This window comes from Streptomyces sp. NPDC046831, assembly GCF_040645305.1.
Taxonomy (GTDB): Bacteria; Actinomycetota; Actinomycetes; order Streptomycetales; family Streptomycetaceae; genus Streptomyces.
The window spans coordinates 21,495-77,086 of record NZ_JBEYXZ010000027.1 but is presented as its reverse complement, the minus strand read 5'-3'; the positions used below and the strand labels follow the sequence as shown (position 1 = coordinate 77,086).

The window sequence follows — 55,592 nt, the reverse complement described above, 5'->3', positions numbered from 1 at the left end:
GCCCGCCGCGTCGTGCGTGAGGCGGACGGTCAGCCCCGACGGGCCGGTGACGGTGGCCGGCGCTCCCGCCGCGTCGTAGGTGTAGCGGGTGGTGCCGCCCGCCGTCGTCACGGACAGCGGGGCGCCCGCCGCGTCGTACGTCAGGCGTACCTCGTCGCGGTCCGCGCCCTCGGTGCGGACCGCGGCGGCCAGGCGGCTGCCGGCCTGCGTGCGCACCCACGTGAAGTCGTACGACCAGCCCGCGCCCGCCTTGCGGACCACCCGGCCCAGCGCGTCGTGGACCAGGGTCAGCAGGACGTCGCCCGCGTCCTCGTCACGCACCTCGGTGAGCCGGCCCGACGCGTCGTGCCGGTAGCCGGTGCGCCGCCCGTTGCCCGCGGTCACCGCGGTGATCCGGGACAGGCCGTCGCGGTGGAGGACGGTGCGGCCCAGCGGCGCGGGCGGCGCGACCGCGGTGAGCAGGCCGTCCGCGTCGTACTCGAAGCCGGTCGTGTCGCCCTTGCCGTCCGTGAGGGAGAGCAGCCCGCCGTGGCCCGGATCGTAGGCACGCCGGTCCACGGGCGCCGACCGGCCGGGCGCGCCGGTGGTGACGAGGCGCCCCTGCGCGTCGTAGGCGAGGAGCAGCGTGTCGCCCGCCGGGTCGCGCAACGCGGTCGCCAGCGCGGGGTGGTCCGGGTCGTCGTACGCGGCCGTGGAGCGCGCCGACGTCGGCAGCGTCAGCTCCGTCAACTGCCCCTGTGGGCCGTGGGCGTAGCGGGTGGTGTGCCCGGTGGCGTCGGTGGCCGCGGCGAGCCGGCCGTGCTCGTCCCACGACCAGCGGGCGAGCTCCCCGGCCGGGCCGGTCACCGACAGCGGCCGGTCCTCGGCGTCGAAGGCCTGCACGGTCACCCGGCCCACGGCGTCGGTCACCGTGACCCGCCCCGGCGCGTACCCGAAGCGGACCCGGGCGGGCCCCCGCGGACCCTCCCAGGTGACCTCCGCCACGGCACCCGCGGGGTCGTACGCGATGTCGACGGCGCCGCCGTCGGGCAGCAGCAGACCGGCGAGCCGGCCCGCCGCGTCCCACCGGTAGCCGGTGTCGTGACCGCCCGCGTCGGTGTGCCGCACCAGCCGCCCGTCCCCGTCGTACGCGAACGCCGCGGCCCGCGCGCCCAGCGGATCGAGCACCGCCGTGACCCGCCCGTCGGCGTCGCGCGACAGCACCGCCCGGCGGCCGCGCGCGTCGGATCCCGCGCCCCGCGACGGCGTCCAGCCGGGCCCGAACCCGTCACCGGTGTCGCCGGGCCCGTCGGGTTTGCCGCCGCCGCGGTACTCGCACACCACGCGCAGTTCACCGCCGGGCGGGCCCGCCACGAACAGGTCCTGCCGGCGCAGCCCCAACTCGCCGCTGGGCAGCGCCACATGGAGTTCCTGCGTGTCTCCGAGAGGCAATCGCCACTGGACGGCATCGGTCAGGAGGTCGCAGGGTACGGTCACGGTGGGCTCCTCGGTCCGGTCGGCGGAGCGCCAGCCTCACCCTGGGGTCTAAAGCTGTCCTAAGGGCTCTCGACTCCCGTCCGCGGGACGGTGGATGAAAGGTGTATGACACTCCTGTTACGCGTTGTTCGCCGCTACCCGGTCCCCGTACGCTGGGCCGAGTCGAAGTCGTCCCGTGCGCCGTCTCGGGTGCAACGCGCCCTTGAGACCGTGTCCGCGGGGCCCGGGGGAAAGGGACGTCAGACGTGACCACCACCACGACCCGAATACGGACCTCCGCGCCGTTCACGGTGCGGAGCGCCGAACTGCAGCGGCTGCTGGCCGCGGTGGACCAGTGCGCGGTCCGCCGGGGCGGTGTCATGGAGGTCGGCGGTGACCCCGGCGCCGGCAAGACCCGGCTGCTGACCGCCCTCGCCCAGGAGGCCCGCGCCCGCGGCCTGACCGTGGTGCGCGGCACCGCCGCGGAGAGCCACGCGGACGTCCCCTTCCAGCCGTTCCTCGAAGCGTTCGGCAACTGGTTCCCCGGTTCCGGTGGCACCGCCCCGCACCCGGCCGCCGCCCTCGTGCGCGCCCTGGCCGACCCGCCCACCGGGCACCGGCGCACCGACTTCACCGGCCGCTGCCGCTTCTACGCCGACCTGCGCACCCTGCTCGCCGCCTGCGTCGCCGCCACCGACCACGGACTGCTCCTGCTGCTCGACGACGCCCACTGGAGCGACATCGGCTCCGTCGAACTCCTCGACATGCTGGTGCGCTGGCCCGTCACCAGCGGACTGACCGTGGTCGTCGCGCACCGGCCGCGCCAGACCCCCGTGGCGCTGCGCGCCGTACTGCAGCAGGGCCTCGAACTCGGCGCGGTCGAACCGGTGCGGCTCGAACCCCTCACCGTCACCCAGAGCGCTCACCTCCTCCAAGGGGCGTGCCGCACCGAGGAGTTGGAGGCACTGCACGCCAGCGCCTCCGGCAACCCCCTCTACCTCACGGCCCTCGCCGAGACCGCCCCCGGCACCCCGGACAGTGAAGCCGCGAGCACCCTGACGGCGCGCCTGCTCACCGAGACGGCGCACCTCGACGACACCGAGCGGACCGCCCTGTACGCGGCGGCGGTTCTCGGCGACACCTTCGACGTCGACGGAGTCGCCGAGGTCGCCGCCCTCGACCGTGACACCGCCTGCCGGGCGCTCGGCGCCCTGCGCCGCCGCGACCTCGTGCGCACCGCCACCACCGGCCGGCTCGCCTTCCGGCACCCGCTCATCCGCCGGGCCCTGTACGCGGAGTCCGACGCCTGCTGGCGGGCCGGCGCCCACCGCCGGGCCACGCACCGGCTCGCCGCGCTCGGCGCCCCGCCCGTCGAACTCGCCCCGCACATCGAGCGGGCCGGCACCAGCCCCTCCGCGGCCGACCTCGCCGCACTCGCCGAGGCCGCCCGCGCCGCTCTGCACCTGGGACGCGTGGAGGACGCGGCGCACTGGCTGACCCTGACGCTCGGCGCGAAGGGCACGGCCCCCGACGGCACACCGGAACTGTGGCGCTCCGTCGTCCGGGCGCTCGCCGCCCGGGGCGCGGTGGAGAGCATCCGCACCCTCGGCCGCGGCTACCTCGCGTCCCCCGCGGCGGCCACCGACCGCGCGGCCGACGTCGCGTTCCTGGCCGGCGTCTACGGCGGACTGGGCCACGCCGACGAGGCGCGCAGCCTGATCGCCGCCCACCTCTCACGCGCGGCGGACACCGGCCCCCGGCAGGCCGCGGCGTTCCAGGTGCAACTGCGCCTGGTCCAGGTGCTCGCCGGATCACTGCCGGCCCGTTCCGACATCGAGACCCTGGTGCGCGGCACCCGCGACGCCGACGCGGCCGCCGCAGGCGGCGCGCTCGCCCTGCACGGCCTGTGCGCCGTGCTCACCGGCGACATCTGCACCGCGGAGGCCCGCCTCGGCGCCGCCGCCCAACTCCTCGACTCCGTCGACACCACGGCCGCCACCGCCGTGCACCTGCTGACGCTCGGCTGGGCCGAGTCCCTCATGGGCCGGCACGGCGCGGCCCTCGGCCACATCGAGCGCGCCGTGCCGCTCGTCCGGGAGAACGGCGACGACCACCTGCTGGCGCCGATGCTCAACACCCTGTCCTACGCGCACTACCAGAGCGGCCGCATGGCCGACGCCCTCGACGCCGCCCAGGAGGCCCGCACCATCGGCCGGGCCGTCGGCCGCACCGACCAGGCCGGTCTCGCCGCCGCCGTCATCTCCGCCGCACTCGCCCAGCTGGGCGGCGCCGCCCAACTGGGCCGCGACCCGGCCGCCGCGGCCCCCACCGAGCAGGTGCCGCGGACCCCGCTCAACGCGCTGCTGCACGCCGAGGCCGCCCTGGCCCGCGGCGACGGGGAGCGCGCCCTGTCGCTGCTGCTGCCGGCCGGCGCCGCCTGGCGGGTGTCCGAACCGGTGCCGGTCCTCGCCGCCCGCGGCTACGAACTCCTCGCTGCCGCCGCGCTGTTGATCGGAGGGCGCGACAAGGAGGCGGACATCGCCCAGTGGGCCGAGCACGCCGCCGAGGCCGCCGCCGGGATCGGACTGCCCGAGCAGAGCGGTCACGCTCTGCTGGCCCGCGGCCACCTGCTGGCCCAGCGCGGCCGGGCCGAGGAGGCGGCCCGCACCTACGAGGACGCGGTGGAGCTCCTCGGCGCCGAGACCCCGGCGGGCGTACGGGCCCGGCAGCTGGCGCGCCGGGCCCGGGCCGGGGCGGGCCGCGGCACCGCGCTGCTCGCCGACCTGACCGTGCGCGAGCGGGAGGTCGCGGACCTGGCCGGTCAGGGCTTCAAGTCCAAGGACATCGCCGAGCGGCTGAGCGTCAGCCCCCGGACCGTCGACGTCCATCTGACCCGGATCTACAGCAAGTTGGGGGTCGACTCGAAGGCCGCGCTGGTCCGGCTGATGGCCGTCGCCGGCTGAGCGACCACCACGGCGGAGGCGAGCAGCCCGCCGGCGGCCGCCCAGCGTCCCTCGAACACGGCGACCGGCCGCCCGCCGACCAGCGGGCCCGGCACCAGGAGCCGGGCCTGGAACGTGCCCTGGCGGGCCCCGGACGGCGGCACCGCGAACACGAGGTCCGCCTCCGGGAAGTCCAGCAGCCGCCCGGTCAGCGGGAACCACGCCTTGTAGACGGCCTCCTTGGCGCTGAACAGCAGCCGGTCCCAGGAGATCTGGGGCACGGCGGCGCGCAGCCGCGGCATCCGCGCCCGCTCCTCGCGCAGCGACACCGTCTCCAGCATGCCCGCCGGCAGCGGCAGATCGGGCTCCGCGTCGATGCCGAGCGCGGCCGTGGCCGACGCCCGCGCCACCGCCGCGGCCCGGTATCCGGCGCAGTGCGTCATGCTCCCGACGATCCCGTCCGGCCACCGCGGCGCGCCACGGCGGCCCGGCAGCAGCGGCGCCCCGGCGAACCCGAACCGGGCCAGGGCCGTGCGCGCGCAGTGGCGTACGGTCGTGAACTCGCGGCGCCGGGACTCCACGGCGTGCGCCACCAGCGGCTCCTCGCCCGGATGCAGCCGGGCCTGCGGCGGGTCGCCGTACACCTCCGCCACCTCCGTGCCCGGCGGCAGCAGTTCGCGGATCATCGCGGTCCTCCCGGCGGCGCGGGCAGGATGCGGCGCGGTGCGCCGGACGGCCGGGCGCGGGCGCGCCACTCTCGTGGATAGCCCACGGACACCTCCTCGAAGCGGACCCCGTCGTGCCAGGTGGTGCGCGGAATGTGCAGATGCCCGTACACCACCGCCGCTGCCCGGTAGCGCAGGTGCCAGTCCCGGGTCGCCTCGGTGCCGCACCAGGCCGCGAAGTCGGGGTGGCGCAGGATCCGGGTGGGCTCGCGCACCAGCGGGAAGTGGTTCACCAGGACGGTCCGTACCTGCGGGTCCAGCGCGTCGAGGCGGGCCGCGGTCGCGTCGAGCCGGGCCCGGCACCAGACGTCGAGCGACGGGTACGGGTCCGGGTGCAGCAGTGCTTCGTCGGCGGCCACCACCCCGTTGGCGTGCGCCCGCGCCAGCACCTCCTGCTTGGTGCGCGCGCCCGGCTGCCGGAACGTGTAGTCGTACAGCAGGAACAGCGGTGCCACGGTCACCGGGCCCCCCTCGCCGTGCCACACCGGGTACGGGTCCTCGGGCGTGACGACCCCCAACTCCCGGCAGACATCCACCAGATGGCGGTAGCGCCCCTCGCCGCGCAGCGTGACCGGATCGAGCCGGTGCGTCCACAGCTCGTGGTTGCCGGGCACCCACACCACCTTCGCGAACCGCTTGCTCAGCAGCTCCAGCGCCCAGACGACGTCCGAGACGATCTCCCCGGTGTCCCCGGCGACGATCAGCCAGTCGTCGTCGTGCTCGGGCCACAGCGCCTCGGTCACCGCACGGTTGTCGTCGAAGGCGACATGCAGGTCGCTGATGGCGAGCAGGCTGCCGCCCGGCGCGCCGCTCACACCGGCCCGCCGGGCAGCCGCGACCCGACCAGCCGCGCCACGGCCTCCCACTGGTCGGCGAGAAAGAAGTGCCCACCCTCGAACACCCGCAACTCGAAGGGTCCCGTGGTGTGTTGGGCCCACGCGGCGACGTCGTCGACGGACGCCTCGGTGTCAGCGGCGCCGGCGAGCGCCACCACGGGACACGACAGCGGTGCCCCGGGGGTGCCCGAGTAGGCTGCCACGGCACGGTAGTCGGCCCGCAGGGCGGGCAGGATCAACTCCCGTAGGTCCGCGTCGTCCAGGAGGCGTGTGCCGGTGCCGCCGAGCCGGCGGACCTTGTCGAGCAGCGCGTGGTCGTCGTGGAAGAACTCGGTGCCACGCCGCGGCCGGGACGGGGCCCGGCGGCCGGACACGAACAGCGCGCCGGGGCCGTCGTCGTTCCGGGACAGCAGCGCGGCGGTCTCGTACGCCACCGACGCGCCCATGCTGTGGCCGAGGAACGCCCAAGGGGCGCCGGTGACGCGGGGGCTTTCCGTCAGGACGCCGGCGATCGTCTCGGCCAGCCGGTGCAGGTCCTCGACGGCGGGCTCCCGGTGCCGGTCCTGGCGGCCCGGGTACTGCACGGCCAGCACCTCCACCCGGGGCGGCAGCGCTGCCGCGAGCGGCTGCCAGTACCCGGCCGCACCGCCCGCGTGCGCGAAACAGACCAGGGTGGCCGCAGTGTCGCGGCCGAGCCGCAGCGGGCGCAGCCAACGGGCGTCCGCACCGGACCGTACACCGGTTCCGAAGGCCATCTCAGCTCGCCAGCGGGAGGTCGAGGTGCCGGTCGGAGGTCAGGATCGCCTGGTGCATGCGGCGCAGCGAACGGCAAGGCTCCAGGCCCAGTTCGGCCCGCAGCACCCGCTGCGCGGAGCGGTACACCTGCAGCGCCTCGGCCTGCCGCTCCGAGCGGTACAGCACCAGCATCAGCTGCCGGTAGAACGCCTCGCGCAGCGGGTACTGCGCGGTCAGCCGGGACAGCAGGCTGATCACCTCACGGTGCCGGCCGAGCGCGGTACGGGCGTCCACCAGCAGTTCCAGGCAGGCCAGGCGCTCCTCCTCGACCCAAGTGCTGAACGAGGCCAGCGCGGTGCCTTCAGCCGTGCCGGCCAGCACCGGGCCGCGGACGAGGGCGAGAGCCCGGTCGAACTCCCTCGACGCCCGTTCGTGGCGGCCCGCGTGCTGGTGCTCGCGGCCGGTCCGCATGGCCTCCTGGAAGTCGTCCACGTCGAGCCCCGCCCCTCCGCGCCGCAGCAGATAGCCGGCCGGGGTGGTGGCGATGGCCCGTCCTTCGGTGTCGCCCGCACGGACGAGGAACTTGCGCAGCTGCGAGACGTAGACATGGACGGCCGCGGCCGCACGGCGCGGCGGGCGCGTCCCCCACAACTCGGTGATCAGCTGGTCCTTGGTGACACTCTGCCCGGCGCTCGTGAGCAGCAGGGCGAGGAGGGTCTCCATCTTGGGGGCACTGAGGGTGAAATGGTCCTGTCCGTTCGTGACGCGCAGCGGGCCCAGTAGTTCGTAACGCATCGACACCTCCTGCGATAGGGGAAGTCGGTTGTGATCTGGAGAGCACACTCGCGTCCGCGCCGCTGTCCGCGCATCAGTGGAACTACGTACGTGACGGCGTTTGGCCGATAACCGCCCATGGAACCACGCCGGTTCGGAGCCTTCCGGACACCACGGCCCAGCCTTCCCCACACCGCTTTGGTCTCGCTTAGGCGGACGTTGGGACGCTTGCCGGCATGCGCACCTTCGTCGTCCGTCTCCTCCGCGGCGTGTACGAAAGCCTGGTCGCCTTCGGACAGCTGTGGACCCTCCAGCCACCGCCCGCGCCCTCGTCCCCGCACGCGTCCGTGGACACCCCCGCGCCGCCGCCGCTGGCCGGCCCGCCGCCGGGCCACCCGGAGCGCCTCTCCCCGGACCTCCCGCTCACTCCGGTCGAAGAGGCCGTGGCACGCGCCCTGCGGGACGGTGTCGGTTAGCTGCCCACCGCCTGCGCGGTCGCGCCGCGCGCCACGAGTTCCGGGAGGAGCTCGCCGGGGTGGTTCTGGCCGCCCTCGATCTGGGCGACAGCAGATCGACCGCCGCCCGGCCCACAAGAACGCCGTCCGGCGATGCGCGGAGGGGCAGAGCTGCCCGACGGGCGGATCCCGCCCGCCACGACCGATGAGTTCCGCCTCGCCGTGCCGTCTCCATGGTGGGAACGACATCCCCCCTCCGCCCCCGCGGAGGCGCCGGCACGAGATGACGAGGAGCGTGCACACCATGGCCGACGAGAACGTGGGCGCGGCCCTGACGGTCGCCGCGCCCGCCGCGAGGGTGTTCGAGGTGCTGGCGGACCCGGCGACCCATCCCAGGATCGACGGCACCGGCTGGGTGCGGGCGCCGGTCGACCGCGCACCGCTGACCGAGGTGGGCCAGGTCTTCCGGATGGACATGCATCACGCCAACCATCCGGACGGTGACTACCGGGTGGCCAACAAGGTGCAGGTGCTCGACCCGCCGCGCGCCATCGGCTGGCTGACCGGGCAGGAGAAGGACGACGGCCGGCTGGAGTTCGGCGGGTGGGCCTGGCGTTACGACCTGACGCCGCTCGGTCCGTCCGCGACGGAGGTCACGCTCACCTACGACTGGTCGGCGGTGCCGCCGTTCATCCGGGAGTACATCCGGTTCCCGCCGTTCGGCCCCGAGCACCTCACCAACTCGCTGCACCACCTGGCCGGGCTGGCCGCACCGCCGGTCGGGGCGTGGCCCGCACCGTGAACGACTCCGCGACCGAGGCGGTCTGAGACAAGGCAGGACCACCGGCGCCGGCGTCCGCCTCGCCGACACCGTCCGCGTCGAGTCGGACGACGGCGGTGTCGTCGTGACGACGGACGGTGTGCGGGTGCGGGCGCGCTACCTGGTGGCGTGCGACGGCGGGCAGAGCACGGTACGGAAGCTGCTCGGCCTGCCGTTCCCCGGGCGGCCCGGGACCCACCAGGCGGTGCTGGCCGACCTCCGGCGGTCCGCTGCCTCGTCGCTGGTGCCGCGGCAGGCGGGGCACATGAGCACCCCGACCCGTCATGCCGGCGGCTACTGGTCCATGCTGGTCCCGTTCGGCGGCGACCGGTACCGGATCACCTTCGGGCGCGCTGAGGAGACGGACACCCACCAGCCGGGCAGCCCCCGTCACCCACGACGAGATCGCCGCCGCGCCTCCGCCGTCCGCGGCGACACCGTGCTCGACGCGATCGCCGGCCACCTCGCGAAGGTGCGCCGAACCGTGTGACGCGTACGGCGTGCGGCCGCGCCCGCCTCGCTCAGGACGGAAGGGCGGCAGGTCGTGGGCGGGGTGGTCGGCTGCCTCGGTCCACCGGGCGGCGCGACGGCGATCCCGACGGCTCGACACGGAACCGGCCGACGCCCACGGGACCGGGCGGGACGCGGACGGGCGGCGGCTGCCCCGAGGCCGCCCCCGCCGGACGGTGGTCCCGGCCGGTCCTCCCGCTCCGATCAAGGAGTTGCCCCTGTGCCGCAGCAGTCCGCGCCCCAGGAGCCGGCCGCAATCGCACCCGGACTCGTGGAGGTCACCGACGACGTCCTCTCCGGTGACGTCTGGGAGCGGCCCGGACTGTCCCCGCGTGACCGTAGCCTGGTGACCGTGACCGCTCTCACCGTGCTCTACCGCGGGGAGCAGCTCGGCCACCACCTCCGCGTGGCCCTGGACGACGGGCTGAGCGTGGAAGAACTCTCCGAGGCGATCACGCACCTGGCCTTCTACGCCGGCTGGCCGAACGCCATGACCGCGATCACTCAGCTCAAGAAGATCACCGACGAGCGGGACGCCGCCTGACCCGCGGCTCGTCGAAAGGGAGATGCGCTGATCATGGAACTTTGACCAAGCAGCCGACGATGGAGCTGCCCGCCGAGTGGTTCACCGGCGACGCCCGGGCCGATGTCGTCCACCGCGGCGAGGAGCCCTCCCGGGCCGCGGCGAACGCGGTGCGCTTCGCTCCCGGCGCCCGCACCGCCTGGCACAGCCACGGGCTGGGGGCAGACCCTCTGCATCGTCGAGGGCATCGCCCGATCGCCCTGATCCAGTCCCGCGGCGGTGAGATGCTCGAAGCCCGTCCGGGCGATGTGATCTGGACACCGCCGCACGAGGAGCACTGGCACGGCGCCGCCCCGGACCACCTCATGACGCACATCGCGCTGTGGGAGGGACGGACGAGGTCGACTGGCTCGAACACGTCAGCGACGCCACGTACGGCGGCCCGCGCACCAGCACCCGCCGCTGACTCACGTACACCACCGATTCACCCGTAAGGAACGTCATCATGCGCGGAGCTGTTCTCTACGCTCCCCGGGACGTGCGCTTCGAGGAGCGCGACGACCCGGAGATCATCAACCCGACCGACGCGGTCATCCGCACCGCCGCCACCTGTGTGTGCGGCTCCGACCTGTGGGACTACCGCGGCATCAACCCGGTCGACGGGCCCACCCCGTTCGGCCACGAGTACGTCGGCGTCGTCGAGGAAGTCGGCAGCGACGTGCGCACCGTCAAGCCGGGCCAGTTCGTCATCGGCTCGTTCTTCGCCTCCGACAACACCTGCGCGAACTGCCGGAACGGCTACCAGAGCAGCTGCCTGCACCGCGAGCTCGTCGGCGCCGAGGGCTGCCAGTCCGAACGCATCAGGATCCCGCTGGCCGACGGCACCCTGGTCGCCACCCCCGACCAGCCCGCCGAGGAGCACGTCGCCGGGCTGCTGGCCTGCTCCGACGTGATGGGCACCGGCTGGTACGCGGCGGTCGCCGCCGAGGTCCGGCCCGGTGACACGGTCGTCGTGGTCGGCGACGGCGCGGTCGGCCTGTGCGCGGTCATTGCCGCCAGGGAACTGGGCGCCGAGCGGATCATCGCCATGTCCCGGCACGAGCCCCGTCAGCGCCTGGCCCGCGAGTTCGGCGCGACCGACATCGTCGCCGAGCGCGGCGAGGAGGGTGTCGCCCGTATCAAGGAGCTCACCGGCGGCATCGGCGCGGACCGCGTCCTGGAGTGCGTGGGCACCCAGGAGTCCATGCGGCAGGCGCTGCACTCGACGCGGCCCGGCGGCAACGTCGGCTTCGTCGGCGTCCCCCACGGCGTGGCGGTGGACGGCGAGGAACTGTTCTCCTCCCACGTCGGCCTGCGCGGCGGCCCGGCCCCCGTGCGCGCGTACCTGCCGGACCTGATCGATCGGGTGCTCTCCGGCCGGATCAACCCGGGGAAGGTCTTCGACCTCACCCTGCCGCTGGAGCAGGTCGCCGAGGCCTACAAGGCCATGGACGAGCGGCGTGCGATCAAGGCGCTGCTCCAGCCCTGACGCCGCCCAGGTCACGCTGTCCGCCGGAGCCCGCTCCAGGACCGCCCGGCGTCGGCCGGCGCCGAGGACGTGTGCCCCCGCCGCGGCGCCCCCGCCGCGGCGCCGCCGAGGCCGCGCGGCCTGCCGGGATCCCGGCAGGCGGGCGGGAGACATCCGCGGGCCGTGCCCCGTGGAGACGGGGACGACCAGGGCTTCTGTACCCGGACACGCCGCCGGGGGAGCGGGGGTGGCAGCGGTTCAGGCACACGGCGGAACACACGGCTGCTCCGACCGGCCGCGGACGGCGCACCGGCCGAAGGCCCGCCCGAAGGCCACCGCGTCACGGACCCGCAGGGCGGGCCGCCGCCACGAGTGGCCGGCGGCCGGCGCGGGCGCGCCCCGTGTCCGTCGAGGCGACGGACCGCCGCGGCTGCCGGGCCGTCCGGCAGGGGAGGGGCCGCCGCGTGCCCGTGTGCCCCTCCGTTTGGCGTCCCGGCAGGCGGGGACCCGCCCGACCATGAGCACCACGCCAGGCAGCCACTTCCTGGGGGGACGGCGGCCGGCCACCCCGGGCCTCCGGCGCCGGCCACGTCGACGAGGTGCTCCCGACAGCGGTGCGGCCACTCCCACCGCACGGGGGAAGAGCAAGCGGACAGCGGCCGGAGACGGGCCGCGCGCCGGCCGGGACAGGGACGGGTACGGTTCAATGAGCACAGCCACTGACAACCGCCTCGCACAGCGTCTGCAGAAGGTTCTGCGGCGCACGCAGCGGGGCTACTCCGCCGGGCACGAACGGCCACTCGGCGGCTACCTCGCCGCGCTGGCCGGATTCACGGCGTACACCACGGCCTGGGCCACGGCGGTACGGCTCCGCGGGCGCCCACTGCCCGAGCGGCCCGAGCCGTGGGACGTGGTCCTGATGTCGGTGGCCACGTTCCGGCTCAGTCGGCTGCTGACCAAGGCGTCGGTGACCAGCCCGCTGCGAGCCCCCTTCACGCGGTACGTCGGTCCGCAGGGCCCGGCGGAACTGCACGAGGAGGGGAAGTCCGAGGACGGCCGGGAAACCGTCGGCGAGCTGATCACCTGCCCGTTCTGCATGAGTGTCTGGGTGGCCTCCACCCTGACCGCCGGCCAGCTGCTCTGGCCGCGGGCGACGCGCACCGCCATGGGCGCCCTCGCCGCCCTGGCCGTGGCGGACACGCTGCAACTGGCGTACAGCGCGCTGGTGGACAAGACGACCGGAGACTGACCCCGCCGCCGCGGGCGAAGGGGCCCGGCGTGCCGGCATGGAACACGGTCAGCCGCCCGCGCGGCTCGGCAGGCGCGGGCGGCTCGGCGTGTGCGGGCGGCTCGGCGTCTGCGCGGGGGCGGCCGCCCGGCGGGGCCGGTGGCGTGGGAACGCGGCAGCGGCACCAGCGCTCCGACGGACGCGGACGGCAGCAGCGGGGGAGCGGTGATGGCTCGGTCGACCCGCCCGCCCCCGTGGGACGATGCCCGGCCCGGCCACCGGACCGTTCCTTCCGTACGGCGAGGACACCGCCGCGTGCCGCCTGCCGCCTGCCGCCTGCCGCCTGCCGCCCGCCGACTGTCGCCCGTCGCGCGCGGCCGGGTACCCCGGCGACTCCCTGCCCCGTGGACCGGAGTGGTCCGGTGGTCCGGTGGATCGGTGGACCAGAGGAGCGGCCCAGGGGGGCGTCTACGCGCCTCGTGCGTAGCGATCTTGCCGAGTTGCGCGATGCGCCGCTTACGAACTGGCGTACGGAGCGAAGGTGCGGACGAGCCGTCCGCGGTACGGCCGCCCGCGGCAGGTGGGCGGTGGTGTGTCCCGCGCACCGTACGCCGGGCGCCGAGAGGCCCCTCGAACACCGTCCTGCCAGCGCGTTCTCCTCCCACGGCCCTGGCCGAAATCATGCTGTGGCGTCGCGCGCCGCAGGAAAGCGACTCCTCATTGTCAGTGGTGTGGTGAACAATACCGAGCAGAGAGATCAACACCGGCCCCGAACGGGGTAGGCGGTCTCGAGTCCTCGCCCCGGAAGGCCACCGCTCATGCCGCCCACGCCCGACGAGCAGCAGCTCCTCGACGTCCTTCTGCCCGCGCCCCGCCGGAAGAACGAGGGGCCCCGAACGGCCGCTGCCCCGGCACGCACCAGCCACCGGTACCGCGGTTCCCAGGGTCCCGGTCGCACCGTGCCGACCATGCTGCTGTCCCCTCCCCGCACCCGCCCCGAGCTCAGCCCGGCCGGCGCCGACCTGCTGCGCATCATCTCCGACCCCCGCACCCCCGTCTTCGTCACCGTGCATGCGAACGGACGCCGCCGGTACGGCTACTGGCAGCCGTTCGACTCCGCGACGGGCAGGGGCGGTTGCTACGTCGCCCTCCCGACCGACGAGTGCGACACGCTGCAGACGAGCGGCCGGATCACGTTCGGTGAGCCCATCGTCGACCCGACGAAGACCACCTACCGGGTACTGCCCGCACGCACTCCGGCCGCGCCCGAACGCGCGGCGCGGGAATGGGCGCGCGCGGCATAGCCGGTCCCGCCCAGCCGTGCCGGGCCTGAACCGACCGTCCTGCGGGACCGGTTCCGCCGTGCCGCGCTGAGGCGTCGCGGCCCCGAGACCGCGGACGCGGCACCGGGTGTCCCCCGGCGACGGGCGACGGCCGGAAGCCGGTGGGCCGACGCCGGCCGCCGACGGGGCGGCCGTCAGGCCCGCGCCATGCGGTGCGTCTGCGCCGGTGCGCCCGCACGCGGCTCCACCCGGACCGGTACGCGCCCGCCGTACACCGCCGCCCGGGCGCTCTCGTCCGCCACCGGTGTCCCGTGGGCGCCCGGCACCCGGAAGGCCTCCGGCGCACCGGCCCGCTCCAGCCACTCCTGGTAGGCGGGCGCCTGGCGGGCCGCCTCCCAGTAGGCGTCCTCCAACTCGGCGTAGCCGTTGTCGAGATCGGTCTCGGTGCGGGCCGCGAGCAGCAGCCGCACGCCTATGGGGTCGCCCTGCAGGGGCCGGATGGCGAGGTCGGAGCGCGGCCGTGCGGTCGGCTGACTGACGGTCACCACCTCCCCGATGGCGGCCAGGGAGTACGCGGTGAGGTAGTCGCCGTGGAGCATGTCGGGCTCGAGCCCCGCCTCGCGCAGGACGCGGCAGAGGACGTCCCATTCGCCGTCCACCGTGGAGTCGACCATCCAGCGGTCGTCGGCGAGGTCGGCGAGCCGCACCTCTCGCCGCGCGGCCGCCGGATGGTCGGCGGCGAGGGAGACGAACTGCGGCTCGCGCTCCACCAGGACGCGCAGGCAGAGCCCGGGCGGGATCCGCAGCGGGCAGCCCTCGACCTCGTGCACGAAGGCCAGGTCGAGCCGGCCCGCGGCGACCATGCGCAGCAGGGCGTTCGCGGACACGTCCATCTGGAGTGTGGGCTCGGTCGGGGGCACCCGGCTCCGCAGCCGGCGCAGCCAGCCCGGGATGGCCCGGCTCGCGGTGGCGCCGATGCGCAGCCGGGGGCCGCCGGCTGCGCGCGCCGCCGCCGTCCTCGTCGCGGTGACCAGGGCGGCGAGCTCGGCGACCAGCGGTCTGGCGCGGCTCAGCACCGCGTGTCCCAGTGGCGTGGGACGGCAGCCCGTGCGCGCACGGGTGAAGAGCTGGCCGCCCAGGGCGTGCTCGATACGGCGCAGCTGGGTGCTCAACGAGGGCTGCGCCAGGCCCAGTTCCCGCGCCGCCCTGTGCAGGCTGCCGGTGTCCGCGATCACGCAGAGAACGCGCAGGTGCCTCACCTCGAGCTCCATGGGGGGAGCGTAGGTGCGGCATGTGATGCCGCGCCAGATGTTCAAATCCCAACGGAACCGGGCGAGTCGGCTGCTGATAGCTCCGCGCTATCCCCAGTTGCCATCATCCGCGGGCTGTTTCCGTGCCCGAGACTCCTGAGCAATCAATCGTTCACCACCCCACAGGAACGAGCCCCCACATGAAGTCGTCCCACACGACCTCCGGCTCCGCGAAGACCTCCAGGAGACTCCTGGCGCTCGCGCTCGGCCTCGGTCTGGCCTCCGCCGCGCTGGGCACCGCGGTCCCGGCGAGCGCCCAGCCCAGCGGCTCCGCCCCGACGGCGGCCGCACGGTACGCCGGCTCCGCCGAGGAGGCCGCCGACAACAAGGCGTTCTTCGACGCCGTGCTCGCCTCGGTCGCCAGGAAGCGGGCGGCCAACCCGAGCCTGACCGCGGCGGTCACCGTCTACTACAACGCCTCCCAGGCGCCGAGCTTCCGCTCCCAGATATCGAGCGCCGCCTCGATCTGGAACAGCTCCGTGTCGAACGTCAAGCTCGCGGCGACCTCCGGCGGCGCCGACTTCAGCTACTACGAGGGCAACGACTCGCGCGGCTCCTACGCCTCCACCGACGGCCACGGCAGCGGCTACATCTTCCTCGACTACGCACAGAACCGTCAGTACGACTCGATCCGCGTCACCGCCCACGAGACCGGGCACGTGCTGGGCCTGCCCGACCACTACACCGGCCCGTGCAGCGAGCTGATGTCGGGCGGCGGCCCCGGCCCGTCCTGCACCAACCGCTACCCGAACTCCACCGAGCGGGCCCGCGTCAACCAGCTGTGGGTCAACGGCCTCGCCAAGGCCCTGCAGAAGGTGAACGCGGTGCGCTGACCTCCTGGGCGGCACGCCGTCCGGAAGCCGGTGCGGACCGCGGGCGCCGACCCGCGGTCCGCACCGGTGCGCGCCGGCCCTTTCCCTCCGCCCCCACCGTCATGGGCCGCCCCCTCCCCCGGGGCGGCCTGTGGCGTTCCCGGGGTGCGGCGACGGGCCGCCGCATCAAGTCGGGCGAACGGTGAGACGGTGACGCCTCGTCACCGCACGCGTCCGCCGCACCGTCCCCGAACCTTCCTCGTCACGCCGGTGCAGAAGGCTGACCGCCATCCCGACGCCGCCGCCGGTGCCCGCGCCGCCGGGGGCACCCGCGCCCCCGCCGACCCCGGCACGCCCCGGACGTGCGGGCCGCCCCCGCCAACTGGCCGAGCAATCAGCCGAATTGGATTCGTTCAATTCCTTGAACGGCTCGTGTTTGTGCCGCTACGTTGGCGCGGTGACCGGATCCGGGACTCCGACCACCGCCGACGAGCTGCGTGGTGTCGGCCTGCGCGTGACGGCCGCCCGCGTCGCTCTCCTGGAGACCGTGCGGGCCGGCGGCCACCTCGGTGTGGAGGCGATCGCCTCGGGGGTGCGCGATCGCGTGGGCCACATCTCCCTGCAGGCCGTCTACGAGGCCCTCCACGCGCTCACCGCGGCGGGACTCGTGCGGCGGGTCGAACCCCCCGGCAGTCCGGCCCTGTACGAGGGCCGCGTCGGGGACAACCACCACCACCTCGTGTGCCGGTCGTGCGGTGTCGTCGCCGACGTCGACTGCGCGGTGGGCCACGCCCCCTGCCTGACCGCGTCCGACGACCGCGGCTTCTCGATCGACGAGGCCGAGGTCGTCTACTGGGGCCTGTGCCCCGCCTGCTCCACCCGCAGTTCCTGAGCGTTGTGATCCAGCAGTCCGGAAGGATTCCCATGTCCGAGAACCACGAGGCCATCGTCACCGACCCGAAGACGGAGGGGGAGGGCGGTGGCTGCCCGGTCGCGCACGGGCGCGCCCTGCATCCGACGCAGGGCGGCGGTAACCGCCAGTGGTGGCCGGAGCGGCTCAACCTGAAGATCCTCGCCAAGAACCCCGCCGTGGCCAACCCCCTCGGCGAGGAGTTCGACTACGCGGCGGCGTTCACCTCCCTCGACCTTCCCGCGGTGAAGCGCGACATCGCCGAGGTCCTGAGGACCTCCCAGGACTGGTGGCCCGCCGACTTCGGCCACTACGGCCCCCTCATCGTCCGCATGGCCTGGCACAGCGCCGGCACCTACCGCATCAGCGACGGCCGCGGTGGCGCCGGCGCCGGCCAGCAGCGCTTCGCCCCCCTCAACAGCTGGCCGGACAACGCGAACCTCGACAAGGCGCGGCGGCTGCTGTGGCCGGTCAAGAAGAAGTACGGCCAGAACATCTCCTGGGCCGACCTCATGATCCTGGCCGGCAACGTCGCACTGGAGACGATGGGCTTCAAGACCTTCGGCTACGCCGGTGGCCGCGAGGACGTGTGGGAGCCCGAGGAGGACGTGTACTGGGGCCCGGAGACCACCTGGCTGGGCGACGCGCGCTACTCCGGCGACCGCGAGCTGGAGAACCCCCTGGGCGCCGTCCAGATGGGCCTGATCTACGTCAACCCCGAGGGCCCGAACGGCAACCCCGACCCGATCGCCGCGGCCCGCGACATCCGTGAGACGTTCCGCCGGATGGCGATGAACGACGAGGAGACGGTCGCCCTGATCGCGGGCGGCCACACCTTCGGCAAGACCCACGGCGCCGGCCCGGCGGACCACGTGGGCCCCGACCCCGAGGCCGCCCCGCTGGAGGAACAGGGCCTGGGCTGGAGGAACTCCTACGGCACCGGCAAGGGCGGCGACACGATCACCAGCGGACTCGAGGTGACGTGGACCAACACCCCGACCACGTGGGACAACAGCTTCTTCGAGATCCTGTTCGGCTACGAGTGGGAGCTCTTCGAGAGCCCCGCCGGCGCGCACCAGTGGCGGCCCAAGGACGGCGCCGGCGCGGGCACCGTGCCCGACGCCCACGACCCGTCGAAGACCCACGCCCCGGCGATGCTGACGACGGACCTCGCGCTCCGGTTCGACCCGGTCTACGAGCAGATCTCGCGGCGGTTCCTGGAGGACCCCGACGCGTTCGCGGACGCCTTCGCACGCGCCTGGTTCAAGCTGACCCACCGCGACATGGGCCCCATCGTGCGCTACCTCGGTCCGGAGGTCCCGGCCGAGACGCTGCTGTGGCAGGACCCGCTGCCCGAGGTGACGCACGAGCTCGTCGACGACCAGGACGTCGCCGCCCTGAAGGCCCAGGTGCTGGCCTCGGGCCTCACGGTGCCGCAGCTCGTCTCCACCGCGTGGGCCTCGGCCTCCTCCTTCCGCGGCAGCGACAAGCGCGGCGGTGCCAACGGCGCCCGCATCCGTCTCGAGCCGCAGCGCGGCTGGGAGGTCAACGACCCCGACCAGCTGGCGACCGTGCTGCGCACCCTGGAGGGCATCCAGGAGTCCTTCAACGCGGCCCGGACGGGCGGCAAGCGCGTCTCCCTCGCCGACCTGATCGTGCTCGCCGGCTGCGCGGCCGTCGAGCAGGCCGCGCAGGACGCCGGCCACGACGTCCGGGTCCCGTTCACGCCCGGGCGCGTGGACGCGTCGCAGGAGCAGACCGACGTGGAGTCGTTCGCCGCGCTGGAGCCGGCCGCGGACGGCTTCCGCAACCACCTCGGCAAGGACAACCGGCTGCCGGCCGAGTACCTGCTGGTCGACCGGGCGAACCTGCTCACCCTGAGCGCCCCCGAGATGACGGTCCTCGTCGGCGGCCTCCGCGTCCTCGGCGCGAACCACCGGCAGTCGCCGCTGGGCGTCCTCACCGCGACCCCCGGGGTGCTGACCAACGACTTCTTCGTCAACCTGCTCGACCTGGGCACGACGTGGCGGGCGACGTCCGAGGACGCGAGCACCTTCGAGGGCCGCGACGCCGTCACCGGCGAGGTCAAGTGGACCGGCACCCGTGCCGACCTCGTCTTCGGCTCGAACTCCGAGCTGCGGGCGCTCGCGGAGGTCTACGCGAGCGACGACGCCGGGGAGAAGTTCGTCACGGACTTCGTCGCGGCCTGGGACAAGGTCATGAACCTCGACCGGTTCGACCTCGTCTGATCACGTGACACGCCGTCCGGGCCGGTCCCCGCGGGCCGGCCGGCCGGACGGCACCGTCGCCACGCCGCGAGGCGACCCGCGGCGGTCACCGGCGGCACCGCCGTGGTTTCGCGCCCTCCGCCCGCGGGCGGAGGGCGCGATGCGCATACGAGGGGCTGTCGCGATCCACGCGAGGCGGCGCGGGTCAGCCCCGGCCCACCGTCCCGGACGTGCCCTCCGCGACGCGGTCCGCTGCCGTCGTATGCGGGCACCGCCGGGTGCCGGAGCCGCCGGCGTCCGCCGTGTCCGGTCACGGGCCCACGTGGTGCGGGACCGGCGGCAGCGCTCGCTCGGCAGGTCACCGCCTGGCCTCGACGCGTGGCGGCCCCGGGCGAGGATCCCGCTCCGGGGTGCGAGGCGGCGGGAGGCGGCAGGGCGGCCGTGCCTCACGCCAGCGACAGGAAGAGCTTCTCCAGGCGGGCGCGCATCCGCTCCCGGTCCCCGGCTCCCTGCCCGCCCTCGGCCACGCAGTGCTGGAGCCCCGTCGCGATGATCGCGAAACCGGCCCGGTCCAGCGCCCGGGAGACCGCCGCGAGCTGCGTGATCACGTCCTCGCAGTCCCGGCCGTCCTCGATCATCCGGATGATCCCGGCGATCTGGCCCTGCGCCCGCCGCAGCCGGTTGAGCACGCCCTTCAGCTCGTCGGCCGCCATCTCGAGTTCCACCGGCCACCTCCCGCAGACTCTCCGGATACCCCGGGGGGTATGATAACCAGCCGTTCAGGTCGACGCCTGGAAAGGGAGCAGGAAGGGAACCCGCCGCTCATGACCACCGACACCGCCGTCCATCCCGACCAGGCCGCCGAGCGCCTGCCGGAGTACACCGTCATCGACGTGCGCACCCCCGGCGAGTACGCCGCGGGTCGCATACCCGGTGCCCACAACATCCCGCTCGACCACCTGCACACCGCCCTGCCCGCCCTCAAGGCCGCGGCCGCCCGCGGTGAGCTGCTCGTCGTCTGCGCCTCCGGGCAGCGCTCCGCCGCGGCCTGCCGGCAGCTCGCCGCCGCCGACATCCCCGCCACCACCCTCACCGGCGGCACCACCGCCTGGGCCGAGCGGGGCCACCCCGTCCACCGCGACGGCGGCCGCGCCGCATGGCCCATGGAACGCCAGGTCCGGCTCGTCGCGGGTTCCCTCGTGGCGGCCGGACTCGCCCTGGGGACCCGCTACCGGCACGCCCGCTGGCTGTCCGCCGCCGTCGGCGGCGGTCTGGTCTTCTCCGCCGTCACCGACACCTGCGGCATGGCGGCCGTCCTGTCGAGGCTGCCCCACAACCGTCCCCGCACGGCGGACCTCGACGCCACCCTCGAGGCCCTGGCCCGCTGACGTCCTGGCGCGTACGCGACCGTCCCCCGGCACGTCCGGCCGGGGGACGGTCCCCGATCCGCCGCGGGACGCGTCCGGTGGGCAGGGCCCGAAGGACCCGCCCGCCGCCGGGCGCCGCAGGCGCTCAGCCGGCGAGCACCTCGGCCCACCGGCAGGTCCCGCCGGGGAGCACCCGCACACCGCACCGCGCCGACAGCGCGTTGACGATGCCCAGACCGCGCCCGTGCTCGTCCGGGTCGATCGCGTCCCCGGTGCCGGGTGCGGGGATCCGCCCGCCGGCCGCGGGACCGCGGTCGGTCACTTCGACGTGCACCGCGCCGATGCCGTCCACCAGGACCCGCCACAACCCGAGCGTGGCCGGGGGCAGGGCGTGCACGAGCGCGTTGGTGAGCAGTTCGGAGACCACCAGCAGGACGTCGTCGGCGACGTCCGCGGGCAGGTTCCAGCCGCCGAGGACCCGGCGCACGCGACGGCGTACGGTGGGTATGGCCTCGGGGGCTGGGGGCAGCGGGAAGACCTGTTCGGCCTCTCCGAGGGGCGCGGCGGCGAGCTGCGCTACGGACATGGGCCCTCCTCGTCGGCGGTGCGTTCCGGGCGGGAGACCGGTCGCGACAATGCACGCTAGGGAGACAAACCCGGCGGGTCAATGAACGGCGGTCGGCATTACCGAACGGCGGCTGATCCAGACAAACCGGGCTACGATCGCCTCATGGCCGGACCGGTCCAGTCCATCGAACGGGCGGCGGCGATCCTGCGTCTGCTCGCCCGGGGTCCCCGCCGCCTCGGACTGGGTGAGGTGGCGTCCTCGCTCGGCCTGGCCAAGGGCACCGCGCACGGCATTCTGCGCACCCTGCAGCACGTGGACTTCGTGGAGCAGGACGAGGCGACCGGCAAGTACCAGCTCGGCGCGGCGCTGCTGCACCTCGGCACCAGCTACCTCGACGTGAACGAACTCCGGTCGCGCTCCATCAACTGGGCCGACGCCCTGGCCGCCCGCAGCGGTGAGGCGGTGCGGCTCGGCACGCCCCTGGAGGGCCGGGTCCTCGTCGTCCACCACGTCTTCCGGCCGGACGACACCCTGCAGACCCTCGACGTCGGCGCGCTGCTGCCGCTGCACGCGTCCTCGCTCGGCAAGGTGCTCCTGGCCTTCGGCTCCGCTCCTGTGGAACCCGTGCTGGAATCCGGTCCCGAGGCGTACACCAGGCACACCCTGGTCATGCCGGAGGATCTGGCCCGGGCGCTCGCGGAGATCCGGGAACTCGGCTGGGGCGCCGAGGTGCAGGAGATGAGCATGGGCGAGGCGGGCGTCGCCGCGCCGATCCGGGGACAGGGAGGTCTCGTGGTGGGCGCCATCGGCCTCTCCGGCCCCGTCGAGAGGATCTGCGACACCAAGGGCCGGCCGCTGCCGCCCCTGATCACCCTGCTCCGGGAGGCCGCACGGGCGATCTCCAGAGACCTGGGCGCGGTCCGCTGGTAGCCCCGCACGACGCATCGGAAGGCAGGCCCGAGAATGGTTGACCGGTATGTGATGTCCATCGACCAGGGCACCACCTCCACTCGATGCATCCTGTTCGACCACAGCGGGCGGCTGGTGTCGGTCGCCCAGCGGGAGCACCAGCAGTGCTTCCCCCGGCCCGGCTGGGTCGAGCACGACGCCGTCGAGATCTGGCGCAACCTGCGGCGCATCGTCCCCGAGGCCCTCGCCGACGCCGGCGTGGACGCCGAGCAGGTGACCGCGATCGGCATCGCCAACCAGCGGGAGACGACGGTGCTCTGGGAGCGGAGCACCGGCACCCCGCTGGGCAGGGCGATCGTCTGGCAGGACACCCGCACCGGGCCGCTCGTCGACGACCTGGGCGAACGGCCCGGGAACGACTTCTTCCTCGACCGCTGCTGCCTGCCCCCGTCGACCTACTTCTCCGCCCCGCGCATCCGCTGGCTGTTCGACCACGTCGACGGGCTGGAGCAGCGTGCCCGCGACGGCGACGTGCTGTTCGGCACCATGGAGACCTGGCTCATCTGGAACCTCACCGGCGGACCGGACGGCGGCCTGCACGTCACCGACGCCACGAACGCCAGCCGCACCATGCTCGCCAACATCCGCACGCTCACCTGGGACCCGGAGCTGATGGAGTTCTTCGGGGTGCCGCGCGCCATGCTGCCGGAGATCCGGTCCTCGGCCGAGATCTACGGGGAGGCCCGCGCGCTGCTTCCCGGCGTGCGCATCGGCGCCGCCCTCGGTGACCAGCAGGCGGCGCTGTTCGGGCAGACCTGCTTCTCGCCCGGCGAGGCGAAGTGCACCTACGGGACCGGCAGCTTCCTGGTGATGAACACCGGCACCGAGCTCGTCCGGTCCCGGCACGGACTCCTCACCACCGTGGCGTACAAGATCGGCGACCGGCCCACGGTCTACGGCCTGGAGGGGCCCATCGCCGTCACCGGCTCGCTCGTGCAGTGGTTCCGCGACCGGCTCGGGCTCATCAACAGCGCCCCGGAGATCGAGACGCTGGCCCGCACCGTCGAGGACAACGGCGGCTGCTACATCGTCCCCGCGTTCTCCGGGCTGTTCGCCCCGCACTGGCGCAGCGACGCGCGCGGGGTGATCGTCGGCCTCACCTCGTACATCACCAAGGGCCATCTGGCCCGGGCCGTGCTGGAGGCCAGCGGGTGGCAGACCCGGGAAGTCGTCGACGCCATGAACGCGGACTCCGGCCTCGCGCTGAAGGAGCTCAAGGTCGACGGCGGCATGACCTCCGACAACCTGCTCATGCAGTTCCTGGCCGACGTCCTCGACGTGCCCGTGGTACGGCCCCTGGTCGCCGAGACGGTCTCGCTCGGCGCCGCCTACGCCGCCGGGCTGGCGGTCGGTTACTGGCCGGATCTGGAGGTCCTGCGCCGCAACTGGCACCGAGCCGCCCAGTGGATGCCGGACATGGACCCCGAACGGCGTGCGGGGGAGTACACGTGCTGGAAGCGGGCGGTGGAGCGGTCCATGGGGTGGATCCAGCCGCACCATCGGGCCTGACGCGGTCCGGGGCGCCGTTCCGGCCGCCGGGCGGTCCCGGCGGCCGGAACGGCTCACGCGGGGGCGTGCCCGGCCGACTCGCCGGGAGCGTCCGCGGGCCGGCCGCGGTCCGCCTCGTCCTGGGCGAGGAGAGACAGCAGCGCGGCCACGGTCAAGCCGGCCTCGGCGGGGTGGCGCAGGACCTTGCCGGGGTCGATCCGGTAGGTGTTGCCGCGCCCTTCCCGGGTGTGCGAGAGGTAGCCGTCCCGCTCCAGGTCGGAGATGATCTTCTGCACGGCGCGCTCGGTGAGCCGGCAGTGCGCGGCGATGTCGCGGATGCGCGCGTTGTGGTTGTCGGCGATGGCGGCCAGCACCCGGGCGTGATTGGTGAGGAACGTCCATCCGGTGTGGGACTCAGGCACTTCCATGCGGGCAAGACTACGGCCCGTGGTTCGCGTATACAAAAGCAGGAACCGTCTTTCCGCTGTGGCCGCCGCGGATCGCCGTGCACCGCCGCGGACGCGGCGGTGAGCGGCACGCGGACGGACGCCGTCGCCCCTACGGACGGGCGGCGGCCCCGTGCTCGGAGGGGCGGACGTCACCACCCCGCACGGACCGGCCCTGCCGTCGCCCGTACGGACTGCCCGGCTCGTCGCGTGCATCGGAACCTGCGGCACTGGTTACCCAGTCTCCGTAGGGTTCGGCAGTGAGCCCTGAAGGGCTCTTCGTGCCGCGCGCACGGAGAGCCCGCATCCGGCGACGCCGGCGCGGTGCGCGCCGTTCCGCGCCGGGCTCCGTGCCGATCCGGGCGCCCGCGCTCACGGCCGGGCCGCGACGACGCCGGGCGCCCGGGCCGCGACGATGTCGCGGCCGCCGCCATCCGGCGCCGGCCGCGGTCACCCTCTCCTTCTCACGCTCGCCCGGCCCTCACAGCCGGGGCTTCACCTCGAAACGGGGTCCCATGTCCGGCTGGTCCGCGCCGGCCAGCTCGGTGACCAGACGATGCACCTGGGTCAGGTCGTAAAGCAGGGTCCGGGCCTCCTCCGGGGACAGCCCCGAGGCCCAGGCGACCTCCTTCAGGTACACGCCGTCGCCGTGGCGGCGCTCCTGCGCGGCGGTGAGCGCGAGCAGCACCTGCTCGTGCTGCTCGGTGTAGCCGCACCGCTCCAGGTGCGTGTACACCGGTCCGGGTCCCGGCGGCACCGGGCCCCGGCGCTCCCGCTCGGCCGGGTCGCCGGCGTGCCACCGCGGCCGGCCGCACTGCGCGGCACCGGTTCCCTCTTCGTGGGGGCCGTCGCCGGGCCGGCGGGTACGCGCCTGCGGCGGCCCGGTCGTCACGTCGCGGATGTCCAGCGCCTCACCGGCGGCACGGGCGTCCGGGGTCGCCACGCGACGCCGCTGCTCGTCCAGTTCGTTCTTCTCACGTCCCATGAGGCACTCCTGTCGTCGCGTCCCGTCCGTCGCGTCGCGGCGTGCCGCGTCCGTCGCGCGGCGTCGTGTCGCGTGGTGAGGGACGGGCGGAGGACGGCGTCAGCGGTCCAGCTCCTCCTGCACGGGCGGCTTCGGCACGTCGCGCAGGTGCTGCGACTGGCCGGGCCGACCGCCTTCGCGGGCCTGCTCGGCCCGCTGTGCGTCGCTCAGATCCAGATCGGAGGCGGGGTCCACGCGCACCGACCGGGCCACCTCCTCGCGGTTGGCGTACTGCTCGGGCGGGATGCCGCGCAGCGCCTTGATGACCTCCGGCGACGCGCCGGACCGGTTCGCCGCCTCGATCAACTCGTCCTTGCCGGCCGGGAAGTCGACGTCCTTGATGGCGTCCACCACGTCCCGGGCGCTCGTACCGTGGCTCATGGCTTCCCCTTCTGTGGGTCCTGCGGACCATGGCCGAGTAACCGTCATCGCCGCGTCACTCACCTCTCCTCCGCCTCGTCTCGCACCGCGGCCGCAGGCCGCCCGCGCGGGTCAAGGCGACGGACCGCACCGCGGGAAACGGGCCGGAAGGGGACGGACGCGCCGGACGGCGGACCGGATCGACCGCCGGACCGCCCCGCTTCACCGGTGGCCGGGCGGTTGGTTCGCGTGCGATCGGGTACGCGGCCAGGAACGCGCCCGGGAGGATCACCTCACGGGCGGGCCGCACGACCCGCCGCGACCAGGGAATTCGTCATGGACACACCCGCGAACAACAACACTTCGACGCCTGCGCAACGTGCGCTGGACGTGCTCGCCGAGCACGCCGAGGACGCGGCGGCGCTGGACACGCTCGCGAGCAGCGACGTGCTGGTCCCCGTGCCCGACGACGTGAGCGAGGAGGACGCCACGAACCCGGCGGCGGTGGCGCTGCCGGTCCTGGAGCAGCCGGGCGGTGTCCCCGTGGTGCCCGTCTTCACCTCCGAGGTGGAGATGAGCGAGCTGCTGCCGTTCATCTCCCGCTACCGTCTCGTGCCGCTCGGCGCGCTGGCCTCCCAGTGGCCGTCCGACGACCTGTCGCTCACCATCGACGCCAGCTCCCCGCACGGGCTGACGCTCACCTCGGAAGGCGTGCGCACGCTGCTCGCGCGGCCGTAGGCCCGCGCCCAGAAGGGGAACGGGAGCGCCGGAGCGAGCCGACCGCGTCTCCGCGCCACCCGGCGGTGCTCCCCGCGCCCCGGCGGGGGCGGCGGCCCGGTCCGCCCGTCTCTCACCCGTTCAGCGTGCGGGCCAGCGCCGCGCGCTGCAACGGCTGGACCTCCCTGTGCAGATCGCGGCCCTTGCGCGTCAGGGTGAGCCACACGCCGCGCCGGTCCTCCGCGCACACCGAGCGCTCCACCAGGCCGTCCTTCTCCAGCCGGCCGATCAGCCGGGACAGCGCGCTCTGGCTGAGGTGGACCCGGCCGACCAGGTTCTGCACCCGGCAGTGGTCGCCCTCCTCCGGCGCCGCCGAGGCCAGCAGGTCGAGCACTTCGAAGTCGCTCGCGCCCAGACCGTGCGGATGCAGTGCCCGGTCGATCTCGCACATCGTGCGCGCGTGCACCGACAGGATGTCCCGCCACCGTTCCTCGAGCCGGGCCCCGGCCGTGTTCGCTCCCATACCTCGCATGTTAATGCGCGTGCATGCAGGTCGGGCGGCCGTGCGTGTGTGCGACACCGGGCGTCCGTCGTGCCCTCGGCGTGGTCGTGGCGGGGCCCCCGGGCCCGGGCCCACGCGCCGGCCGGTCCCCGGGCAACCCACCCACGCGGCACGACCGGTCGGCGTACGGAGCGGTGCCCGCAGGTCCCGGAAGAAGCCCGGCCGCCGTCCGGCGGCCGGGCCGTGGACACGCGTCGGGATCAGCGGCCCGGCATGAACGCGGCCGACCGGCCGCGCCCGCCCTCGGAGGACTCCGCCGCTCGGGCGGCGGCGCTGGCGGCCAGGGCCAGCGCCAGGGCGATCACGCCGGTGACGACGTTGTTGACGATCGTCTTGGTGGTGGCGACGTTGCCGGACACGACCCAGGGGGCGATGATCGTCCAGACGCCCAGGACGCATGCTCCCCACGCCATGCTGTGCGTCCGCTCGTAGGCGCGGCCGAATCCGCCGCTCATCAGGAGCGCGTAGGCGATACCGGTCAGCAGGTTGGTCACGGCCAGGGTGGACAGGTTGTTGAAACCGGTGATCCAGGGTGAGGCGGCCAGGTAGATGCCGGTGAGGAAGGCCAGCGTCCCGGTGGCCTGTCCCTGTGGTGTGCTCGTCGCGCGCTCGGCCATCTCGTGGCGGTGACGCATGTCGACGATGTCGGGATGCGTCTCCATGGACGGCTGGGACGACCTGGGTGAGGTTGCCATGGTCTTCACCTCGTGAGGGGTGATCTCGTCTGTAAAAGCCGGGTACCGCGTGCGGGACGGCCGAATCGGCTGCAATGGGCACCGCCTCGCGAGCGGCTGCGCGACAGTGTGGGGGAACGAGGGCGATGCGGCTTCGACGCGGAGGAGGCACGGATGCCGGAGACCCCCCAGGGCCCGCTGCGGCTGGCCGTCCTGGAGTGGCTGAAGGACCCGGCCACGCACTTTCCCCGGCAGCGGAACGGCGATCCTGCCGAGGACGGTGTCACGGCCCGTGCCGTGGCCGCGAAGCTCGGTGTGTCCCGGCGGGTCGCCGAACGGCACCTCGGCCTCCTCGTCGACCTCGGCCTGCTCCGCACCCGGCGGATCCGTCGGCGTACGCACTACAGCCGCGACGAAGTACGCATCGCGGAAGTCGCCCGGCTGTTCGAGAAGGGCTGGTGAGTGCCGTCTCGGCCGCCGGATCCTGCGGGCGTGTGCTGCCCGGCGGAAGTCCGGCCGCGTGGGTCCGGGGGCCGTGTCCGGCGGCGAGGTGCGTGCGTCTCCCGTTCCGGCCGGGCACGAGCCCGGCGGCGCACGGTGGCCCCGGTCCGCGCGCCCTCTGCGCGGGCGCTCTGCCGAGCGGGCGCCTCCCACGCGGCGCACACCCGGCACCCGTGAGACCCCTGCCGCCCCTCCGCGCACCCGGTGACCCGCTCGGTGGACGGAGACGGCGGGTACAACCCCCAGGCGGCGAGGCCGTACGACCCGAAGGGCAGGCGCCATGGACCGTCCCACGCCCCTCGTCCCGCTCCGGTACGTCCCCATCGGCGGCCGCGGCCCCGAGGACGTCGTCGTGGACGGCCGCGGCCGGGTGCTCACCGGCGTGGCGGACGGCCGCGTCCTGCGCCTCGACGGCCTGACGGACCCGGCCGGGCCCCGGATCGAGGTGCTGGCCGACACCGGCGGCAGGCCGCTCGGCCTCGAACCGCTCCCCGACGGCGGCCTGCTGGTGTGCGACGCCGTGCGGGGGCTGCTGCGCGTCGGTCCGGAACGCGGCGCCGTCCAGGTGCTCGCCACCGCGGTTGCGGGGGAGGGACTGCGGTTCTGCAGCAACGCCGTCGCACTGTCCGACGGCAGTGTGTACGTCACCGTGTCCTCGCGCTCCCACCCCCTGGAACACTGGCTCGCCGACATCGTCGAGCACACCGGCACCGGACGGCTGCTGCGGCTGCCGCCCGGCGGCGGTGCTCCCGAGGTGCTGCTGGAGGGGCTGCAGTTCGCGAACGGGCTGGCGGCCGGCGCGGGGGAGGCGTTCCTCGTCCTCGCGGAGACCGGTGCCCGCCGGCTCACCCGGTACTGGCTCACCGGCCCGCGCGCCGGCGGCAGCGAGCCCTTCGCCGAGGACCTGCCCGGCATGCCCGACAACCTCTGGCGCGCGGACGGCGGCGGGCCGATCTGGGTGGCGCTGGCCGGCCCCCGGGTGCCCCCGCTGGAGCTGCTGCACCGGGGCCGCCCCGCCCTGCGGCGCGCCGCGGGCCGGCTCGCCGTCCACGCGTCCTACCGGCCCGTCGGCGCGACCGGCGTCCTCGCCGTCGACGACGAGGGGCGGATCGTCCACCACCTCATCCGCCGGCACCCCCGCTTCCGCATGGTCACCAGCGTCTGCGTGGCGGACGGCGTGCTGGTGCTCGGCAGCCTGTGGGAGCGGGGCGTGGCGGTGTGCGGGGCACCGGCCTGAGGACGGCCCCGGCCGCCCGGACGGCGCCGAGGAGCGCATACGCGTCTCACCGCCCGGTGCGGAGGAACCGGCGGGCGAGGGGTGCGTGGCCCGCGACGACCGTGAGGTCGCCCGGCGCACACCACACGGACGAGTCAGGACGAAGCGGGCGGGGAAGGGTGAGAAGTCGTTGTGAACCCTGGGCCGCTCCGGCGGGCCCGGTGACCGGCCGGGACCGGGGCCGGGTTCCGCGGTGCCACGAACGTCGGTGTGGGCAGCGGCCCGGGGGACGGCGAGGGGCGTCGGCCGCCGTGTTCGCCGGGCGCCTCGCCGGCCGCGGCGGCGCGGGCGTGGTGCGAGACACTCACCCCGGCGTAGTAAGACTGCCTTCGGCACCGTCGACCCCCACCCGAGCAGAACTGGAACCCATGAGCGCCATCTCCGTCGGTCAGGCCGTCATCCTCGGAGCCGTCGAGGGGGTGACAGAATTCCTCCCCGTCTCCTCCACCGGCCACCTGAAGATCACCGAGGGGCTCATGGGGATCCCCGTCGACGACGACGCCGTCGTCGGGTTCTCCGCCGTCATCCAGGTCGGCGCCATCGCCGCCGTGCTCGTGTACTTCTTCAAGGACATCGTGCGCATCGTCTCGGCCTGGTTCCGGGGGCTGCGCAACCGGGAGGAGCGCTACCACCACGACTACAAGTTCGCGTGGTGGGTGATCTACGCGACGATTCCGATCGTCGTCGTCGGTCTCGCCGCCAAGCCCCTCATCGAGGGCCCGCTCGCCTCCCTGTGGGTGGTCGCCGGGTCGCTCATCGTCGGCAGTGGCGTGATGTGGGCGGCGGACCGGATGGGACGGCACAAGCGGGGTGAGGACGACACCTCCTTCAAGGACGCGATGCTGGTCGGCAGCTCCCAGATCCTCGCCCTGCTCTTCCCCGGCTTCTCCCGCTCCGGCGCCACCATGTCCACCGCGCTCGTCCTCGACCTCGACCGCGTCGCCGCCACCCGCCTGTCCTTCTTCCTCGGCATCCCCGCCCTGACCGGCGCCGGCCTGTACGAACTGAAGGACGCCCTGGGCACGGGCGCGGGCGCGGTGCCGCTGGCCGTCGGCACGGTCGTCTCCTTCGCGGTGGCCTACGCCTCCATCGCCTGGCTGCTGAAGTTCGTCGCCAAGCACTCCTTCCACGCCTTCGTCGTCTACCGGATCGTCGTCGGCGTCCTGCTCTTCGGCCTGCTGGCCACGGGTGTCGTCGAGGCCTGAGAGGCACTTCCCGCGGGTGCGCGGCCGGCGCCCGGGCCACGCGCACCCCGTGGTGCTCCGCCGCCACCGCCCTCGGCCCGGTCAGCGGCGCGCCGCCCTGCCGGCCCTGCGCCGCAGCGCCAGGCACACCGCTCCCGCGCCCAGCCCGGCGGCGCCCGCGATCGCGCCCGTCTCCGGCCAGGGGGACTCCTCGGCGACCGCCGCCGGTGATGCGGCCGCCGGGGCCGGGCGGTGGTCCGGTCCCGAGCGCGGGCGGGGGGCCGTCGCGGGCCGCACGGCGTTCAGCGACCCGACCGGATCGACGTGCTCGGCGGCGGCGAACCCCCAGTCGAGCAACGCGCGGGTCTCCTCGTACACCTTCAGCCCGTCACCCTCCTGAGGGTTCATCACCGTGGCCACCAGGGTGCGCCCGTGCTGCCGGGCCGCGGAGACGAGTGTGTTCCCCGCGTGGCTGGTGTAGCCGTTCTTGATCCCGATCAGGCCCGGATACGGCTCGACCCCGTCCGCTCCGGTCAGCAGCCGGTTGGTGTTCCGGATGCCGAACGACCCGGCGTAACCGGGGAACAGGGACCACGCCGTGGAGCAGTAGCGGGCGAAGTCCGCGTTGTGCAGCCCGGCCCGCCCGAACACCGCCAGATCGTACGCGGAGGACACCTGCCCCTCGGCGTCGTAGCCGTCGGGCGAGACGACGTGGGTGTCGAGGGCGCCCAGGGAGCGGGCCTTCACCTCCATCTGCCGGGCCGTGTGGTTCCAGCCGCCGTTGAGCCTCGCCAGTACGTGCACCGCGTCGTTGCCGGAGTGCAGGAAGACCCCGCGCCACAGATCGGACACGCTGTACGTCAGTCCCGGGGCGACCCCGACCAGGCTGCTGCCGGCGCCGATGCCCTCCAGGTCCTTGGCCGTGACCGTGTGCTGCAGGGTGCCGGGCAGGGCCGGCAGCACGGTGAGGGCGAACAGGGTCTTCAGCGTGCTGGCGGGGGGCAGCGGCAGGTGGGCGTCGTGCGCGGCGAGCACCTCCCCGGTGTCGGCGTCGGCCACCAGCCAGGACAGCGCGGACAGGTCGGGGAGGTCGGGCGCGTCGGCGTGCGGCCGGACCTGGGTTCCGGAGCGCTGGAGCAGCGACGGCTGCGGCACCGCGCCCCGCAGGCGCGCCGGTGCCGTGGATCCCGCTCCCGGCCGGCCCGGGACGGGGCCCACCGCATCGGACCGGCCCGCTGCCGCGCCCGGCGGCGCGAGCGCCAGGACACCCGCCGTGCACACGGCGCAGATCGACACGGCCGTCCGGAATGTAAATCCAATCGTCATACCGAAAACGTAGGGAGAAGTGGGGGACCGGGCTGACACGGCCGGGGCCGAACGGGGGGCGGGAGCACTCGTACGTGCTAGGCGGACGCCCGCTCGGGGGACACGGACGGACACGGATCGCGGGCAGGGCGCGGCCACCGACGTCAAGGCCCGTGGGGGAACCGGGATGACGCCGTGCCAGGCCGGCGGAGATGACGCGGTGCCAGGCCGGCGGAGATGACGTCGCGCCAGGCGCCGGGGGGTGGCGCGCCCGCCGTACGCGGTGGCCGTCGGTACGGGTGAGGCAGCCGCGCGAGGCGCCCGGCGCCGCGACGGCCGCGCGGTCCCGATGGCCTCGCGCCCGCGTCCGGCGGTCGGACGGCGCGGTGTCCGGCGGTCGGGCCGTGCGGCCGCCGGCGGGGCGTTGGGAAAGGTGCGAAGGCCGCGCGCCCCAGGGCCTCCCGCACACCCCGGCGGCCGGACGGCGCGACCCGCGACGGGACGGCGTGAGGTCTAAGCTGAGCCGGTGTTCAGTCCCGAAGGCCCGAGCCTGCGCGAGCTCGCCGTCCAGGCGCTGTCCTCCGTCGAGCGCGGCTACGACCTGCTCGCACCGAAGTTCGATCACACCCCGTTCCGTACGTCGGACGCGCTGCTGAACGCGCTCGCGTCGGCACTGGACCGGATCGGGCCCTTCGACGACGGGCTCGACCTGTGCTGCGGCACCGGCGCCGGGACCGGGATGCTGGCGCGGGTGTGCCGGGAGAGCGTCACCGGTCTCGACTTCAGCGCCGGCATGCTCGCCGTGGCACGGGAGCAGGTCCGGGCCGCCGGCCCGCGGCTCGCCTGGGTGCGCGGGGACGCCCGCGCCCTGCCGTTCACCGCCGCCTTCGACCTGGTGGTGAGCTTCGGCGCGCTCGGGCACTTCCTGCCCCGCGAGCTGCCGGGCCTGTTCGCCGGGGTCCACGCCGCGCTGCGCCCCGGCGGCGTGTTCGCGCTGCCCGCTCCCGCGCCGTTCCGGCCCCGTTCCGCGGTGTCCTGGACGCTGCTCGGCTTCGACACGGTGATGCGGGTGCGCAACGCGCTGTGGCGGCCGCCGTTCGTCATGTACTACCGCGCCAACCGCTTCGGCGGCGTCCTGCGGGAACTCGAGCGTGCGGGCTTCCGGGTGGACCTGTACGCGCTGCCCGAGTTCGGACGGCGCGACGACGGCACCCCGCGGGCCCGGATGATCGCCGCGCGCAAGCCGGCGTAGTGCTACCGACCCGGTCTTCGCCGATCCGGTCGCCTTCCGCCGGTGCGGCCTGACGGTCCGTCAGGTTTTGGGGCCCCTGCCGCGTGCGTTGGAAGCCGACAGCGGGCGGGGCCAGGACCAGGCAGCGGGCGGGGGCCAGGACCAGGACCGGAGACCTGGCACCCCCAGGCACGGCCCGCGCACGTCCGCCGGCCGTGGCCGACGGGGCCGCCGCCGAGGCCCGGTCCCGGTGGGCCACGGCATGCCCCGCCCCGAACGGACACGGCGTGCCCGGCCCCGGAGGGCGGTCCCGGCGATCCGGCCGGTCACGGCGATCCGGCCGGTCACGGCGATCCGGCCGGTCCCGGTGATCCGGCTCGGCCTGGCGATCCGGCCGGGCGTGGCGATGCGGCCGGTCCCGGTGATCCGGCCGGGCGTGGCGATGCGGCCCGGCCCGGCGATCCGGCCGGGCCCGGCCCGCGCCCGCCACTCGTCACAGCGCGCTGTACAGGGCCTCGATCAGCGCCATCTTCCGGGGGTCGTCCGCGATGTGCGGCCCCATCCGGTTCATCACATAGCCCAGCGACACCTCCGCCTCCGGGTCGGAGAGGCCGCAGGATCCGCCGAAGCCGTCGTGCCCGAAAGCCCGCGGGTTGGGTCCGTACGAGCCGTTCGGGCCGCTCAGCCACAGCCCCAGGGCGACCTCCGTCTCGTGCTCGAACCCGGCGCCCAGCACCAGGTCCCGGCACCTGCCCTGCCCCTCGCGGACCCGCTCCGCCGCCTCCGGGGACAGCACGCGGCGGCCGCCGAGGGTGCCGCGCCCGGCGAACACGCCGTACAGCGCCGCGACGGCGCGCGCCGTGCCGTGGCCGTTGGCCGCGGGGATCTCGGCGGCCCGCCACTCGGGGGTGTTCGCCCCGGCCGCGCCGATCACGGGATTCGTCACGGCCGCGACGGCCACGGGCGGCATCCGGCCGAAACTCTCCGCCCGGTCGGCGGTCGCCGGATTCGGGGCGTGCACCAGCTCGGCCGCCCGCCCGGCCTCCTTCTCCGGCAGCCCGACGGTGAAGTCGATGCCGAGCGGACCCGTCACCTCGCGCTCCAGGAAGGCGCCCGGCAGCAGTCCGGTGATCCGGCGCACCACCTCGCCCACCAGGAAGCCGTACGTCAGCGCGTGGTATCCGGACCGCGTCCCGGGCTCCCACCAGGGCTCGGTGGCCGCCAGCCGCGTGGTGGTGAGCTCCCAGTCGCACAGGTCGGCGAACGAGTGCGGCTCGCGCAGGCCCGCCAGGCCGGCCCGGTGCGACAGCAGGTGCCGGACGAGCACCTTCTCCTTGCCGGCCGCAGCGAACTCCGGCCAGTACGCGGACACCGGGGCGTCGAAGTCGAGCAGCCCGCGGTCCGCGAGGATGTGCGCGCACAGGGCGACCGGGCCCTTGGTCGTCGACCACACGTTGACCACCGTGTCCCGCTGCCACGGCCGGGTGCCCGCGGTGTCGGCCCACCCTCCCCACAGGTCCACCACCGTCTCGCCGTGCACGGTGACGGCCACGGCGGCGCCGAGTTCGCCCCGCTCCCGGAAGTTCTCCTCGAACGCCGTGCGCACCGCCGCGAAGCGCGCGTCGCAGTGACCGTGAATGCGTGGCTCCCGCCCTGACATGGGCCCTCCGTCGTCCGCCGGGTACCCCGGGCCGCCGAACCGCGCCCGGGCGTCCCGAACGTACCGACTGGTCGGACTGGAGGGAAGAGCCGGACGCGCCGAACCGGGACGACGGGCCGGGCCCAGTGCGCGCCCGCCCTCCATGCCCGGCGCCCCCGAGCGGGCTCAGACGTACGACCGTATCCAGCGGAGCTTGGCCGCGTCCTGGTACGGGCCGCCGCCCTCGTGGTCGTTGAAGTCGTACACCTCGATCGTCCTGTCCTCGTGGCCCCAGGCGTTGAAGGCCGCGAACACCGTGGAGGGCGGGCAGGTCTGGTCCTCCAGGGCCGCCGAGAAGAGGGCCGGCGTCCGGCCGCGCGCCGCGAAGTGCACGCCGTCGAAGTAGGACAGCGTGCGCAGGACGTCCTCGGTACGGCCGCGGTGTGTCTTCAGGTAGAGGCCGATCTCCCGGTAGGGGTGACGGTCCGTCAGCGTCGCCGCGCGCGGGAAGTCGCACAGGAACGGCACGTCCGGTGCCACCGCGGCGAGGTCCGGCACCAGGCCGCCCACCGCGAGGGCGATGCCGCCGCCCTGGCTGGCGCCGACCGCCGCCGTCCGGGCCGGGTCCGTCAGCGGGTGCGAGCGCGCCGCCTCCACCGCCCGCACCGCGTCCGTGAACACCCGGCGGTAGTAGTAGTTCTCCGGCGCGTCGACGCCGCGGGTCAGGAAACCCGGGTACGCCGGCGCGCCGCCCACCGGGTCGGCGGTGCCGCCCCCGCCGCCCCAGGCACTGCCCTGCCCCCGCGTGTCCATCACGAAGTGGGCGCGGCCCGTCGACGCCCACAGCAGGTGCTCGTGGGGCAGCCCGCGCCCTCCGCCGTAGCCGACGAACTCCACGACCAGCGGCAGCGGGGCGTCGACCCGGGCGGGCAGCGTCAGCCAGCCCTTGACCGGGTGGCCGCCGAAGCCGGCGAAGGTCACGTCGTACACCTCGACCGTGGTGAGGCCGGTGTCCACGAGGTCGAAACGGGCGTCCAGGTCGTACGCGCGGGCCTCCTCCAGGGTCTTGGACCAGAAGGCGTCGAAGTCCTCGGGCTCGGCGGACACGCTGCGGTAGGTGCGGAGCTCCTCGAGCGCGAGATCGAACAGGGCCATCGGCAACCGCCTTCGGAAGGGGACGTCGCGGGGGTGAGCACACCGTAGGCGGTGGCCGGAGGTCTGGCCAGGTCCCGCCGGCGGCCGGCGCGCGACGACCGTCGTCCGCCGGCCGCCCGTGCTGTGGGGCGGCGCCGGACGACCGACGCGGCGACCCCGCGGAACCCGCCTCCTCGCGCGCCGAGGCGGCCCGGGGTCCGTCGCCCGGCGCGGTGCGCGCCGGTGGCGGCCGGCGGGCCCGCGTCCGGCCCCGGGCGCGCGTCAGCCGAAGCGTTCGATCCGGATGCGGTCCACGGGCTGGCCCGCCCCGACCAGCAGCCGCGAGGCGTGTTCGGCGAACGCGTTGGAGCCGCAGACGTACGCCTCCCAGCCGCCCGTGGGCCGCTGCGCCATCAGCGGCGCCAGATGCGCCGCCGACAGACGTCCCACGGGCGTGCCCGGCGGCGCCTCGCGGGTGAACACGGGTGTGGTCTCCGCGCCCAGCTCCCCGGCGTAGACGAGATCCCGCGGGCCGCGTGCGGACACCACCATCCGCAGCGGCACGGACAGCCGCCGCGCGCGGTGGTGCCGCACCATCGACATCAGCGGGACGATTCCCGAGCCCGCGCCGACCAGCAGCGCGGGCCGGTCGCCGGGCCAGGCGAAGAAGCCGCTCAGCGGCCCCCGCAGCTCCACCTGGTCGCCGGGCCGGGCCACGGTGTGGAACCAGCCGGAGACCTCGCCGTCCGCGACGTGGTCGAGGGTCAGCTCGATGTGCCCCGAGTCGTCGGGGGCCGAGGCGATCGAGTAGTGCCGCTGCGCCACGTAGCCGTCCGGCGCGGTCAGCCGCAGCATCAGGTGCTGGCCGGGCAGGTGACCCGCCCAGGCGGGCACCGCGAAGCGGAAGGTGGCGACGCGCGGGGTCTCCCGCCGGACGGCGGTGAGCGTGGCGGTCTGCCAGGTGGTGGCGGCCTGCGCGGTCACGGCGATGCGCCCGGGCACCGCGAACCGCGCGGGGGGTGTGAAGGTCTCAGTCACCGGAGTACCGCTGCTCCTGCCAGGGGTTGCCGCGGGCGTGGTAGCCGTTGCGCTCCCAGAAGCCCGGCTCGTCGTGGTCGAGGATCCGCAGGCCCGCGATCCACTTGGCGCTCTTCCAGAAGTACAGGTGCGGCACCAGCAGCCGGGCCGGTCCGCCGTGCTCGGCGGGCAGCGGCCGGCCGTCGTACCCGAAGGCGAGCCAGGCGCGCCCGCCGGTCAGGTCCGCCAGCGGGAGGTTGGCGGTGTACCCGGTCTGGGAGTACGCGACGGCGTGCGAGGCGGAGGGGTCCGGCCGGACCGCGTCCAGGAACGCGTCCAGCGACACGCCCTCGAACCGCACCCCGAACTTCGACCAGCTCGTCACGCAGTGGATGTCGCCCTCGTAGGCCGACGCCGGCAGCGCGTGGGCCTGTTCCCAGTCCCAGGTGCGCGGCTCGGCCACCAGGCCGTCGATGCGGAAGGTCCAGTCCGCGGGCGCGATGTCGGGGGTGACCTCCGCGGACAGCACGGGCCAGTCGTCGCCCGCGTCGTACTGCCCGGGCGGCAGCCCGGGGTTGTGGACGCGCGGGCGTCCGGTGAAGCCTCGGGTGACGTTCATACGGGTGGTGCCTCCGGGCCGCCGTGCGCGACGGCCCGCCGTTTCGGGGGCATGCTTGCGTACGCATTCAACCGTACGCGCTCGTGCGGGCCGACCCGGGCCCCGCCGGCACGCCGACGCGCGCTCGCGCGGGCCCGGGACGGGCCCCGCGGCCGGCGCTCGTGCGACCCATGGCGTGCCCCCGCGGCCGGCCGGCGGCGGACGCCGGTCAGGCCTCGCGCGGCGGCTGCACGGGCCAGGCGTTGTAGCGCGTGAGGTAGGCCGCGAACCGCTCCAGGTCCTCCTCGGGCCAGCCCGCGAGCCGTTCCCGGAACGCCGCCCGGCGGCTCTCGGTGACCTGGCCGAGGATGCGCCGCCCGGTGTCCGTGAGATGGAGCACCGAGACGCGGTGGTCCTCCGGGTCCTGGCGCCGCTCGATGAGGGCGGCGCGCTCCAGGGCGGCCACCTGGCGGCTGACCGTGGACTTGTCCAGCGCGTAGTGCGCGGCCAGGTCGGTGGCGCGGCAGCCGCCGCGCTCCTCCAGATGCCCGAGCAGCGTGTACGAGACCAGGGACAGCTCGGGGTGCATACGGCCCGCCGAGGCCCTGGCCCGACGGGCGAAGACCGTCATCTCCCGCTGAATGGTCTCCACGGCCGTCTCTCCGGCGGTCCCGTCACCGGTGACGGGATGTTCCTCCGCCTTGTCCGGCCCGGCGGCTGCTGTCATGAAAACCTCCCCGACCGTCCCGGTTGCATAGTACAACTGAAGTCGGGTTGTCATTGCCGACCACAGGAGGACGTGAGCGATGAGGTGGCCTGCGCTGCGCCATGTGCTCACCCGCCTGATCACCCCGCTGCTGATGTACCTGGGCATGGGGCTCGCGTACATGGGCGCGTTCGTGACCCCGGAACCGCACCACCTGCCCGTCGCCGTCGTCGGACACGGCCCGCGGGCCGCGGTGTTCGCGCAGAAGGTCAAGGACGCGGCCGGTGACCAGCTCGACGTGCGCACGGCGCCACCCGGTCCGAGGCCGTCGGCCTGCTGAAGTCCCTGAACATCACGGGCGCCTACGTGCCGAGCGCCGGGGCGCCGGAGCCCGTGGTCGCCACGCGGCCGCCGGCACCCGTTCCGCCTCCGCGCGGGACGGCGGACGGGACCCGTCCTGCGGAAGCCGAGGAAGCCGAGGAGGAAGCCGAAGAGGCCGTCGGTGTCTGAGCGTTGGGGTAAGGTGACCTGCGGTCGGTACGGTCCGGCCGCAGGAAGCCGAGGAGGTGGGACCCATCACCGCTGTGTCAGCCCGGGTGCCCTCACCTCGCCACGGCGCGGATCACCGCCGGTAGGTGACCGCGGGGAGCGCCCTTCGCCCCCGAAAGGTCCCGGCGTCCATGCCTGAGCATCCTTCCTCTCCTTCCGCCGTCTCCGCCACGTCCTTCCCGCCCGCCGCACGGGCCGCCGTCGTCACCGCGCTGCGCGCGGCGGGCTGCGTGTTCGCCGAGGAGGAGGCCGGGCTGATCCTCGCGGCCGCCCGCACACCGGACGAACTCACCGCCCTGGTGCAGCGGCGCGCGCGGGGACTGCCGCTGGAACAGGTCCTCGGCTGGGCCGCGTTCGACGGTCTGCGCATCACCGTGGAACCCGGGGTCTTCGTGCCCCGGCGGCGTACCGAGTTCCTGGTCGGGCAGGCCGTCACCCACGCCCCGGACGCCTCTCTCGTCGTGGACCTGTGCTGCGGCTCGGGCGCGGTGGGCGCCGCGCTGGCCGCCCGGCTCGGCCCGGTCGAACTGCACGCCGCCGACATCCATCCGGCCGCGGTGCGCTGCGCCCGGCGCAACATCGTGCCCCTCGGGGGCCGGGTCCACGCGGGCGACCTGTTCGAGGCCCTTCCCACCGGACTGCGCGGACGCGTCGACGTCCTCGCGGCCAACGTCCCCTACGTCCCCACGGGCGAGGTCGCCCTCCTCCCGCCCGAGGCCCGCGACCACGAACCACCGGTCGCGCTCGACGGCGGCGCCGACGGCCTCGACGTCCTGCGCCGGGTCACCGCCGGCGCCCCCGCCTGGCTGGCCCCCGGCGGCTGCCTCCTCGTCGAGACCGGCGAGCACCAGGTACCGGCGGCCGTGGAGGCGTTCACCCGGGCCGGCCTGACCCCGCGCCTGGCCGTCTCGGAGGAGCTGTACGCGCACGTGATCATCGGCACCCGGTCCTAGGACGCGTGGACGACCCGGCCGTCGCGTGCGGCGCCCGGTACCCGGCCCACCGCACCGCCCGCGACGGGTCCCCGGTACGCCGGGGGCCCGCCCGGACCGGACTCGACCCGGGACGGTCGGAACGGAACCCCCTAGACCGGCTGCGCGCGGGCGATCAGCAGGGCCACGTCGTCGTGGTTGTCCGGCTCGTGCAGGGTGCGCAGCAGGAAGTCGCAGAGCTCCTCCAGCGGGCGCGTCGCGGGGCTGGGCGTGAGCAGGCTCAGCAGCTTCCGCAGCCGCTCGTCCAGGTGGTGCCGGCGCGTCTCGACGAGTCCGTCGGTGTAGAGCACGAGGTGCTCGCCGGGTTCCAGGTCCACCACGGTGGTGGAGAAGGGGACGCCTCCCACGCCCAGCGGCGCCCCGGTGGGCAGGTCGAGCAGCTCCGGGGGGCGGCCGGCGCGCACCCGTACCGGCGGCAGGTGCCCCGCGTTCGCGATCCGGCACTGCCGCCGGCGCGGGTCGTGGACCACGTACAGACAGGTGGCGATCGCCTCGGTTTGGCCGTCGGTGATGCGGTCGAGGTGCTCCAGCAGGCGGGCCGGGTCGAGGTCCAGCGAGGCGAGCGTGTTGGTGGCCGTGCGCAGCCGGCCCATCGTGGCGGCGGCGGTGATGCCGCTGCCCATGACGTCGCCCACGACGAGCGCCGTCTTGTCGTCCGCCAGCGGGATCACGTCGAACCAGTCACCGCCCACCTCGCTGGTGGCGCCGGCGGGCTGGTAGCGGGAGGCGACCTCCAGTCCCCCCGTCACCGACGGGTGGCTCGGCAGCAGGCTGCGCTGGAGGGTGAGGGCGGTGTCGCGGGCGTTCTGGTACCAGCGGGCGTTGTCGATCTGCACGGCCGCGCGGGCGGCCAGCTCCCGGGCCAGCAGCACGTCGTCCTCGCTGAAGGGCAGCGGGTTGCGCGTGCGCTTGAGGTCCAGGGCGCCCAGCACCTCGCCGCGCGCGATCAGCGGCACCGCCAGGTAGGAGTGCACCCCGGCGCGGGCCAGCAGCTCGGCGCCCCCGGCCGAACGGGCGATGCGGGGCAGGTCCTCGTCCTTGACGTGCTCCACGAGGACCGGGCATCCGGTGCGCATGCACTGCGTGACCAGACGGTCCGGCGCGTACCGGGCGATCCCGCCGGGCGGGTCGGCCGCCTCAAGGGCCTCCGGGGCGTGGTCCGCCCGCACGGCCAGGGCGCGGATCAGCGCGGGCTCGGCGGGCCGGAGGGTGCTGGGGCGGCCGCCGACCACCGCGTCGAGCAGGTCGACGGCCACGACGTCGGCGAGTTCCGGCACGGCCACGTCCGCGAGCTCCCGGGCGGTGCGGTCCAGATCCAGGGTGGTGCCGATCCGGGCGGAGGCGTCGGCGATGAGCGCCAGCCGCCGCCGCGCGGCCTCCGCCTCGATGCCCGCCCGGTACTGCTCGGTGATGTCGACGACCGACACGGCCACGCCGAGCACGTTCCCGGCGACGTCCTCCAGCCGGTACAGCGAGAACGACCAGACGCGGTCCTCGTCCGGGTGCGCGGGCGTCCGGCCGACGGCGGACACGTCGATGAGTGGCTCCCCGGTCTCGAGGACCCGGCGCGCCCTGGTCTCCAGCGCGTCGGTGTCCCAGTGCGGCAGCACCTCGCGGACCGTGCGGCCGACGTGCTCCGCGGCGGGGACGCCGTCGATCCGTTCCAGGGCCGCGTTGACCGAGACGTACCGCAGCCGGGTGTCCAGGACGGCCAGCCCGATCGGGGACTGCGAGACGATCCGCGCCGACAGCGCCACGTCCCGCTCCAGCTGCCGCACGGTCGACTGGTCGGCGGCCAGCCCCAGCGCGTACACCTCGCCCCGGTCGTCCTCGAGCCGCATGGTGCGGAACTCCACCAGGCGGGTGCTTCCGTCCTTGTGCCGTACGGGGAAGGCGCCCGCCCAGCCGTGGCCGGTCTGCAGGACCTCCTTCCACAGCGCCATGACCAGGTCCAGGTGGCGTTCGTGCACCATCAGGCGCGCCGCGTACTGTCCGAGGGCCTCCCGCGCGCTGAAGCCGAAGAGCTCGTCGGCCTGCGGGCTCCACAGCACGATCCGCCCCTGGGCGTCGAGGACCACCGAGGCCATGCGCAGCACGTCGAGCAGTCCGCTCGGCCGTACCGGCCCGCTCCCGGGCTCGTCGCCCTCCGCCGAGGGAGCCCCGGCTGCCGTCATCCCACGCACCGCCTTCGCCCGTCCGCAAGGCCGCGGCCCTTGTACCGACACACCCTGTTGTACCGCGCCCGCACGACATCATCGACGGTCCGCCGCCTTCCTCCACCATCCCTCAACACGGCCGCGGCCGTCCCGCCGAGCCGGCCGGAAGGTCTGCCGCGGGCCCGGCCGGGCCGCTGGTGGCGCGCGTGACGGGGTGCGCGGCCGCAGGTGGTGCCCGCCCGCAGGTGGTGCCCGCCCGGCGGGAGAGTGCTTTGCTGAGTGTGGAGCGCGCCGTCGGTGGCGGCACCCGCGGTACCGCGGCGCGGCCACGGAAGGAGCGATCACGATGGACAGTGAGCGACCGCACCGGGAGTCCGTCTCGGTGGAGCTGAGCGGATGCAGCAAGGAGGACGCCCGGGTCGTGTTCGACGCCCTGTGCTCCTGCTTCACCTCCGACCGGTGCGCGGAGGACGTGCCCCGCGAGTGCCACGAGGTGCGCCCGACCGTCTGGCTCGGCACCTTCGACGTCGCCGAGGAGCACGGGGAGTGCGGCCCCACCCGGCTCGGGGCGTCCGTCACGGCCGACCTGCAGGGCGGCTACTGGGCGCTCGACCGGTTCCGCCTGACCCTGGACAGCCTCTTCACGGTGCGCGACCTGAGCGCGGCCTCCGGCGACCAGGAGAGCGAACTGCACCTGCGGCTGGAAAGCCACTGAGGTGACGCGGCCCGCGATCTCCCGCGGGCCGCGCCCCGTCGTCCGGCTCCTCGGGGCCCGTGCCCTCCCGCGGCGTGCCGTGGCGACCTCCACTCCATTGTGCAACTAGTTGCACAAAGCCGGTGGCGTCCTCTACAACTACGGGGACGACACCGCGCACGGAGGGGCCGATGAGCCGTTACCCGCACCTGCTGAGCCCGCTCGACCTGGGCTTCACCACGCTGCCGAACCGCGTCCTCATGGGCTCCATGCACGTGGGCCTGGAGGAGGCCGAGGGCGGCTTCGAGCGGATGGCGGAGTTCTACGCCGCCCGGGCCCGCGGGGGAGTGGGGCTCATCGTCACCGGGGGCATCGCGCCCAACGACGAGGGCCGGCCCTACCCCGGCGGTGCGAAGCTCACCACCGAGGAGGAGGCCGCACCGCACGCCGCGGTCACCGCCGCCGTCCACCGCGAGGGCGGCCGGATCGCCCTGCAGATCCTCCACTTCGGCCGGTACGCCTACCACCCCGACCTGGTCGCCCCCAGCCCGCTCCAGGCGCCCATCAGCCCCTACCCGCCCCGCGAGCTCACCGACGAGGACGTCGAGCGCACCATCGGCGACTACGTCCGCACCGCCCGCCTCGCGCGGCAGGCGGGCTACGACGGCGTCGAGATCATGGGCTCCGAGGGCTACCTCGTCAACGAGTTCGTCGCCGCGCCGACCAACCACCGCACCGACCGCTGGGGCGGCTCGTACGAGAACCGCATGCGCTTCCCGGTGGAGATCGTCCGCCGGGTGCGCGAGGCGGTCGGCGAGGACTTCATCGTCATCTACCGGCTGTCCATGCTGGACCTGGTACCGGGCGGCTCGTCGCTGGAGGAGGTGATCACGCTCGCCCGGGCCGTCGAGGCCGCGGGAGCCACCCTCATCAACACCGGCATCGGCTGGCACGAGGCCCGCATCCCCACCATCGCGACCTCCGTGCCGCGCGGCGCCTACACCTGGGTCACCAGGAAGCTCATGGGCGCGGTCTCCGTGCCGCTGGTGACGACCAACCGCATCAACACACCCGAACTGGCCGAGCAGTTGCTCGCCGACGGCTGCGCGGACATGGTGTCGATGGCCCGCCCGATGCTCGCCGACCCCGACTTCGTCGCCAAGGCCGCCGCCGGCCGGCCCGAGGCCATCAACACCTGCATCGGCTGCAACCAGGCCTGCCTGGACCACACCTTCAGCGGCCGGCTCACCTCCTGCCTCGTCAACCCGCGCGCCTGCCACGAGACCGAGCTCGTGCTGTCCCCGACCCGGCGCCGCAAGCGCGTCGCCGTCGTCGGTGCGGGCCCCGCCGGCCTCGCCTGCGCCGTCGGCGCGGCCGAACGCGGCCACGACGTCACCCTGTTCGACGCCGCGAGCGAGATCGGCGGCCAGCTCAACGTCGCCCGCAAGGTGCCCGGCAAGCAGGAGTTCGACGAGACCCTGCGCTACTTCCGCCACCAGCTCGGCGAACACGGCGTCGACGTACGGCTGAACACCCACGTGACCGCGGACGCCCTCGGCGGCTTCGAGGAGGTCGTCGTCGCCACCGGCGTGACCCCGCGCACCCCCGACATCCCCGGCGTCGACCACCCCCGCGTCCTCGGCTACCTCGACGTGCTGCGCGACGGCGCCCCCGTCGGCGACCGGGTGGCGATCCTCGGCGCCGGCGGCATCGGTTTCGACGTCGCCGAGTACCTCACCGACGGCGGCGAGAAGGCCCACGAGGACCCGGCGACGTACTTCCGGCAGTGGGGCGTCGACATGGACTACCGCACGCCCGGCGGACTCGCCGCCCCCGAGCGGCCCGCCCCGCCGCGCACCGTGCACCTGCTGCAGCGCAGGACCACCAAGGTCGGCGCGGGCCTCGGCAAGACCACCGGCTGGATCCACCGCACCGAGCTCAAGCACCGCGGCGTCACCATGGTGCCGGGCGTGCGCTACGACCGGATCGACGACGCGGGCCTGCACATCACCGTCGACGGCGTCGGCACCGTCCTGGAGGTCGACACCGTCGTGCTGTGCACCGGGCAGGAACCGCGCCGCGACCTGTTCGACGACCTGGTCGCGGCCGGACGCAGCGCGCACCTCATCGGCGGCGCGGACGTGGCCGCCGAACTGGACGCCAAGCGCGCCATCAAGCAGGGCACGGAGCTGGCCGCCGCCCTGTAGCCCCTCCGCCATCCGGACGGCACCTCCCTAGGATGACGCCATGTCCCTCCCGCACGCGATCCTCACCGCCCTGCTCGAGAAGCCGTCGTCGGGGCTGGAGCTGACGCGCCGCTTCGACAGGTCGATCGGCTACTTCTGGTCGGCGACGCATCAGCAGATCTACCGTGAGCTGGGGAGACTGGAGGCCGAGGGGCTGATCCGCACCCTGCCGGCCGAGCAGCCGGCCCGGGGGCAGAAGAAGAGCTACGAGGTCCTGCCCGCGGGCCGCCGCGAACTGGCCCGCTGGACGGCCGCCTCCCAGGACCCGAAGCCCCACCGGGACGTGCTGCTGCTGCGGCTGCGCGCCGCCGCGGTGGTCGGCACCGCCGGTCTCCGGAGCGACCTCGGGCGCCACCTGGAGCTGCACGAGCGGCAGTTGGCGGAGTACCGCGCCATCGAGGAGCGGGACTTCCCGCCCGGCAGGGACAGCGCCCAGGACCGGCTGCGGCACCTGGTGCTGCGGGCCGGCATCGACCTGGAGACCTTCTGGACCCGGTGGCTCGCGCACGCACTGGAGGAGTTCGCCGAACTTCCCGACGGGGACGGGGCGGGCGGGACGACCGAGGACACGGACGCGGACGCGGGCGCGCGCGAGGAGGCGGGCCCGGACCCGGCGGCCGGGACAACGGCGCACACCGGCGGCCGACGACCGGGGTGACCGGGGCGCGGGGACGGCTTGCGGTCCGGACGGTCGGGCCGGCGTTCGGCGGGGCGTCGCTGCTAGGGGGTGCCGGTCCTGGCGAGGGGCCTTTCCGGTCGGGCCGGTCGAAGCTCAGCGGGGCGTCGCCGGACGGCGCGTGCCGGTCCGACCGGAGGCCCTTTCGGTGGGGCGCATCGGCGCTCGGCGGGGCGTCGCTGCAAGGGGGCGTGCCCGACCGTTCGAGGCACCGGCGCGGGCGGGTGCGTCGTCGGCCCGGGGCGGGTCGCCGGCCGGTGCCGGTACGTCGGTCCGGTCCGGAGCGCGGTCCGGACCAGTCCGGGGGCCGGCCCGGACCGGCGGGAGTCCGGAGCGGCGGCGGTCAGAGCCGGTACGGCCGCGAGCGCCGGCGCAGTACCCAGCCGGCGGCGATCATCGCCGCGCCCACCAGCGCCCCGCCCGCCGCGAACGCGACGGTCCCGTATCCCTTCGTGCCGCCGCCCAGGGCGCCCATCACCCCGAGCGACGGGGAGGAAGTGGCCGAGGCCGTGGGGGGCGAGGGCGCCGGGACGACCACGGACTGGGTGCCGGCCGTGAAGTTGTCGGAGCACAGCACGACGACCGTGTACATGCCCGGGGACACGCTCCGCCAGGTGGCGGCCTGACCGGCCGGCGTCCGCTCCAGGGGCACCTGGCGTCCCTGGCCGAAGTTCACCTGCCCGCTGCTGAGCAGCGACGCGGTGCCCCAGCTGCCGTCGACCAGGGTGCAGGTGCTGGTGACGACCGAGACCGTGGAGCCCTGGGCGCTCACCGAGATGCCCGGCCACGTGGCGGCCGGTCCGGCGGCGAGGCCGGCCGTGAGCGCGGCGGCCGCCGCCACCGGAACCGGGCGGAGCAGTGGCTGGGAAGCGCGCATGGACAGTCCTCCGGGCGCACGGTCGGCGGTCCGTCCCGTGCACCGCCGGAGATAGGGAGACGCCCGTGCTGCCTCAGGGGCAGCCAACGTCCCGACGCCGCCTCGCGCACGCCGAGCGCGGCCAGCCGGGTGACGGGACGTCCGGCGGTGCGCGCAGGCGCCCCGCCGCCCGGACGAGGCCGGCCCTCACCAGGCGCGCGCCGCCGCGAGCAGCCGCTCCCGGACCAGCAGCACGTGCGGGTTGTCGGACGCCCCGGGGCGCTGTGTGAGGTAGGCGGTGTTGATCGGCGGATCCGCGGGCGACAGCAGTGGCACCAGGGCGCCGGAGTCCAGCTCGTCCAGGCACAGATAGCGGGGGAGCACGGTGATCCCGGCGCCGGCGGTCACCGCGGCCAGCACGCCCCTCAGATCCGGCACGGTGATCGCGGGCTGCCCGGTCAGCCGGGTGCCGAAGACGTGCCGCCAGTAGCGCCGGGCGATCGGCAGGTCCTCGGCATAGGTGACCAGCGGGGCCCCGGACAGCGCGGCGGGCCCCTCGGCGGCGACGCGGCCCGGGTCGATGCGCCGGGCCCAGGCGGGCGCGGCGACGAGCACGAACTCCTCGTCCATCAGGGGCACCCAGTTCAGCGTGCGCCCCTGGGGCCGTGACGTCGCGATCACCAGATCGTGGCGTCCGGCGCGCTGCGCCCGCAGCAGGTCGTCGGTCAGTCCGGTGCTGGTCCGCAGGCGCACGCCCTGTTCGACGAGAGGGGCCAGCGCGGGCAGGACCCGGGTGCACAGCACCTCGGCCGGCCCGGCCAGGTGCACCGGATCCGGAGCCCGCTCGGCAGCCGGGCCCCCGCGGTCGGCGACGGCCGCGAGCGCGTCCAGCGGGGCCGCGACCCGCGCGGCCAGCTGGTCCGCGACCGCAGTGGGTTCCACTCCGCGCGACCGCCGCTCGAACAGCTCCCGGCCCAGCTGCCCCTCCAGAGCCCTGATCTGCGCCGTCACGTCGGCTGGGACAGCCCCAGCAGTCGCGCACCGGCGGTGAACGAACCCGCGCGGTGCACGGCGAGGAACGTGCGCAGGAGGGAGAGATCGAGCGGAGCCGGGGGGACGGGCGCGCCACGGCCATCGGATTTCCTATGGGCCATGTCGGCCATCGTAAGGATTCCCGATGACCCTTCGGTGCCAGTGCCAGTGCCAGTGCCAGTGCCAGTGCCAGTGCCGGTGCCGGTGCCGGTGCCGGCACCCGCGCCCGTGCAGCGCCGTGCGGCGGCGGCGCTGGTGATGCCCCGGACGGGCCAGGCCGCGGCTCCCCGCCACCGCCGCCCGGAGTGTGGCCGCCCCCACACCCGGGGGGCGGACCTGGTGACCTGCCGGATCCGTTACGTATGCTGAACCACCCCGAGCCGAACCTCCCCGGAGCGACAGGGGAGTTGCAGCTGCCGCGCGGACCGCTGTCGTCGCTGATGCCGCGCCGGCGCGGGCGGCCGGGGGCCGAAGCCCGGTGGGGCCCGGCCCCCGGCTCCCTGCGAGCCACCATCCGCCGGCGCCGGGGCAGGCGTGACCCACCTGTGGACGCGTGGACCCGCCTCCCGCCCGGGATCCGCCTCCCGCCCGGCGACGGGCCGGACCGCCCCCGGCGGCAGGCGCGGGGCGCTTACGCCCTCGCGGCGGCGCCGGACACCGTCTCCGGGCAGGGGCCCCGCCTCGGACACGCGACCCGAGGCCTCAGACCTTCCGGTAGGAGTACGCGTCCGCGGCCGCCGCCTCCACCGCGTCGATACCGGCTCCCGTCGACGCCGTCACCACCGCGGCGACCGCGCCCTCGACGAACGGCGCGTCCACCAGGCGGGTGTTGTCCGGCAGCTCGTCGCCCTCGGCGAGAAGTGCCTTGACGGTGAGCACGGCGCTGCCGAGGTCGGTCAGCACCGCCACGCCGGCGCCCCGGTCCACGGACGCGGCCGCGGCGGAGACCAGTTCGGCACTGGTGCCCAGCCCGCCGCCCTCGGTGCCGCCCGCCGGTGCCACGGGCACCGCCGCCGCACCGCTCGCCAGTCCCTTCGCCAGCTCGGCCACCGACGTGGCCACCTGCGCGCTGTGCGACACCAGCACGATGCCGACCAGCCTCTGGTCCTTGTCGTCATTCACCGTCGGCCTCCGCGGCTTCGGACAGTCCTGCGATCAGCAGCGCGGACGAGGTCGCGCCCGGGTCCTGGTGCCCGACGCTGCGTTCGCCGAGGTAACTCGCGCGGCCCTTGCGGGCCAGCATCGGGATCGTGGCCTCGGCGCCCCCCTCGGCGGCGGTCCGCGCGGCGGCGAAGCCCTCGCCGAGCGCGTCCACGGCCGGCACCAACGCGTCGATCATGGTCTTGTCGCCCGGCTTGGCCCCGCCCAGCGTCATCACACCGTCCACGCCCGCCCGGAGCGCCTCGGCGAGCTGTTCCCCGCTCACCTCGGCGGCGTCGCCGAGCGCCTTGCCCGCGCGGCGCAGCAGGGTGCCGTACAGCGGACCGGAGGCGCCGCCGACCGTCGATATCAGCCGACGCCCGGCGAGTACGAGGACCGCGCCGGGCGTGTCCGGCTCCTCCTTCTCCAGCGCCGCCCGGACGGCGGTGAAACCGCGCTGCAGATTGGTGCCGTGGTCGGCGTCGCCGATGGGCGAGTCGAGGGCGGTCAGCCGTTCCGCCTCGCGGTCCACGGACGCGGCGGTCGCCGTCATCCAACGGCGGAAGAATCGGGCGTCGAGCACGGGAACTCCTTGCGTCGTAGGTACGTCGAGCGCGTCCGGGGACGGGCCGTCCCCGCCGCCGTGTCACACGCCCCAGCGCAGGCCCGGCGTGTTCACGGGGGCGTCCCACAGCCTCAGCAGCTCCTCGTCGACCTGGCACAGCGTGACCGAGGCGCCTGCCATGTCGAGGGAGGTGACGTAGTTGCCGACCAGTGCGCGGGCTACCGGCACACCTCGCGCCGCGAGCACCCGGTGCACCTCGGCGGCGAAGCCGTACAGCTCCAGCAGCGGGGTCGCGCCCATGCCGTTGACCAGCAGCAGCACGGGGTTGCGCGGGTTCATGTCCTCCAGGATCGCGTGTACCGAGAAGTCCGCGATCTCACCGGAGGTCATCATCGCGCGGCGCTCCCGGCCCGGTTCGCCGTGGATACCGACCCCCAGCTCCAGCTCGCCGGACGGCAGGTCGAAGGTCGGGCTGCCCTTGGCCGGGGTGGTGCAGGCGCTCAGCGCGACGCCGAAGCTGCGGGAGTTCTCGTTGACCTGCCGGCCTATCGCCTCCACCCGCTCCAGCGGCTGCCCCTCGTCGGCGGCGGCACCGGCGATCTTCTCCACGAACAACGTCGCCCCGGTGCCGCGACGGCCGGCCGTGTACAGGCTGTCGGTCACCGCCACGTCATCGTTGACCAGCACTTTCGCCACCTGGATGCCCTCGTCCTCGGCGAGTTCGGCCGCCATGTCGAAGTTGAGCACGTCACCGGTGTAGTTCTTGACGACGAACAGCACGCCCGCGCCGCTGTCCACGGCCGCCGCGGCCCGCACCATCTGGTCGGGCACCGGAGAGGTGAACACCTCGCCCGGACAGGCCGCGGACAGCATCCCCGGGCCCACGAACCCCCCGTGCAGCGGCTCGTGCCCCGAGCCGCCGCCGGAGACGAGGGCGACCTTCCCCGCCACGGGGGCGTCCCGCCGTACGATCACCCGGTTCTCCACGTCGACGATCAGCTCGGGATGGGTGGCCGCCATGCCGCGCAGCGCGTCCGTGACCACGGTTTCCGCGACGTTGATGAGCATCTTCACGGCTGCCTCCTGATGAGCCCGGCGGGCGGTGTCGGTCTGGCGCTTGTCGATGAGGTCGGGTGCGGTCCGGACGCGGGGCGCGGGGCCGTCGCACGCCAGGCCGACGGAGCAGCGCGCCACGGGCGGCTCAGTGGGTGCGTCCGCCCGCTCTCCGCAGTATCGGCCTTGCGGCGGCGCTGGTCACCTGTACGACCGCACCCGGAGGCATGGACGTGCTCAGGCCCGTCTGACCTCGAACCCCCCGCGGCCGTCGAACCGCACCTCGAACACCGCGTCGAAACCGTCGCCGGTACCGGGCCGGCGCAGCCGCTTGAGCGTCGCGTGGATGCCGACGTCCGGCACACGGGCCCGGCCCGGGCGCGCGGCGTTGCGGCGCAGCGAGCTCTGCGGGTCGGGCGGGAACCAGTACGCGAGGACGGCGGCGCCGTGGGCGCGCCCCGCGTCGATCAGCGGGCACCACTCGTCGGGGGAGGGGTTGGTGTTGTCGACCGCCACCGACCGGCCCGCGGCCAGGGCCTGCCCGACCAGCCGCATCTGACGGGCCTGCTTGTGACGCGCGCTCCGGGGGAAGAGGTCCTTGCTCACCAGGTCGAAGCGGCCCGCGAGCCGCTGGTGGTAGAAGGTGCTCTTGCCCGACGCCTGCAGTCCGACCAGCACGGCCAGCTCGGTCACCGTGCGCACCGCGCTCAGCCCTCGGCCTTCTCCTCCGTCCAGCTCCAGCCGTACTGCAGCCAGTCCGCCACCGTGACGGCCCCCAGTCCCGTGCACACCAGCCGGGTCGCCCGCGGCCAGCAGGCGTACCCGCCCACGAGGGCGCCGGCCACCCACACGGACACGCAGAACGGGCAGGACACCAGGTCGCCGACCGCGCGCCGCACCCCGGTCCCGCGGGGCTCGTCCGTCACCTCGCCGGCCGGCAGCTCCTCCGCGCGGCGGGTGAAGGGGGCCCGCAGGAAACTGGTGACCTTGTCCTTGGCCAGCAGCCGGGACGCCTTGAACGTCGCCGCGCCCAGCAGCGCCAGGTCCGAGGGCGGGATCCGGTCGGGCAGCCGCACGCCCCGGCGCCGCGCCAGGAGCCCGCAGAGGGCCGCGCTCGTGGCGAAGGCCGCCGCGAGGAGGGCGTACCCACCGACGGGCGTCTCGCCCCCGGCGTCGTAGTGCTGCTCACCGTCCGCCACGGAATCCTCCCTCGCCGACGCGGACCCGCTCGGCCCGCGGCCCGCCGCGGGCCGAGTGCCCCGCCGCGCCCCCGGCACACGCGCAGGGGTGTCGGCGCGCCCGGAGCGGCGCATCCGTCCGGGTGACGGATCAGCCGGGCCGGCGACGGAGCCGTTCCCAGACCAGCTGCCCGACGAGGGCGCCGCCGTGGACGACGAATCCCACGCCGACCAGCCACGACTCGACCACCAGGACGGTGCCGACGGCTCCGTAGCTGACGGCGTTGGTGACGATGAGCGGGGTGAAGACCAGCGACGAGAAGGCCCGCAGGCCCACCAGGCCGGCCATGGTGGCGAGGGCGCCGGGCAGCACCTGCCGCCAGCGGACCTGGTTGCCGAGCAGGAAGTGCTGGCTCCACCAGAAGAACAGCACGCCGAGCACCACGCTCAGGGCCATCCGGTACGTGCCGCCGAACAGGGTGCGTGTCTGCACCTGCCCGTACAGGTACACCATCAGCGCGACCAGCCAGACGGCCTGCCGCCAGATCCGGTGCCACGGCCCGGCGGGCAGCCGCCACACCCGCTCGTAGCCGTTCTGCACGCTCGCGCCGAACGACACGCCGAACAGGGCCAGCAGCAGACCGCCCCACACGCTGGTGGTGCCGACCACCTCGCGCGGCGGACTGAAGACGTCCGACAGCACCGCGGCGGACCGCCCGGACAGCTCCATGCCGTCCACCAGCCACAGCGCGAACCCGCCCTGCCGCAGGGGGTCCGCCGCCGCCACCACGATCAGCAGCGGGGCCAGCGTGACCAGCGCGAGCGTGGCGAAGCCCAGAGCCCGGTGCATCAGCTCCAGTTCCCGGCCGCGCCGGTGGAGTTCGGAGGCGAACGAGCGCAGCGCCGACCGCCGGCCCGCCGCTCCCCGGTCGTTCACCGCGCCCGCCGGCCGGACCGCGGCAGGGGGCCGGGAGGGCGCGACCTCAGGCGGTGCATGGCGACGGGCCTCCTCCCGGACTCCGGGTGACCGGCGCACGGCCGCGCCGTCCCATCATCGTCCACGGGCCCGGCGGGGCGCACCCGGGCATCCGCCCGAGCCCGGGCATGCCGAAGGGGCCCGGACTCTAGTCCCGGACCCCTTTTCGTCACGTGCGCTCACCCCTCGGCCGGCCCGGCTGCGCGTTGCGTTCCTCCGCGCGGCAGCCGGGAGGCTCCGTCAGCCGCGCCCGCCCGCTCCGCCGCTGCCGAACGAGCCGCTGCTGCCTCCGTCCCAGCGGGGACGCTCCTGCGTCGGGCTCGTCCGGGACGCGACGTTGCCGTGGCTCTTCATCCGGTGCGGGTCCAGACGCTCACGGCTCCTGGGCACCTCGTCCGGCTCGCGGTTCTCCAGAACCTCGTGGACCGGGCCGCCCTCCGGCAGCCTCGGCTGCTCCTCCGGGCGCGGCGGTCCGGGTTCGCGGCGCCTGATCCGGACGCCCATCCGGAAGGCTCCGATCAGCAGTGCCACCACGACCAGACCCGCGACGAGCGGGCCGATGCCGACCATGAAGTCCCGGGCGACGGCGAGGTTCAGTGTCGAGGTACTCATGGCGGGCGGGTACCCCCGGCCCGCCGCCGCGAACCGGTCAGTCCGACCTGGCCCGCCGGGTCTGCTTGCGGTTCGCCCTGCGGACGGCGTCCAGCAGGTCCCCCTTCGACATCCGTGACCGCCCGTCGATGCCGAGGCGCCTGGCGATGTCGTACAGGTGCTGCTTGGAGGCGTTCTCGTCGACGCCCTCGCCGCTGCGCCCGCCCTGCTGCCGGGGCCGGGCCGACCGCGGGTCCGAGGGCCCCTTCCGGCCGCCCTCCTTGCGCTCCCAGTGGTCGCCGACCTTCTCGTACTTGTGCTTCAGCGCGCCGTACGCCACCCGGTGCGCGCGTTCGCCCTCGCCGTACTCCTCCACCGCCGAGTCGTGCGCCTTGATCCAGGTGCGCTGCGCCTCCTCGGGCGAGCGTTCCAGCGTCGACGGCAGCTCCTGTCGTCCGGGCACGATCCACCTCCACGTCGTCCTGCCCCGCGGGCCGGACGAGTGCCCTCGGGGCAGTGGCGAAAACGGCCGGAACCCTTGGGAACACTGGGTTTGGCGGGTTCGGGACCGGCAACCCGCGCCCTGTGACTACCTCGACATCGCAGCAGGAACTCATCCGGTTCCTGGAGGACCGTTTCGCATGTGCGCAGGCGTGCACGGACTGTGCCAGGGCGTGCGCGCTGCGCGCGAGCCTGGTCGATCCGGGCGGCACCGAGGACCAGGAACTCATACGCCGCAAGGGCATCATGTGCGCGGAGGTGTGCGACGCGACCTGCCGCATGCTCTCCGAGCAGAACAGCCAGGACGAGGCCGGCCTCCGCGTCCAGCTGGAGTGGTGCCGCACCGTCTGCCTGGAGAGTGCGCACGTCTTCGACCCGCACCCGGAGGCCGAGAAGACCGCGGCCGCCTGCCGGGCCGCCGCCCGCGCCTGCTCGGAGTTCATGGCGACGCTGAAGTGACCGGGGAGCGCTGACCGGTTGCGGCGGCATGGTGTGCCGTGGAGCGGCCCGGGGACGGCGCGCCCCGGTGCGCCCGGCGGCCGCGGCAGGGCGCACCGCCGCGCCGGGACGACGACCCCGGCCCCGCGCCGGCGGCGGTCACCCGCCGACCACGGCGTCCTGCCGCGCCGCTCTTCCGCACGTGTGCGCCGCGGGCGGCCGACCCCCGCCGACCCCTGGCTACACCCGCCCGGCCCGGGCGGGCGGCATGCGCGGGCAGCTCCGCCGCCCGGCGTCCCGCACCCGCCGCCGCGCACTCTGGCCGACCTAGATCATCACGTGCTACCAAGAACCATGAGCGCATTCGAGGGGCACGGCACGTACGACGCCGTCATCGTCGGCGGAGGGCACAACGGGCTGGTCGCGGCCGCGTACCTGGCCCGGGCGGGACGGTCGGTGCTCGTCCTGGAACGGCTGGACCACACCGGCGGCGCCGCCGTCTCCACCCGCCCGTTCCCGGGTGTCGACGCCCGGCTCTCCCGCTACTCCTACCTGGTCAGCCTGCTGCCACGGAAGATCCTGCGGGACTTGGGCCTCGACGTCCGCCTCCAGCCGCGCACGGTCTCCTCGTACACCCCCGTCGAGCGCGGCGGGCGGGCCACCGGACTGCTCGTGGGCGGCGGCGAGCAGCGGACCCGCGAGGCCTTCGCCCGGCTGACCGGCTCCGACCGCGAGTACGAGGCCTGGCAGCGCTTCTACGACCTGACCGGACGCGTCGCACAGCGTGTCTTCCCCACTCTCACCGAGCCGCTGCCCACCCGTGACGAGCTGCGCCGCCGCGTCGACGACGAGGACGCCTGGCGCGCCCTGTTCGAGGAGCCCGTCGGCGTCGCCATCGAGGAGCACTTCACCGACGACCTGGTCCGCGGCGTGGTCCTCACGGATGCGCTCATCGGCACCTTCGCCGACGCCCACGACCCGTCCCTGGCGCAGAACCGATGCTTCCTCTACCACGTGATCGGCGGGGGCACCGGCGCCTGGGACGTGCCGGTCGGCGGCATGGGCGCCCTGACCGACGCGCTCGCCGACGCCGCGCGCGCCGCCGGCGCGGTCGTCGCGACCGGCCACGAGGTGCTGCGGGTGCAGAGCGACGGCCGTGAGGCCGAGGTCACCTACCGCACGCGCGACCGTGAGGGCACGGTCGCCGCGCGGCACGTCCTGGTGAACGCCTCGCCGCAGGCGCTGGCCGCCCTGACCGGCGACGAGCCGCCCGAACCCGCCGAGGGCGCCCAGCTGAAGGTGAACATGCTGCTGGAGCGGCTGCCGCGGCTGCGCGACACCTCCGTCGACCCGCGCGAGGCGTTCGCCGGCACCTTCCACATCGCCGAGGGCTACGAGCAGCTGGCCACCGCGCACGCCCAGGCCGCGGCCGGCGAGCTGCCGGCGGCGCCGCCCTCGGAGATCTACTGCCACTCCCTGACCGACCCCACGATCCTCGGCGACGGCCTGGCCGAGCGGGGCTGGCACACGCTCACGCTGTTCGGGCTGCACACGCCGGCCCGGCTCTTCGCCGAGGACAACGACGCCGTCCGCGAGGAGCTGCTGACCGCGACGCTGGAGCAGCTCGACGCGCACCTCGACGAGCCGCTCACCGAGTGCCTGGCGACCGATGCGGACGGGCGGCCGTGCATCGAGGCGAGGACGCCGCTGGACCTGGAACGGGACCTGCGGCTGCCCGGCGGGAACATCTTCCACCGGGCCCTGAGCTGGCCCTACGCCCAGGAGGGCACCGGCCGCTGGGGCGTGGAGACCCGGCACGCCAACGTGCTGCTGTGCGGTGCCGGCGCGGTGCGCGGTGGAGGGGTCAGCGGGGTCCCGGGGCACAACGCGGCAATGGCGGTGCTGGAGCGGGCCTGAAGAACCGGCCGGGTCCGCTCGCGTCGGCCGGGTTCGCCCATGCCGGGCGGAGCGTCCAGGTCGGCCGGGTCCGCTCGCGTCGGCCGGGTTCGCCCATGCCGGGCGGAGCGTCCAGGTCGGCCGGGTCCGCTCGCGTCGGCCGGGTTCGCCCATGCCGGGCGGAGCGTCCAGGTCGGCCGGGTCCGCTCGCGTCGGCCGGGTTCGCCCATGCCG

At 74.8% G+C, this 55,592-nt stretch carries 53 protein-coding genes and 3 pseudogenes (1 of these 56 only partly in view); 26 read left to right on the top strand and 30 right to left on the bottom strand.

Annotated elements, in window-relative coordinates; genetic code table 11:
• Positions 1-1,476, bottom strand: partial view of an RHS repeat protein gene (locus tag ABZ920_RS22200; protein ID WP_361507601.1) — the 5' portion only. 1,125 nt of this gene lie to the left of the window's left edge; the window shows 1,476 of its 2,601 coding nt (coding positions 1-1,476); it begins with the start codon at positions 1,474-1,476; its stop codon lies beyond the left edge, outside the window.
• Between the two features lie 245 nt (positions 1,477-1,721).
• Here ABZ920_RS22200 and ABZ920_RS22195 point away from each other — a divergent pair, with 245 nt between their 5' ends.
• Positions 1,722-4,418 carry an AAA family ATPase gene (locus ABZ920_RS22195; RefSeq protein ID WP_361507598.1) on the top strand — a complete coding sequence of 899 codons (2,697 nt, stop codon included), beginning with the start codon at positions 1,722-1,724 and terminating at the stop codon, positions 4,416-4,418.
• Here ABZ920_RS22195 and ABZ920_RS22190 read toward each other — a convergent pair.
• Genes ABZ920_RS22190 through ABZ920_RS22175 form a run of 4 tightly spaced genes read right to left on the bottom strand, consistent with a single transcriptional unit; the run spans position 4,355 to position 7,488 of the window.
• The gene (locus tag ABZ920_RS22190; RefSeq protein WP_361507595.1) at positions 4,355-5,083 is read right to left on the bottom strand and encodes a 4'-phosphopantetheinyl transferase superfamily protein; all 729 of its coding nucleotides are present in this window, start codon (positions 5,081-5,083) and stop codon (positions 4,355-4,357) included. The two genes, ABZ920_RS22195 and ABZ920_RS22190, sit on opposite strands and share 64 nt — an antisense overlap.
• Positions 5,080-5,937 (bottom strand): metallophosphoesterase, encoded by an 858-nt coding sequence (locus ABZ920_RS22185; protein WP_361507593.1) that lies wholly within the window; start codon positions 5,935-5,937, stop codon positions 5,080-5,082. The genes ABZ920_RS22190 and ABZ920_RS22185 overlap by 4 nt, the downstream gene beginning before the upstream one ends.
• Complete coding sequence (locus ABZ920_RS22180; protein WP_361507590.1) at positions 5,934-6,713, bottom strand: alpha/beta fold hydrolase; 780 nt, start codon at positions 6,711-6,713, stop codon at positions 5,934-5,936. Before ABZ920_RS22180 ends, ABZ920_RS22185 begins: the two co-directional genes overlap by 4 nt.
• A 1-nt stretch (position 6,714) precedes the next feature.
• Positions 6,715-7,488 (bottom strand): AfsR/SARP family transcriptional regulator, encoded by a 774-nt coding sequence (locus ABZ920_RS22175; protein ID WP_361507587.1) that lies wholly within the window; start codon positions 7,486-7,488, stop codon positions 6,715-6,717.
• A gap of 215 nt (positions 7,489-7,703) precedes the next feature.
• Here ABZ920_RS22175 and ABZ920_RS22170 point away from each other — a divergent pair, with 215 nt between their 5' ends.
• The 7 genes from ABZ920_RS22170 (at position 7,704) to ABZ920_RS22140 (ending at position 13,814) form a co-directional block, all read left to right on the top strand.
• On the top strand, positions 7,704-7,943 hold the full coding sequence (locus ABZ920_RS22170) for a DUF6059 family protein (RefSeq protein ID WP_361507584.1): 240 nt from the start codon (positions 7,704-7,706) through the stop codon (positions 7,941-7,943).
• A gap of 283 nt (positions 7,944-8,226) precedes the next feature.
• The gene (locus ABZ920_RS22165; protein ID WP_361507581.1) at positions 8,227-8,724 is read left to right on the top strand and encodes an SRPBCC domain-containing protein; all 498 of its coding nucleotides are present in this window, start codon (positions 8,227-8,229) and stop codon (positions 8,722-8,724) included.
• Between the two features lie 103 nt (positions 8,725-8,827).
• On the top strand, positions 8,828-9,232 hold the full coding sequence (locus tag ABZ920_RS22160) for an FAD-dependent monooxygenase (protein ID WP_361507578.1): 405 nt from the start codon (positions 8,828-8,830) through the stop codon (positions 9,230-9,232).
• 240 nt (positions 9,233-9,472) lie between these two features.
• Positions 9,473-9,796 (top strand): carboxymuconolactone decarboxylase family protein, encoded by a 324-nt coding sequence (locus ABZ920_RS22155; protein ID WP_361507575.1) that lies wholly within the window; start codon positions 9,473-9,475, stop codon positions 9,794-9,796.
• A 484-nt stretch (positions 9,797-10,280) separates the two neighbouring features.
• Complete coding sequence (locus tag ABZ920_RS22150; protein WP_361507572.1) at positions 10,281-11,303, top strand: zinc-dependent alcohol dehydrogenase family protein; 1,023 nt, start codon at positions 10,281-10,283, stop codon at positions 11,301-11,303.
• A 685-nt stretch (positions 11,304-11,988) separates the two neighbouring features.
• Positions 11,989-12,531 (top strand): DUF1360 domain-containing protein, encoded by a 543-nt coding sequence (locus ABZ920_RS22145; protein WP_361507570.1) that lies wholly within the window; start codon positions 11,989-11,991, stop codon positions 12,529-12,531.
• Positions 12,532-13,478: 947 nt separating this feature from the next.
• Complete coding sequence (locus tag ABZ920_RS22140; protein ID WP_361507568.1) at positions 13,479-13,814, top strand: hypothetical protein; 336 nt, start codon at positions 13,479-13,481, stop codon at positions 13,812-13,814.
• 173 nt (positions 13,815-13,987) lie between these two features.
• On the opposite strand, the gene ABZ920_RS22135 is transcribed toward ABZ920_RS22140, so the two are convergent.
• Positions 13,988-15,064 (bottom strand): LysR family transcriptional regulator, encoded by a 1,077-nt coding sequence (locus tag ABZ920_RS22135; protein WP_361507566.1) that lies wholly within the window; start codon positions 15,062-15,064, stop codon positions 13,988-13,990.
• 179 nt (positions 15,065-15,243) lie between these two features.
• Between ABZ920_RS22135 and snpA the strand changes: the two genes are divergently transcribed.
• From snpA to katG, 3 genes are all read left to right on the top strand, one after another.
• Positions 15,244-15,936: a snapalysin gene (gene snpA / locus ABZ920_RS22130; RefSeq protein ID WP_361507563.1), complete on the top strand. Its 693-nt coding sequence runs from the start codon at positions 15,244-15,246 to the stop codon at positions 15,934-15,936.
• A 436-nt stretch (positions 15,937-16,372) separates the two neighbouring features.
• Complete coding sequence (locus tag ABZ920_RS22125; RefSeq protein ID WP_361507560.1) at positions 16,373-16,807, top strand: Fur family transcriptional regulator; 435 nt, start codon at positions 16,373-16,375, stop codon at positions 16,805-16,807.
• A gap of 32 nt (positions 16,808-16,839) precedes the next feature.
• Positions 16,840-19,074, top strand: coding sequence for a catalase/peroxidase HPI (katG, locus tag ABZ920_RS22120; protein WP_361507557.1), 2,235 nt, complete (start codon positions 16,840-16,842; stop codon positions 19,072-19,074).
• Between the two features lie 425 nt (positions 19,075-19,499).
• On the opposite strand, the gene ABZ920_RS22115 is transcribed toward katG, so the two are convergent.
• Entirely contained in the window at positions 19,500-19,778 is a 279-nt protein-coding gene (locus tag ABZ920_RS22115; protein ID WP_361507554.1) for a metal-sensitive transcriptional regulator, read from the bottom strand.
• A gap of 99 nt (positions 19,779-19,877) precedes the next feature.
• On the opposite strand from ABZ920_RS22115, the gene ABZ920_RS22110 reads away from it, so the two are divergent.
• Positions 19,878-20,441, top strand: a complete 564-nt coding sequence (locus ABZ920_RS22110) for a rhodanese-like domain-containing protein (protein ID WP_361507551.1) — start codon at positions 19,878-19,880, stop codon at positions 20,439-20,441.
• A gap of 124 nt (positions 20,442-20,565) precedes the next feature.
• Here the strand turns inward: ABZ920_RS22110 and ABZ920_RS22105 are convergent, their stop codons facing one another.
• The gene (locus ABZ920_RS22105; protein ID WP_361507548.1) at positions 20,566-21,006 is read right to left on the bottom strand and encodes an ATP-binding protein; all 441 of its coding nucleotides are present in this window, start codon (positions 21,004-21,006) and stop codon (positions 20,566-20,568) included.
• Positions 21,007-21,150: 144 nt separating this feature from the next.
• Between ABZ920_RS22105 and ABZ920_RS22100 the strand changes: the two genes are divergently transcribed.
• Positions 21,151-21,918: an IclR family transcriptional regulator gene (locus ABZ920_RS22100; RefSeq protein WP_361507545.1), complete on the top strand. Its 768-nt coding sequence runs from the start codon at positions 21,151-21,153 to the stop codon at positions 21,916-21,918.
• Between the two features lie 33 nt (positions 21,919-21,951).
• Entirely contained in the window at positions 21,952-23,466 is a 1,515-nt protein-coding gene (gene glpK / locus ABZ920_RS22095; protein ID WP_361507542.1) for a glycerol kinase GlpK, read from the top strand.
• Between the two features lie 53 nt (positions 23,467-23,519).
• Here glpK and ABZ920_RS22090 read toward each other — a convergent pair whose 3' ends face one another.
• The 3 genes from ABZ920_RS22090 to ABZ920_RS22080 all read right to left on the bottom strand — a co-directional run bounded on the left by ABZ920_RS22090 (position 23,520) and on the right by ABZ920_RS22080 (position 25,296).
• Complete coding sequence (locus tag ABZ920_RS22090; protein WP_361507539.1) at positions 23,520-23,873, bottom strand: helix-turn-helix domain-containing protein; 354 nt, start codon at positions 23,871-23,873, stop codon at positions 23,520-23,522.
• Positions 23,874-24,372: 499 nt separating this feature from the next.
• Positions 24,373-24,876, bottom strand: a complete 504-nt coding sequence (locus ABZ920_RS22085) for a hypothetical protein (protein WP_361507536.1) — start codon at positions 24,874-24,876, stop codon at positions 24,373-24,375.
• A gap of 99 nt (positions 24,877-24,975) precedes the next feature.
• Entirely contained in the window at positions 24,976-25,296 is a 321-nt protein-coding gene (locus ABZ920_RS22080) for a DUF2795 domain-containing protein (protein ID WP_361507534.1), read from the bottom strand.
• Positions 25,297-25,611: 315 nt separating this feature from the next.
• On the opposite strand from ABZ920_RS22080, the gene ABZ920_RS22075 reads away from it, so the two are divergent.
• Positions 25,612-26,013 (top strand): SseB family protein, encoded by a 402-nt coding sequence (locus tag ABZ920_RS22075; protein ID WP_361507531.1) that lies wholly within the window; start codon positions 25,612-25,614, stop codon positions 26,011-26,013.
• Positions 26,014-26,125: 112 nt separating this feature from the next.
• Here the strand turns inward: ABZ920_RS22075 and ABZ920_RS22070 are convergent, their stop codons facing one another.
• The gene (locus ABZ920_RS22070) at positions 26,126-26,515 is read right to left on the bottom strand and encodes a MarR family transcriptional regulator (protein ID WP_361507528.1); all 390 of its coding nucleotides are present in this window, start codon (positions 26,513-26,515) and stop codon (positions 26,126-26,128) included.
• 239 nt (positions 26,516-26,754) lie between these two features.
• Positions 26,755-27,216, bottom strand: a complete 462-nt coding sequence (locus ABZ920_RS22065) for an SPW repeat protein (protein ID WP_361507667.1) — start codon at positions 27,214-27,216, stop codon at positions 26,755-26,757.
• Positions 27,217-27,402: 186 nt separating this feature from the next.
• Between ABZ920_RS22065 and ABZ920_RS22060 the strand changes: the two genes are divergently transcribed.
• The 3 genes from ABZ920_RS22060 to ABZ920_RS22050 all read left to right on the top strand — a co-directional run bounded on the left by ABZ920_RS22060 (position 27,403) and on the right by ABZ920_RS22050 (position 30,210).
• Positions 27,403-27,690 (top strand): helix-turn-helix domain-containing protein, encoded by a 288-nt coding sequence (locus ABZ920_RS22060; protein ID WP_361507525.1) that lies wholly within the window; start codon positions 27,403-27,405, stop codon positions 27,688-27,690.
• Between the two features lie 319 nt (positions 27,691-28,009).
• On the top strand, positions 28,010-28,966 hold the full coding sequence (locus ABZ920_RS22055) for an SMP-30/gluconolactonase/LRE family protein (protein WP_361507523.1): 957 nt from the start codon (positions 28,010-28,012) through the stop codon (positions 28,964-28,966).
• Between the two features lie 407 nt (positions 28,967-29,373).
• Positions 29,374-30,210: an undecaprenyl-diphosphate phosphatase gene (locus ABZ920_RS22050; protein ID WP_361507520.1), complete on the top strand. Its 837-nt coding sequence runs from the start codon at positions 29,374-29,376 to the stop codon at positions 30,208-30,210.
• 81 nt (positions 30,211-30,291) lie between these two features.
• Here ABZ920_RS22050 and ABZ920_RS22045 read toward each other — a convergent pair whose 3' ends face one another.
• Complete coding sequence (locus ABZ920_RS22045) at positions 30,292-31,515, bottom strand: serine hydrolase (protein WP_361507518.1); 1,224 nt, start codon at positions 31,513-31,515, stop codon at positions 30,292-30,294.
• A gap of 505 nt (positions 31,516-32,020) precedes the next feature.
• Between ABZ920_RS22045 and ABZ920_RS22040 the strand changes: the two genes are divergently transcribed.
• Positions 32,021-32,746 carry a class I SAM-dependent methyltransferase gene (locus ABZ920_RS22040; protein ID WP_361507515.1) on the top strand — a complete coding sequence of 242 codons (726 nt, stop codon included), beginning with the start codon at positions 32,021-32,023 and terminating at the stop codon, positions 32,744-32,746.
• A 472-nt stretch (positions 32,747-33,218) separates the two neighbouring features.
• Here ABZ920_RS22040 and ABZ920_RS22035 read toward each other — a convergent pair whose 3' ends face one another.
• The 5 genes from ABZ920_RS22035 to ABZ920_RS22015 form a co-directional block, all read right to left on the bottom strand.
• Positions 33,219-34,385 (bottom strand): serine hydrolase domain-containing protein, encoded by a 1,167-nt coding sequence (locus ABZ920_RS22035; RefSeq protein WP_361507513.1) that lies wholly within the window; start codon positions 34,383-34,385, stop codon positions 33,219-33,221.
• Between the two features lie 165 nt (positions 34,386-34,550).
• The gene (locus ABZ920_RS22030; RefSeq protein WP_361507510.1) at positions 34,551-35,519 is read right to left on the bottom strand and encodes an acetylxylan esterase; all 969 of its coding nucleotides are present in this window, start codon (positions 35,517-35,519) and stop codon (positions 34,551-34,553) included.
• A 261-nt stretch (positions 35,520-35,780) separates the two neighbouring features.
• A complete protein-coding gene (locus tag ABZ920_RS22025; RefSeq protein WP_361507507.1) occupies positions 35,781-36,536 on the bottom strand; it encodes a ferredoxin reductase in 756 nt (251 codons plus the stop codon).
• The gene (locus ABZ920_RS22020; protein ID WP_361507504.1) at positions 36,529-37,134 is read right to left on the bottom strand and encodes a sulfite oxidase-like oxidoreductase; all 606 of its coding nucleotides are present in this window, start codon (positions 37,132-37,134) and stop codon (positions 36,529-36,531) included. Before ABZ920_RS22020 ends, ABZ920_RS22025 begins: the two co-directional genes overlap by 8 nt.
• Positions 37,135-37,342: 208 nt before the next feature.
• The gene (locus ABZ920_RS22015) at positions 37,343-37,744 is read right to left on the bottom strand and encodes a MarR family winged helix-turn-helix transcriptional regulator (protein ID WP_361507664.1); all 402 of its coding nucleotides are present in this window, start codon (positions 37,742-37,744) and stop codon (positions 37,343-37,345) included.
• 175 nt (positions 37,745-37,919) lie between these two features.
• Here ABZ920_RS22015 and ABZ920_RS22010 point away from each other — a divergent pair.
• Both ABZ920_RS22010 and ABZ920_RS22005 read left to right on the top strand, forming a co-directional pair.
• Positions 37,920-38,224, top strand: a pseudogene (locus tag ABZ920_RS22010) (hypothetical protein); the annotation flags it as partial.
• Positions 38,225-38,499: 275 nt separating this feature from the next.
• On the top strand, positions 38,500-39,321 hold the full coding sequence (locus tag ABZ920_RS22005) for a putative protein N(5)-glutamine methyltransferase (RefSeq protein ID WP_361507501.1): 822 nt from the start codon (positions 38,500-38,502) through the stop codon (positions 39,319-39,321).
• A 131-nt stretch (positions 39,322-39,452) separates the two neighbouring features.
• Here ABZ920_RS22005 and ABZ920_RS22000 read toward each other — a convergent pair whose 3' ends face one another.
• A complete protein-coding gene (locus tag ABZ920_RS22000; RefSeq protein ID WP_361507498.1) occupies positions 39,453-41,534 on the bottom strand; it encodes a SpoIIE family protein phosphatase in 2,082 nt (693 codons plus the stop codon).
• A 328-nt stretch (positions 41,535-41,862) separates the two neighbouring features.
• Between ABZ920_RS22000 and ABZ920_RS21995 the strand changes: the two genes are divergently transcribed.
• From ABZ920_RS21995 to ABZ920_RS21985, 3 genes and pseudogenes are all read left to right on the top strand, one after another.
• The gene (locus ABZ920_RS21995; protein WP_361507495.1) at positions 41,863-42,231 is read left to right on the top strand and encodes a hypothetical protein; all 369 of its coding nucleotides are present in this window, start codon (positions 41,863-41,865) and stop codon (positions 42,229-42,231) included.
• A 170-nt stretch (positions 42,232-42,401) separates the two neighbouring features.
• Positions 42,402-44,417, top strand: coding sequence for an NADPH-dependent 2,4-dienoyl-CoA reductase (locus ABZ920_RS21990; protein WP_361507492.1), 2,016 nt, complete (start codon positions 42,402-42,404; stop codon positions 44,415-44,417).
• 40 nt (positions 44,418-44,457) lie between these two features.
• Positions 44,458-45,000, top strand: a pseudogene (locus ABZ920_RS21985) (helix-turn-helix transcriptional regulator); the annotation flags it as partial.
• A 475-nt stretch (positions 45,001-45,475) separates the two neighbouring features.
• On the opposite strand, the gene ABZ920_RS21980 reads toward ABZ920_RS21985, so the two are convergent.
• The 10 genes and pseudogenes from ABZ920_RS21980 to ABZ920_RS21935 form a co-directional block, all read right to left on the bottom strand.
• Positions 45,476-46,009, bottom strand: coding sequence for a hypothetical protein (locus tag ABZ920_RS21980; RefSeq protein ID WP_361507489.1), 534 nt, complete (start codon positions 46,007-46,009; stop codon positions 45,476-45,478).
• Between the two features lie 186 nt (positions 46,010-46,195).
• A pseudogene (locus tag ABZ920_RS21975) lies at positions 46,196-47,142 on the bottom strand (LysR family transcriptional regulator).
• A 580-nt stretch (positions 47,143-47,722) separates the two neighbouring features.
• A complete protein-coding gene (locus ABZ920_RS21970) occupies positions 47,723-48,142 on the bottom strand; it encodes a PTS fructose transporter subunit IIA (RefSeq protein WP_361507486.1) in 420 nt (139 codons plus the stop codon).
• Positions 48,135-48,743, bottom strand: coding sequence for a dihydroxyacetone kinase subunit DhaL (gene dhaL, locus ABZ920_RS21965; RefSeq protein WP_361507483.1), 609 nt, complete (start codon positions 48,741-48,743; stop codon positions 48,135-48,137). Before dhaL ends, ABZ920_RS21970 begins: the two co-directional genes overlap by 8 nt.
• A 63-nt stretch (positions 48,744-48,806) precedes the next feature.
• Positions 48,807-49,799 (bottom strand): dihydroxyacetone kinase subunit DhaK, encoded by a 993-nt coding sequence (dhaK, locus tag ABZ920_RS21960; protein ID WP_361507661.1) that lies wholly within the window; start codon positions 49,797-49,799, stop codon positions 48,807-48,809.
• 216 nt (positions 49,800-50,015) lie between these two features.
• Positions 50,016-50,471 carry an ATP-binding protein gene (locus tag ABZ920_RS21955; protein ID WP_361507480.1) on the bottom strand — a complete coding sequence of 152 codons (456 nt, stop codon included), beginning with the start codon at positions 50,469-50,471 and terminating at the stop codon, positions 50,016-50,018.
• A 14-nt stretch (positions 50,472-50,485) separates the two neighbouring features.
• Positions 50,486-50,977, bottom strand: coding sequence for a DUF1360 domain-containing protein (locus tag ABZ920_RS21950; protein ID WP_361507477.1), 492 nt, complete (start codon positions 50,975-50,977; stop codon positions 50,486-50,488).
• Positions 50,978-51,107: 130 nt separating this feature from the next.
• Positions 51,108-51,893: a ribonuclease BN gene (locus tag ABZ920_RS21945; RefSeq protein ID WP_361507474.1), complete on the bottom strand. Its 786-nt coding sequence runs from the start codon at positions 51,891-51,893 to the stop codon at positions 51,108-51,110.
• Positions 51,894-52,172: 279 nt separating this feature from the next.
• Entirely contained in the window at positions 52,173-52,544 is a 372-nt protein-coding gene (locus ABZ920_RS21940; RefSeq protein ID WP_361507471.1) for a DUF6479 family protein, read from the bottom strand.
• Positions 52,545-52,581: 37 nt separating this feature from the next.
• Positions 52,582-52,986 (bottom strand): ChaB family protein, encoded by a 405-nt coding sequence (locus tag ABZ920_RS21935; RefSeq protein WP_361507468.1) that lies wholly within the window; start codon positions 52,984-52,986, stop codon positions 52,582-52,584.
• A 122-nt stretch (positions 52,987-53,108) separates the two neighbouring features.
• Here ABZ920_RS21935 and ABZ920_RS21930 point away from each other — a divergent pair, with 122 nt between their 5' ends.
• Positions 53,109-53,483 carry a ferredoxin gene (locus ABZ920_RS21930; protein ID WP_361507465.1) on the top strand — a complete coding sequence of 125 codons (375 nt, stop codon included), beginning with the start codon at positions 53,109-53,111 and terminating at the stop codon, positions 53,481-53,483.
• Positions 53,484-53,816: 333 nt separating this feature from the next.
• Positions 53,817-55,379, top strand: a complete 1,563-nt coding sequence (locus tag ABZ920_RS21925) for an NAD(P)/FAD-dependent oxidoreductase (RefSeq protein ID WP_361507462.1) — start codon at positions 53,817-53,819, stop codon at positions 55,377-55,379.
• Positions 55,380-55,592: the final 213 nt, after the last annotated feature.

Coding starts and splice junctions, on each gene's coding strand:
- ABZ920_RS22075 (WP_361507531.1), top strand. CDS start 25,612: ATGGACACACCCGCGAACAACAACACTTCGACGCCTGCGCAACGTGCG.
- ABZ920_RS22165 (WP_361507581.1), top strand. CDS start 8,227: ATGGCCGACGAGAACGTGGGCGCGGCCCTGACGGTCGCCGCGCCCGCC.
- ABZ920_RS22150 (WP_361507572.1), top strand. CDS start 10,281: ATGCGCGGAGCTGTTCTCTACGCTCCCCGGGACGTGCGCTTCGAGGAG.
- ABZ920_RS22085 (WP_361507536.1), bottom strand. CDS start 24,876: ATGGGACGTGAGAAGAACGAACTGGACGAGCAGCGGCGTCGCGTGGCG.
- ABZ920_RS22090 (WP_361507539.1), bottom strand. CDS start 23,873: ATGGAAGTGCCTGAGTCCCACACCGGATGGACGTTCCTCACCAATCAC.
- ABZ920_RS22140 (WP_361507568.1), top strand. CDS start 13,479: ATGCTGCTGTCCCCTCCCCGCACCCGCCCCGAGCTCAGCCCGGCCGGC.
- ABZ920_RS22100 (WP_361507545.1), top strand. CDS start 21,151: ATGGCCGGACCGGTCCAGTCCATCGAACGGGCGGCGGCGATCCTGCGT.
- ABZ920_RS22175 (WP_361507587.1), bottom strand. CDS start 7,488: ATGCGTTACGAACTACTGGGCCCGCTGCGCGTCACGAACGGACAGGAC.
- ABZ920_RS22000 (WP_361507498.1), bottom strand. CDS start 41,534: ATGACGGCAGCCGGGGCTCCCTCGGCGGAGGGCGACGAGCCCGGGAGC.
- ABZ920_RS22005 (WP_361507501.1), top strand. CDS start 38,500: ATGCCTGAGCATCCTTCCTCTCCTTCCGCCGTCTCCGCCACGTCCTTC.
- ABZ920_RS22080 (WP_361507534.1), bottom strand. CDS start 25,296: ATGAGCCACGGTACGAGCGCCCGGGACGTGGTGGACGCCATCAAGGAC.
- ABZ920_RS22145 (WP_361507570.1), top strand. CDS start 11,989: ATGAGCACAGCCACTGACAACCGCCTCGCACAGCGTCTGCAGAAGGTT.
- ABZ920_RS22180 (WP_361507590.1), bottom strand. CDS start 6,713: ATGGCCTTCGGAACCGGTGTACGGTCCGGTGCGGACGCCCGTTGGCTG.
- ABZ920_RS22105 (WP_361507548.1), bottom strand. CDS start 21,006: ATGTCCGTAGCGCAGCTCGCCGCCGCGCCCCTCGGAGAGGCCGAACAG.
- ABZ920_RS21980 (WP_361507489.1), bottom strand. CDS start 46,009: ATGCGCGCTTCCCAGCCACTGCTCCGCCCGGTTCCGGTGGCGGCGGCC.
- ABZ920_RS22065 (WP_361507667.1), bottom strand. CDS start 27,216: ATGGAGACGCATCCCGACATCGTCGACATGCGTCACCGCCACGAGATG.
- katG (WP_361507557.1), top strand. CDS start 16,840: ATGTCCGAGAACCACGAGGCCATCGTCACCGACCCGAAGACGGAGGGG.
- ABZ920_RS22035 (WP_361507513.1), bottom strand. CDS start 34,385: ATGTCAGGGCGGGAGCCACGCATTCACGGTCACTGCGACGCGCGCTTC.
- ABZ920_RS22015 (WP_361507664.1), bottom strand. CDS start 37,744: ATGACGGTCTTCGCCCGTCGGGCCAGGGCCTCGGCGGGCCGTATGCAC.
- ABZ920_RS22060 (WP_361507525.1), top strand. CDS start 27,403: ATGCCGGAGACCCCCCAGGGCCCGCTGCGGCTGGCCGTCCTGGAGTGG.
- ABZ920_RS21925 (WP_361507462.1), top strand. CDS start 53,817: ATGAGCGCATTCGAGGGGCACGGCACGTACGACGCCGTCATCGTCGGC.
- ABZ920_RS21990 (WP_361507492.1), top strand. CDS start 42,402: ATGAGCCGTTACCCGCACCTGCTGAGCCCGCTCGACCTGGGCTTCACC.
- ABZ920_RS22170 (WP_361507584.1), top strand. CDS start 7,704: ATGCGCACCTTCGTCGTCCGTCTCCTCCGCGGCGTGTACGAAAGCCTG.
- ABZ920_RS22020 (WP_361507504.1), bottom strand. CDS start 37,134: ATGAACGTCACCCGAGGCTTCACCGGACGCCCGCGCGTCCACAACCCC.
- ABZ920_RS22030 (WP_361507510.1), bottom strand. CDS start 35,519: ATGGCCCTGTTCGATCTCGCGCTCGAGGAGCTCCGCACCTACCGCAGC.
- ABZ920_RS22055 (WP_361507523.1), top strand. CDS start 28,010: ATGGACCGTCCCACGCCCCTCGTCCCGCTCCGGTACGTCCCCATCGGC.
- ABZ920_RS22190 (WP_361507595.1), bottom strand. CDS start 5,083: ATGATCCGCGAACTGCTGCCGCCGGGCACGGAGGTGGCGGAGGTGTAC.
- ABZ920_RS22110 (WP_361507551.1), top strand. CDS start 19,878: ATGACCACCGACACCGCCGTCCATCCCGACCAGGCCGCCGAGCGCCTG.
- ABZ920_RS22045 (WP_361507518.1), bottom strand. CDS start 31,515: ATGACGATTGGATTTACATTCCGGACGGCCGTGTCGATCTGCGCCGTG.
- ABZ920_RS21995 (WP_361507495.1), top strand. CDS start 41,863: ATGGACAGTGAGCGACCGCACCGGGAGTCCGTCTCGGTGGAGCTGAGC.
- snpA (WP_361507563.1), top strand. CDS start 15,244: ATGAAGTCGTCCCACACGACCTCCGGCTCCGCGAAGACCTCCAGGAGA.
- ABZ920_RS21940 (WP_361507471.1), bottom strand. CDS start 52,544: ATGAGTACCTCGACACTGAACCTCGCCGTCGCCCGGGACTTCATGGTC.
- ABZ920_RS22135 (WP_361507566.1), bottom strand. CDS start 15,064: ATGGAGCTCGAGGTGAGGCACCTGCGCGTTCTCTGCGTGATCGCGGAC.
- ABZ920_RS22050 (WP_361507520.1), top strand. CDS start 29,374: ATGAGCGCCATCTCCGTCGGTCAGGCCGTCATCCTCGGAGCCGTCGAG.
- glpK (WP_361507542.1), top strand. CDS start 21,952: ATGGTTGACCGGTATGTGATGTCCATCGACCAGGGCACCACCTCCACT.
- ABZ920_RS22070 (WP_361507528.1), bottom strand. CDS start 26,515: ATGGGAGCGAACACGGCCGGGGCCCGGCTCGAGGAACGGTGGCGGGAC.